The organism is Pseudomonas sp. GW822-FHT04C11, assembly GCF_058800905.1.
Map to the genome: position 1 here is coordinate 1 of NZ_JBXAMS010000006.1, position 43,182 is coordinate 43,182.

Sequence of the window (43,182 nt, forward strand, 5' to 3'; positions counted from 1 at the left end):
GTATCAGGCAGACCACATTACCCGGTTTACGACGGCTTCGCCGCCGAGCGGGAGCAAGCTCCCTCGCCACAATCGATGTTCACTTTGGATCTATGCCCACTCGGCCTGCCGCGGTCCCGCGCCACCGATCCAGTGCAATCAGCACAAACCCCAGCAATAAACACCTGCCAATGCCGAGCGGCGAGTTGTATGCGTGGATCGCGACAGAGTCCAAAGCCTCACGCCAGATCCGCCGCGTGCTGCTGGACGAGAAGGGTTTGAGTCAGGACCAGGTGAAAGCCGTCGGCTACTGGAAACTCGACGACAGCGACGAGGAGTAATGACAAACACCTGTGGCGAGGGGGCTTGCCCCCGTTGGAGTGCGTAGCACTCCCAAAACCTGCAATCGGGCTTTGTCTGGCACACCGCGTTTAATGGGTTTAGGGCTGCTGCGCAACCCAACGGGGGCAAGCCCCCTCACCACATTTGATGTTCACTTTGAATCTATGCCCACTCGGCCTGCTGCCGTCCCGCGCCACCGATCCAGTGCAATCAGCACAAACCCCAGCAATAAACACCTGCCAATGCCGAGCGGCGAGTTGTATGCGTGGATCGCGACAGAGTGCATGCTGCTGGACGAGAAGGGCTTGAGTCAGGACCAGGTGAAAGCCGTCGGCTACTGGAAACTCGACGACAGCGACGAAGAGTAAACGACAAACACTGTGGCGAGGGAGCTTGCTCCCGCTGGGTCGCGAAGCGACCCCAAAGCCATTCAATCGGGTTGTATCAGGCAGACCACATTACCCGGTTTACGACGGCTTCGCCGCCGAGCGGGAGCAAGCTCCCTCGCCACAAAAGTGCTTTGTGATCGCTACGACCGTCCGCGCCAGCGATCCAGCCCGACCACCAGCAGCGCAATCAGCACAAACCCCAGCAATATCCCGCTGGCATTGATGAACACCTGGGGATAACCGAGTTTTTCGACATCAATAAAGGGATACGGGTAAAGCCCCAGCGAGTGCCCGCGCAGCAAGGTAAAAGCGAAATACAGCACCGGGTAAATCGCCCACAAACCGATGTGCCCAAGGCTCAAGGTGCCCTTGGGTACGCACCGCCACCAATAGAACAGAAACAGCAGCGGCATGATGTCATGCAACAACTCGTCGGCAATGAACTGCCAGCCCTGCGGATGCCACAAATGCCGCAACAACAGGCTGTACGCCAGGCCGACCAGGGTAATGCTCACGGCAATCCCGCTGCTGACCCACGGCTGTAAAAAAAACGTACGGCCCTTCGACTCGCGTGCAGTCACGGCGCAAGTCAGCACCGTCGCCACCAGCGTATTGGTCAGGACCGTAAAGTAACTGAAGTAACTCACCAGCCCACCCAGCTGGCTGGCGCTGACACTCCAGCGGCCGTAAAACACCAGGTACAGCTGAATGCTCAATCCCAGCCAGCCCAGCACGGCGGCCGAGTGGGCAAAACGGCTCATGACGGGCGACAGTCGAGTCGGCTCGGCGGGCATCTATATTCCTTAGAGCGGACGTTTGGTGCGCATCAGCTTCACGTAGAGTTTTTCGACTTTCTCACGGGCCCACGGGGTTTTGCGCAGGAAGGTCAGGCTCGACTTGATACTCGGATCGCTCTTGAAGCAGCGAATGTCGATGCGCTCGGCCAGCCCCGACCATTCGTAGTGTTGAACCAGCGTGTTAAGGATCTGTTCCAGGGTCACGCCGTGCAGCGGGTTGGTGTTCTGTTCGGTCATGCCGGGCCTTTGAACGAAGAAAGTAGAGGAAGCCGCGCACCTTAGCCGAGGGTGTCCTGCGGTGGAAGGACTCTGTGCGCTATCGGTTAAATGTAGGTGAACTCTGAAAGATCGCAGCCTGCGGGTGTTCACCTTCCGATGTGGAGCTGCCACAGGCTGCGATCTTTTCAAGGATGACCGCACACTGTTACCAAATCCGAAATGATCCATGTCAAGAAAAGCCCTTTCTCTCTTTGTTACAGATCATTATCCTTGCAGGCCTAAAAGCTGAATCGCTTCACCTGCCCGATTTCCCTTCGCAGCGTTCAGCTCTCTTCCCCTAAAAGACCAAGAATTCCTTCTCTATGCCTGACATTCAGACTTTGCGAGACAGCGCTGTCCGCCCCACTATTGCTGCTCGAAAAGCCATAAGCCTGATCGGTGGGCTCAGCGCCCTCGGCCTTGCCACTTGCACTCAAGCTGCCCCTGCATTCGATAGCGACTCTCCGTGGATGCTCGGCGACTGGAACGGCACACGCACCGAACTCGCGGAAAAAGGCTACGACTTCAAGCTCGACTACACCGGCGAGATGGGCAGCAACCTGCACGGCGGCTACGACCATGATCGCACCGCGCGCTACAGCGACCAGTTCGGCCTCGGCACGCACCTGGACCTGCAAAAGATCCTCGGCTGGCACGACGCTGAATTTCAGCTGACCATCACCGAACGCAACGGCAACAACATCAGCAACGACCGGGTCAATGATCCGCGTGTCGGCGGCTTCACCTCGGCCCAGGAAGTCTGGGGCCGTGGTCAGACCACCCGGCTGACGCAGATGTGGTATCAGCAGAAATTCTTCGATCAGAAGCTCGACATCAAGGCCGGCCGTTTTGGCGAAGGCGAAGACTTCAACAGCTTCCCCTGCGACTTCCAGAACCTGGCGTTCTGCGGCTCCCAGGTCGGTAACTGGGCCGGTGGCATCTGGTACAACTGGCCAGTCAGCCAATGGGCGCTGCGGGTCAAATATCACCTGACGCCCGAGCTCTACGCCCAAATCGGTGCGTACGAGCAGAACCCGTCGAACCTGGATCGCGACAATGGCTTCAAGCTCAGCGGCAGCGGCACCCAAGGCACGGTGCTGCCGGTGGAGCTGGTGTGGACACCGAAGCTCAATGGCCTGCCGGGCGAATACCGCGCCGGTTACTACTACAGCAGCGCCAAGGCCACCGACGTCTACAAGGACAGCAACGGCCAACCCGCCGCCCTGAGTGGTCAGCCCTACCGCAGCGCATCGAGCAAGCACGGCGTCTGGCTGGGCGTGCAGCAGCAACTGACCAGCCGCGCCAGCGATAACTCGCGAGGCTTGAGTGTGTTTGCCAACGGCACGATGCACGACAAAAAGACCAACGCCGTCGACAACTATGTCCAGGCCGGCGTCGTCTACAAAGGCCTGTTCGATGCCCGCAGCAAAGACGACATCGGCTTCGCCATGGCCCGGGTCCACGTCAACCCGGCCTTCCGCAAAAACGCTGAGGCAATCAATCAGGCGCACGCGGTCTTCGACTTCAACGACCCGTCCTACCTGCCGCCACAAGACACCGAATACAGCGCCGAACTCTATTACGGCGTGCATGTAACCAACTGGCTGACCGTACGCCCGAACCTGCAATACATCCGCCATCCCGGTGGCGTGAATGAGGTCGATGACGCGCTGATCGGCGGGATCAAGGTGCAATCGTCGTTCTAAAACCCTTACTGAAACCTGCCCGTACCTGATCGTCATCTACAGTGAACAGGCGCGGGACTACTTAAACGTCACGGAGAACCACACTATGAGCACTGATGGTGCTTTGAGTCGAAGCCGCCTGCTACCGAGCCTGCTCGGTATCGTGCTTCTGCTAATGGGCCTGGCCTTGCTGGCCGGGGGGATCAAGCTGAGCATGCTCGGCGGCTCGCTGTATTACCTGCTGGCCGGGATCGGCCTGGTGCTGACCGGGATTTTGCTGCTGGCTGCCCGCCGTGCGGCGCTGGGCCTGTACGCCGTGGTGCTGTTCGCCAGTACGGTGTGGGCGCTGTGGGAAATCGGCCTCGACTGGTGGCAACTGGTGCCACGTCTGTCGTTGTGGTTCGCCCTTGGCGTAGTCCTGCTGTTGCCGTGGTTCCGCCGTCCGCTGCTGCGTGATGGCGCCGCTCCGCTGGGCACTGCCGCGCTGAGCGTGGCCGTGGTTCTGGCCGGCGCCACCGCGGTTGCCAGCCAATTCACCCACCCGGGTGAGATCATGGGCGAGTTGGGCCGCGACACTGCCGACATGACCAGCACCGCGCCAGCAATGCCTGAAGGCGAGTGGCAGGCCTATGGCCGCACCGAATTCGGCGACCGCTACTCGCCGCTGAAGCAGATCACCCCGGCCAACGTCGGCAAGCTGCAGGAAGCCTGGCGCATCCGCACCGGCGATCTGCCGACCGCCGATGACCCGGTGGAGCTGACCAACGAAAACACCCCGCTGAAGGTCAACGGCATGCTCTATGCCTGCACCGCCCACAGCAAGGTGCTGGCGCTGGACCCGGACACCGGCAAGGAAATCTGGCGCTTCGACCCGCAGATCAAGAGCCCGGTAGGCTTCAAGGGCTTCGCCCACATGACCTGCCGTGGCGTTTCCTACTACGACGAGAACGCCTACGCCAAGGCTGACAACGCTTCGGCCGCAGTCATCTCCGAAGCTGGCAAGGCGGTTGCGCAAGCCTGCCCGCGTCGTCTCTACCTGCCTACCGCCGATGCTCGCCTGATCGCCCTGAACGCCGACACCGGCAAAGTCTGCGAAGGCTTCGGCGATCACGGCATGGTTGACCTGACCCAAGGTATCGGTCCGTTCACCCCCGGTGGCTACTACGCGACCTCGCCGGCAGCGATCACCCGTGATCTGGTGATCATGGGCGGTCACGTCACCGACAACGAATCGACCAACGAGCCGTCGGGCGTAATCCGCGCCTTCGACATCCGCGACGGTCACCTGGTCTGGAACTGGGACAGCGGCAACCCTGAAGCGACCGAGCCTTTGGCTCCGGGCAAGACCTACACCCGCAACTCGCCGAACATGTGGTCGCTGGCCAGCGTCGACGAAAAACTGGGCATGGTCTACCTGCCGCTGGGCAACCAGATGCCTGACCAGTGGGGTGCCGACCGCACGCCGGGCGCAGAGAAATTCAGCGCCGGCATGGTGGCCCTGGACCTGGCGACCGGCAAAGTGCGCTGGAACTTCCAGTTCACCCACCACGACCTGTGGGACATGGACGTCGGCAGCCAGCCGACCCTGCTCGACATGAAAACCGCCGACGGCATCAAGCCGGCGCTGATCGCACCGACCAAGCAGGGCAGCCTGTATGTGCTCGACCGTCGCAACGGCACACCGATCGTGCCGATTCGCGAAGTGCCGGCGCCGCAAGGCGCAGTCACCGGCGACCATACCGCGCCGACCCAGGCTCGCTCGGACCTCAACCTGCTCGCTCCGGATCTGACCGAGAAGGCCATGTGGGGCGCTAGCCCGTTCGACCAGATGCTCTGCCGCATCCAGTTCAAGCAACTGCGCTACGAAGGCCAGTACACCCCGCCGTCGTTGCAGGGCAGCTTGATCTATCCGGGTAACGTTGGTGTGTTCAACTGGGGCAGCGTGTCGCTCGACCCGGTTCGCCAGATGCTGTTCACCAGCCCGAACTACATGGCATTCGTCTCCAAACTGATCCCGCAGGCTGAAGTGGCTGCCGGGAGCAAGCGCGAGAGCGAGACCTCCGGCGTCCAACCCAACACCGGCGCGCCATACGCGGTGACCATGCACCCGTTCATGTCGCCATTCGGCGTACCGTGCCAGGCTCCGGCCTGGGGCTACGTCGCCGGTATCGACCTGACCACCAGCAAAGTGGTGTGGAAACGCAAGAACGGCACCAGCCGCGACAGCTCGCCACTGCCTATCGGCCTGCCAATCGGCGTGCCAAGCATGGGCGGCTCGATCGTCACCGCCGGCGGCGTCGGCTTCCTCAGCGGCACCCTGGACCAGTATCTGCGCGCCTATGACGTCAACAACGGCAAGGAACTCTGGAAGTCGCGCCTGCCGGCCGGCGGCCAGGCCACACCGATGACCTACACCGGCAAGGACGGCAAACAGTACGTGCTGCTGGTAGTTGGCGGCCATGGTTCGCTGGGCACCAAAATGGGCGACTATGTGATCGCTTACAAACTGTCGGAATAAGCGTTAACCGCAGTTAAGAGAAAGGCGACTACCGTGAGGTAGTCGCCTTTTTTATGGCCCACAAATCACTGATACAACACCGTACTGTGGCGAGGGGGCTTGCCCCCGCTGGGCTGCGAAGCGGCCCCAAAACCTGCAATCGGGTTTTGTCAGACACACCCGGTTCGCTGGGTTTGCGAGCGCTTCGCACTCGAGCGGGGGCAAGCCCCCTCGCCACAGGTTGTGTGTTTATTTCATGAGTAGGACTCAGAGAAGCTTCCGACATGGTTTTCAGGTTGTCGGTGGGAAGCCGCATCACTAGTCTTTGGCGGTCGCTGCCCATTCAGCGACCGGGTTTGACCGTCCGAGCACACTCTAGGCGCACTTAGGAGCGTCACCATGCACAAAGTCACCCCCGATTTCCCAGAAGCCCCAAGCACTTCCCCTTACGCCTCCACCGACTCGAAAAAACTCCACGACGCCGCCGAACGGGCGCTGGATCACTACCTCAAGCCGCCGTTCGACAAGGGCAAGCTGCCCGACAAACGCCCCTCCAACATCTTCGCGGTCATCCCTGATCTGGATAACGAAACCCTGCTGGCGCATGCCTCGGAAACCCTCGCCTCGGTCAATGTACTGGCCAGCGATTTGGCATTCGAGCTGGAAGGCACGCGCCGACATGTGGCGCTGGCGATTCAGCAGATGATTTCGTTGGGGGAACTATTGGTTAATCGGGCACTGGATAATTTCGATCAGCCAGAAGCGCCGTAACACCCGACGGTGGGAGGGCCGCCCGGCCCGCCCCACCGTTTTGATTGATGTACATCCGCGAATGATTGCGGTCGTTCCCACGCTCTGCCTCAGCTCACGAATCGTGACGCAGAGCGTCACAGGATGCATTCCTTTGCTACGCGTGAGAACGAGATCCAAGCCGTACGCGCTCTTACCACTCAGGCCGGCCGGCAGGCCGCCGTGCTTTGCTGTTGATCTTGATCCACCCGCCCCTTCGGAAGGCCGAGCGCAGGTGTTCATCAGGGGGGTGGGCGCGCAGCGCCGTACGGCGCAGCCGGACACATCGAGAGGAGGTCGTCGCGAAGCAGACCGTAGGCGATGCCCCCTGATGGACACCGGAGTGAGGGAACGCCGAGCCTAGGCGAGGTGCCGTACGCTTGGGGCGAGCGTTTTTTTGCTTACTTTTTTTAGGCGCTTGTAAAAAAAGTGAGTCGCCGTCAGGCGAAACCCCAAGTGGCCGTTACCGCAGGAATGGATATGTACACCTGCAAGAGGTTGGCCGGCTATCAGACCGCCATCGCGAGCAAGCTCGGCTCCCACATTGGATTGGTGTACATCCGCAAGAGATGGGCCGGCTGTCAGGCCGCCATCGCGAGCAAGCTCGGCTCCTACAATAGTTGGGTGAATACACTCTATGAAACACCCGCTAACAACCGCCCCCCATTGAAACCACCCACCACCTGCCCCATCTATCCCTCATACCCCATTGCGCAGGTGCCCCATGAGCGACCAGCAAGAATTCCCGGATAACCCGAGCGACTACGCCGACCCCGAACACGCCGAACACCCCACCTCATCAGGCAAAGGCCTGGCCCTGCCCGGCCAGAACCTGCCGGACAAGGTCTACATCATCCCGATTCACAACCGCCCGTTCTTCCCCGCGCAAGTACTGCCGGTGATCGTCAACGAAGAACCCTGGGCCGAAACCCTCGACCTGGTCGCCAAATCCGAACATCACTCGCTCGCGCTGTTCTTCATGGACACCCCGCAGGAAGACCCACGGCACTTCGACACCTCCGCCCTGCCGCTTTACGGCACCCTGGTGAAGATCCATCACGCCAGCCGCGAAAACGGCAAACTGCAATTCGTCGCCCAGGGCCTGACCCGCGTACGCCTCAAGACCTGGCTCAAACACCATCGCCCACCGTACCTGGTGGAAGTCGAATACCCGCACCAGCCAAGCGAGCCGACCGATGAGGTCAAGGCCTACGGCATGGCGCTGATCAACGCGATCAAGGAACTGCTGCCGCTCAACCCGCTGTACAGCGAAGAGCTGAAAAACTACCTCAACCGCTTCAGCCCCAACGATCCGTCGCCGCTGACCGACTTCGCCGCCGCCCTGACCTCGGCCACCGGCAGCGAGCTGCAAGAAGTGCTCGACTGCGTGCCAATGCTCAAGCGCATGGAAAAAGTCCTGCCGATGCTGCGCAAGGAAGTCGAAGTCGCGCGCTTGCAGAAAGAAATCTCTGCCGAAGTGAACCGCAAGATCGGCGAGCACCAGCGCGAGTTTTTCCTCAAGGAACAACTCAAGGTCATCCAGCAGGAACTGGGGCTGACCAAGGACGACCGCAGCGCCGACGTCGAGCAGTTCGAGCAGCGGCTGGTGGGCAAGGTCCTGCCGCCACAGGCACAGAAACGCATCGAAGAGGAAATGAACAAGCTGTCGATCCTCGAAACCGGCTCGCCGGAATACTCCGTCACCCGCAACTACCTGGAGTGGGCGACAGCGGTGCCGTGGGGCGTTTATGGCGAGGACAAACTCGACCTCAAGCACGCGCGCAAAGTCCTCGACCAGCACCACGCCGGGCTCGACGACATCAAGGACCGGATCCTCGAATTCCTTGCAGTCGGCGCCTACAAAGGTGAGATCGCCGGCTCCATCGTGCTGTTGGTCGGCCCGCCGGGCGTGGGCAAGACCAGCGTCGGCAAATCCATCGCCGAGTCGCTGGGGCGACCGTTCTATCGCTTCAGCGTCGGCGGTATGCGCGACGAAGCCGAGATCAAGGGCCACCGCCGCACCTACATCGGCGCGCTGCCGGGCAAACTGGTCCAGGCGTTGAAAGACGTTGAAGTGATGAACCCGGTGATCATGCTCGACGAAATCGACAAGATGGGCCAAAGCTTCCAGGGCGACCCGGCCTCGGCGCTGCTGGAAACCCTGGACCCGGAACAGAACGTCGAATTCCTCGACCATTACCTGGACCTGCGCCTGGACCTGTCGAAAGTGCTGTTCGTCTGCACCGCCAACACCCTGGACTCGATTCCAGGTCCGTTGCTCGACCGGATGGAAGTGATTCGCCTGTCGGGTTACATCACCGAAGAAAAGGTCGCCATTGCCAAGCGTCACCTGTGGCCAAAACAGCTTGAGAAAGCCGGGGTGTCGAAAACCAGCCTGTCCATCAGCGACAGCGCGCTGAAAGCCCTGATCGACGGTTACGCCCGCGAAGCCGGGGTACGCCAGTTGGAAAAACAACTGGGCAAACTGGTGCGCAAAGCGGTGGTGAAGCTGATCGACGAACCGAAAGCTGTGATCAAGATCGGCCCCAAAGACCTCGAAGCCTCACTCGGCATGCCGGTGTTTCGCAACGAACAAGTGCTGTCCGGCACCGGGGTCATCACCGGCCTGGCCTGGACCAGCATGGGCGGCGCAACCTTGCCGATCGAAGCCACGCGCATTCACACCCTCAACCGCGGCTTCAAGCTCACCGGGCAACTGGGCGATGTGATGAAGGAATCGGCCGAGATCGCCTACAGCTACGTCAGCTCGCACCTCAAGCAGTTCGGTGGCGACGCGAAGTTCTTCGACGAAGCCTTCATCCACCTCCACGTGCCAGAAGGTGCAACACCGAAAGATGGCCCAAGCGCCGGCGTAACCATGGCCAGCGCCCTGCTCTCACTGGCGCGCAACCAGCCGCCGAAAAAAGGCGTGGCCATGACCGGTGAACTGACGCTGACCGGGCATGTGCTGCCGATTGGCGGGGTCCGCGAGAAGGTGATCGCGGCGCGCCGCCAGAAGATCTTCGAACTGATCCTGCCGGATTCCAATCGTGGCAGTTTCGAAGAACTGCCGGATTACCTGAAGGAAGGGATCACCGTGCACTTCGCCAAGCGCTTTGCGGATGTGGCGAAGGTGTTGTTCTGACACCTGATGCACTGTTCATTAACGCCACCTGTCGGAACTGGTATTTCTAACAGGTGGCGCTTACCTTCTGGGCTGATAAAACGGTTGCTCACCCCCGCATTCAAGAGTGAGCAATCATGGAAGAGAAAATCATTGCATTAACCCCTCCCGTTATCTTGAACCCAAAAGAAGGAGACAAGATTGATACGCTGATACTGGAGGGGACGGGCAAAGCAGGTGCTGCAATTTTAATGGAATCAAACTTCCTCGACGGGCATGAGAGTCCATGGATAAAAAAGACGGAGGTGAAGTCGGATGGACACTGGCAATACCCTGTCATCGATAAGGGCGCCGAGATCCCTAGAGAGCTCTGGTTTCGTGCCAAGCAGGAACAATATTGGCCACCCGAAATGTCGGAGCCAAGCGAAAAGGTTTTCTTCACGAAATTGCTCGCGCTGCCGGTCATTACTAAGCCCATCGCTGGAGATTCACTGCATCAGCACGAACAAATGATTAAAGGCACAGGTCTTTACATAAACACCAATATTGAAATTGAACTGACAAAAACTACCCCTCCTGCCCTCACTTATCACACCACAACTAACACCGATGGAGCGGGATGGTGGGAGGCAACCCCAAAATGGTCTCTGATGCCCGGTCCCTATGTACTCAAATGCAGGCAAATATTTAAAGAGCATACTTCGCGGTGGAGTGACGACTTGCTCGTAACAGTTGAGTGACACCAACTCTCCTCTGAAAAACAGCCATGCACTTTGCGGATGTGGCGAAGGTATTGTTCTGACAGTGATGTAGCGCCATTACCATCGCCATCGCGGGCAAGCCTTGCTCCTACGGTCCGCACAATCTGTAGGAGCAAGGCTTGCCCGCGATGGCGTCAGCACTCACGACGCCAAACCTTCGGCCGTCCCGGTCGGGACCGTCACACTTTGATTCATCTTCGGTTATGCTCGCCGTTCGTCGTGATTACCGGAGTTCCCGATCCAATGTCCCCTACCCGTCTGCTTCTGCCCCTGAGCCTCGCCCTGCTGGCCGCCTGCGCCACTCAACCGAAACACAACGTGACGGTGGAAAAACAAAGCGAATGCCCGGTGCAACTGAACAACGGGCAACACCTGATCCTGACCCTGCCAAGCAACCCGACCACCGGTTATCGCTGGGCGATCCAGGATTCGGCTGGCGGTGTGCTGCGGGCGATCAGCCCCGAGGTTTACAGCAACCCGGAGAACACCGGGTTGGTGGGCAGTGGCGGGCAATCGACCTGGCGCTTTCAAGCCTTCGCCGCAGGCAACGGGCGTTTGCGCCTGACTTATCAACAGCCGTGGGAACCGGAAGTCGAACCCGCGCAAACCTTCGACTGCGCGATTTCGGTTAACTGATCATGGGCTGGCTGATTCTGGCGCTGATGGGCGCGGTAACGTTTCTCTACGGAGTGAGCGTGCACGCCGCGTTGCTGTGCCTAGTGGTCAAACCGTTGCCGGTGTTGGCGCTGCTCGGCTGGCTGCACGACGCGCCGCCCAGCGACTATCGGCGCTGGATCAGCCTTGGCCTGATGTTTTCCGTACTTGGCGATGTGCTGCTGGCGTGGCCGGGGGATTTGTTCGTGTTTGGCCTCGGCGCGTTTCTGGTGGCGCACCTGGTGTACTTGAAAGCCTATTTGAGTGATTGCCGACGCCTGGCGCTGGTGCCGCTGATCTTCGCGCTAGGCGTCGGTGCCGTGCTGTTGGGGATTCTGATCAGCCATGGCTTGGGGCCGTTGCTGGTTCCGGTGATCGTCTACGGCGTGGCCATCAGCGCCATGCTTTGGCGTGCCCTGGCCCGTTTGGGCAGCGACGTGCCCAAGCGTTCGGCACTGTTGGCCGCCGCTGGCGCGCTGGCGTTTGTGTTCTCCGACAGCGTGATCGGCATCAGCCGTTTTGTCGTGCCGTTCGAGGCTGCGCCCTACGTGATCATCCTCAGCTACTGGCTGGGGCAATGGGGGATTACCGCGTCGGCGTTCCCCCAAACACCGCGCTGAACCCTGTGGCGAGGGGGCTTGCCCCCGTTGGGGCGCGTAGCGGCCCTAAAAACAGTCAATGCGTTTTTAGCTGGATAGACCCTTTGCGAGTGCTATGCACTCGAACGGGGGCAAGCCCCCTCGCCACAACAGCCCGCTCGCCGCACAGATTGCGTGAACCAGGCGGTTTATCAGACAACCCGCGCATCCACGCGCCAAGTTGGCTAAAATGCCGGCCTTTTCCACATCCGCCGCTGGAACCGCCGTGAGCAAAGAATCCGATCGCCTTTTCGCCCAGCCTTTGGCCCAGGTGCCTGACTTCGCCTTTAACGAGGACGTGGTGCGGGTGTTCCCGGACATGATCAAGCGCTCGGTGCCGGGTTACCCGACCATTGTCGAAAACCTCGGCGTGCTCGCGGCGCAGTTCGCCCAACCGGGTAGCGTGCTCTACGACCTGGGCTCTTCCCTCGGCGCTGTGACCCAGGCCCTGCGCCGTCACGTGCGCACCGACGGTTGCCGGGTGATCGCGGTGGATAACTCGGCGGCGATGGTCGAGCGTTGCCGCGAATACCTCAACGGCCAGGACTCGATGTTCCAGGAGCTGCTGCCGGTTGAAGTGATCGAAGGCGACATTCTCGCGCTGGAGTTCAAACCGGCCTCGGTGGTAGCACTTAACTTCACCCTGCAATTCATCGCCCCGGACCAACGCCTGGCACTGCTCGCACGCATCCGGCAGTCGCTGTTGCCGGGCGGTGCACTGATTCTGTCGGAGAAGCTGCGTTTCGAAGACGCGCAAGAGCACGCACTGCTCACCGACCTGCACATCGCCTTCAAACGCGCCAACGGCTACAGCGAACTGGAAATCGCCCAGAAGCGCAGCGCCATCGAAAACGTCATGAAGCCCGACAGCCTCCAGGAACACCGCGAACGCCTGCTGGCCGCCGGGTTCTCGAAAGTCGTGCCGTGGTTCCAGTGTCTTAACTTTGCCTCGTTGATTGCCTTGCCATGATTGATCTGTCTCCCCTCGCCCGCCGTCTGGCCGGTACGCCACTGGCCGGTTGGGCCAACACCCTGCAAGCGCAACTCGACGTGAAAATGGAAAAAGGTCACGGCGACCTCGAGCGCTGGCAGAGCGCGCTGGACGCCTTGCCGAAGCTCCAGCCGAGTGAAGTCGATCTGCTGAACGGCCTGACACTCGACACTGACTGCGACGATGAAACCCGCGCGCAAATGCGTACCGCATTGATGGGCTTGTCGCCTTGGCGCAAAGGCCCGTTCGATCTGTTCGGCGTGCACGTCGATACCGAATGGCGCTCGGACTGGAAGTGGTCGCGGGTCGCCCCGCACCTCGACCTCAAAGGTAAACGCATCCTCGATGTCGGCTGCGGCAACGGCTACTACATGTGGCGCATGCTCGGCGCGGGTGCCGACAGCGTGATCGGCGTCGATCCGAACTGGCTGTTTTTCTGCCAGTTCCAGGCAGTGCAGCGTTACCTGTCCGAGCCCAACGCCTGGCACCTGCCGTTTCCTTTTGAAGACCTGCCACCGAATCTGGAAGGCTTCGACACCGTGTTTTCCATGGGCGTGTTCTACCATCGCCGCTCGCCAATCGAGCATTTGCTGGCGCTGAAGGATTGCCTGGTCAAGGGCGGTGAGCTGGTGCTGGAAACGCTGGTGATCGAAGGTGACGAGCAGCAGGTGCTGGTACCGGAAGACCGCTATGCGCAGATGCGCAACGTCTGGTTCCTGCCGTCGGTGCCGGCGCTGATGCTCTGGCTACGCCGCGCCGGATTCAGCGATGTGCGCTGCGTGGACGTCAGCGTGACCACGGTTGAAGAACAACGCGGGACCGAGTGGATGAAGTATCAGTCGCTGAGCGACTTCCTCGATCCGGACGATCACAGCAAAACGATTGAAGGTCTGCCAGCGCCGATGCGCGCGGTGATCGTCGCCAAAAAATAACGCAGCACACCTGTGGCGAGGGAGCTTGCTCCCGCTCGAGTGCATAGCACTCGCAAAGGGTCTATCCAGCTAAAAACGCATTGACTGTTTTTAGGGCCGCTTCGCCCGAGCGCGGACCGGCCCGCGGGAGCAAGCTCCCTCGCCACAAAAGCCCGCTCCCACATTGGTTGGGTGTTTATTCTGCTGGTTTGGCGCGTCGGGCCTTGAAGAACTCGCTTAGCACCGTGCCGCACTCTTCGGCCAAGACCCCGCCTTCGACCAGCACCCGGTGGTTGAGAAAGCCCTGGGTGAAGAACTGCCCCTGGCTTTGCACGATCCCGGCCTTGGGCTCCAGCGCCCCATAAACCACCCGCGCAATCCGTGAATGCACGATCAAACCGGCGCACATGCTGCACGGCTCCAGCGTGACATACAGCGTGCTGCCCGGCAGGCGATAGTTGCTCACGGCCTGCGCCGCAGCGCGGATCGCGACCATCTCGGCGTGGGCGCTGGGGTCGCTGCCGCTGATCGGGCAATTGAAGCCGCGACCGATGATTTCACCGTCCTGCACCAGCACCGCACCCACCGGCACTTCACCGAGGGCGGCACCTTGCGCGGCCAGCGCCAGGGCCTCACGCATGAAGTCCTGATCGCGGCTACGGTCGATGATCTTCGCCGGGCGTATCTGACGCATCAGGCCACCTCGATGGCGGCCATCAGGCCGGTTTCCATGTGATCGATCACATGGCAGTGGAACATCCATACTCCGGGGTTATCCGCTACCAGCGCCACCTGGGCGCGCTCGTTCTTGCCCAGCAGGTAGGTGTCGGTGAAATACGGGATGATCTTTTTGCGGTTCGAGGCAATGACCTTGAAGCTCATGCCGTGCAAGTGAACCGGGTGCTGGTACTGGGTCATGTTCTTCAATTCGAAAATGTAGCTTTTGCCTTTCTTCAGAGTAGCAATCGGGCGGTCGGCGCAGGTTTTGTCGGTGATGTCCCAGGCCTTGCCATTGATCTGCCAGAGGCTCGGCGGCTTGCCATTATCGACATTCACCGACACCGATCCAACCCACTCGAAATTGAAATTGAGCTTCTCGGCATTGGCCAGGTCCGGCTCGGAAATCGGGTTGGCCGGCAGCGCCGGTGGCCACTGGGTTGGCGCGTCAGTGTTGGCCACCGAACGCAACGTGCCAATGCGCACCGGCCCGTTACGCAGCGACAATTCTTCACCCGCCGCCGGGGCCTTGATCGCCAGGCAAATCCGCATGCCGGGGCCCAGCCAGTATTCCTTACCCAGTGGACGCGGCTCGATCGGGTTGCCGTCGAGCGCGTAGATCTGTGCTTCGACGCCCGGAATGTTGAGGCGGTAAGTCAGGGTGTTGTCGAGATTCAGCAGGCGCACCCGAGTGATCTGCCCGGCCGGCAACTCAATCACCGGCAGTGGCACGCCATTGATGGTCGCCAGACGCCCGGCCGTGCCGCCGCGCGCCGCTTCACGCGGGATGCTGAATGGCACGAAAGCGCCCTCGTCATCGACGTGCCAGCTTTTCAGGCTGAGGGTCTTCTCATAGTGGAAACCGGTGGGCTCGCGTTCTTCGATGATCAGCGGCCCGACCAGCCCGCGCCCCAGCTCTTCGCTGCTGTTGACGTGCGGGTGATACCAGTAGCTGCCAGCGTCCGGTACGCGGAATTTGTAGTCAAAATACTCGCCCGGCAGCACCGGCAATTGCGAGACGTACGGCACGCCGTCCATCTCCAGCGGCAAACGGATGCCGTGCCAGTGAATGGTCGTAGGCACCGGCAGATGGTTGATGAAGCGCACCCGCAGCCATTCGCCCTGACGTACCCGCAGTTCCGTCCCCGGCGCCGACGGACCAAAGGCCCAGGCCTCGGTTTTGTGCCCCGGCACCAGCTCGACATCCAGCGGCGCGGCGATCAGTTCGTAGTCGTGACCCGCACTGGCGTCGGCCATTTTCCCCAGCCAGTAACGCGATGCACCACCGGCCCCGACGCCCACCACTGCCAAACCGGCCAGACCACCCAGTATTTGTCGACGGGTAAAGGACATGAACTCAACAACCTCACGTATCAGCGGCAGGCCGGTGCCCGCAAAAGGCGAATACGATACACCTGCGGATGAGAAACAGTAAGGGCAACAAAGAGACGCACATCACCTGTGGCGAGGGAGCTTGCTCCCGCTCGAGTGCGAAGCAGTCGTAAAACCATCCTGTGCTTGGTGTCTGGCGGAATGCGATTTCAGGTTTTAGGGCCGCTTCGCGCCCCAGCGGGAGCAAGCTCCCTCGCCACAGGATTCGGTTACGCATCCAGTCCTGTGATTAGATGCACCACCCCACCCGCCAATGTCATCACCCCCGGTACACCCGCCGCACGCAAGGCTGTCGCGTCCAGCAGCGCGGCATCCTTCAACTCCACTCGCACCCGCGTCAGGGCAACCCGCTGTTGCGACTTGAAGTTGTTCGCCCCGCCCAGCGCGGCCACAACATTCGCTGCCAGGCCCGAGACAGGATGAGCAGCCACCTTCGGCTCATCCACCACCAGGTCCGGGGTCAACGCCTTCCAAAACGCCCGTTGCATTTTCTCGAACATGTTCAGCTCTCCAACACCTGTGAAGTTTCGACCATTGCCTGCTGCTGCACACTCAAGGCCTCGCGGACCTGCTCGGCGCTTTCCAGCCCGAGCACCTGATGCGCGATGACCTGACAGTCGCTGAGCTCGACCTCGCGAATCGCCGCCTTGATCGCCGGAATCAGCGGCACGCTGACCGACAGCTCATCCACGCCCAACCCCAGCAATAGCGGCACCGCCAAGGTCTCCGACGCCAGCGCGCCACACACCCCGACCCACTTGCCATGGGCATGGGCGGCCTTCACGGTGCTGGCGATCAAGCGCAGCACCGATGGGTGAAAACTGTCGGCCTGACTGGCCAGGCGCGGGTGATCGCGGTCCATGGCCAGGGTGTACTGGGTCAGGTCGTTGGTGCCGATCGAAAAGAAATCCACCTCGGGCGCAAACAGGTCCGCCATCAGCGCCGCTGCCGGGACCTCGATCATGATGCCGAGTTTCGGCAGCTCCGTGAGCCCCAGCGCCAGCGCCTCTTCTTCAAGCATCAGCCGCGCCAGGCGCAGCTCCGACAGCTGGCTGACCATCGGCAACATGATGTGCAGACGGGCCAGCCCGGCGCTGCTCAGAATCGCCCGGAATTGCTCGCGCAACAGCTGCGGCCGCTCCAGGCACAAGCGAATCCCGCGCATCCCCAGAAACGGATTGGCCTCGCTGTCCATTGGCACGTAGGCCAAGGGTTTGTCGCCGCCGACGTCCAGCGTGCGCACCACCAGATTGCGCTGCGGGCCCAGTGCGCGGGCGATGGCGCTGTAGGTGCCGGCCTGTTCATCGTGACTCGGCGCCACGCTGCGCTGCTGATACAAAAACTCCGAACGCAACAGGCCGATACCTTCAGCCCCGAGGCTCATGGCCTGCTCGGTTTCGGCCAGCGAAGCCACATTGGCCGTGACTTCGAAGTGATGACCGTCGCGGGTGACGGCGGCCCGTGCAGCGTGTTCCAGCTCGTGTTGATGACGCTGGCGTTGCTGCTGGCGTTTGGCATGCAACTGCTCGATCACCGACACTGCCGGGTCCAGGTGCAATTCGCCCTTGTCGGCATCGAGCAGCACTCGGGTGCCACTGGCCAGCGACAGCACTTGCAGCGGCAAACCACATACGGCCGGCAAACCCAGGGCCCGGGCGAGAATCGCCACATGGCTGGTGGCACCTCCGCCGACGGTGGCGAAACCCAACACTTTGCCGGTATCCAGCGCAGCGGTCTGCGACGGCGTCAGTTGTTCGGCAATCAAGATCGCCTGATCCGGCAACTCCCAGACACCGTCCGGCACCCCGAGAATCAGCTTGAGCACACGCTGACCGACATCCATCAGGTCCAACGCGCGCTCAGCGAGCAACGTGCTGCCCAGCGACTTGAACAGCGTAGCGGTGGCTTCGGTGGCGCTGTTCCAGGCAAATGCCGCGCTCTTGCCCTCAGCGATCAGGGCCTGGGCTTGCTCCAGCAGGCTCGGGTCTTCCAGCAGTTCCTGATGCGCCTTGAAAATGTCCGCCTGCGCCTCTCCGGCCGCGTTGTCACGCAAGCGTTGCAGCGCCTGCGTCGCGTGCATCAACGCACGTTCCAGCGACTCGCGCTCCACCTGTTGATCCGCGGCAAACTCAGGCATTTCCAGGGTACGTTCAGCGACTTGCACCACGTAGCCGAAGGCCGAACCCGCTGAAGCACAGACACCGCGCAGCAGTTTCGTCGACACCTCCTGCGCCTCAACCACTGGTGCTACCACTGCCACCGGAGTCACAGCCTCACCGCAGCCATCCGCCAGCAATTGAGCCAGTGTGCTGATTGCCAATTCGGCATCTTCGCCCACCGCACTGACCTGCAACGCATCGCCATGCACCGTCTGCAACGCCATGATCGCTACCAGCGACTTGGCGTTGGCGCTGTCCTGCTGCTTATGCAGGCAAATGCTCGCCGCAAAGCCTTTCGCCACCTGCGCAAAGACCGCCGCCGGCCGTGCGTGCAAACCGTTGGGGTTAGGCAGGTGGACCGGTTTGGAGAACAGCGCTTCGCCCTCCTCCTGCGCAGCAACGGTACGCGGATCGCCCAGGCTCAGGCGCAACACCGGCTGCGCACAGGCCACCAGACCGCTGTCCGGTGTCAGCAGACTGAAGGGCTCGCCGCTGACCACCAGCATCAAGGTCAACAGGCTGCGGGCATGCAGGGCGACATAGTCGGCATCGAACTCGATCAACGGCTGCCCGGCCTCGACACGCTGGCCCTGCTCGACCAAGGCGCTGAACCCCTGGCCTTTCAGGTTCACGGTGTCCAGGCCAATGTGCAGTAACACCTGCACACCGCTGTCATCGGTGATGCTGATCGCATGGCCGCTGTGTTGAAGATTGCTGACTACGCCGGCCAACGGTGCGCAAAGGACCTGCGAGGTCGGATCGATGCACAGGCCGTCGCCGATCACCCGGCTGGCGAACACCGGATCCGGTACGTGATCAAGCGGCATCAGCACCCCGGACAGCGGCGCCAGCAATTGCAAGGGTTGGGTTAGGGTCATGACTTCACCTGCGGTTTTGTTCTTTGAAGTGCCGATGGAGCGCGAGCCCCGACAGCATCGCTTATTTCCACCAGTACTCGACCTGCAATCCGACGTTCGCACCATGCAGTGCCGTGCCGAATGCGCCGGTATCGGATAACGCCGAACCTTGCGCCAGTTCATTCGCTGCCCGCTTGGCCGCCTCGTTCCAGCTGGCATAGGTGTAGTACAAACGCACCTCGGGACGTTCCCAGAAACCCGGACCTTTTGGCGACCAGGTCGGGGCAAAGGTGAACTTGCTCAGCTTGCGCGTACCGCCCGGAGCCTCGACCTGATCGTGTCCCAGCTCAGTCACCAGTTTGAATTGATCGGTGATCGCATACGCTGGACGAACGCCCAGGGAAATCCAGTTCTGGCCGTTACCGTCCGGGCGAATGTCCTTTTGATAGACCGCTTCGACCTGACCACCAAAACGCGGCGTCAGTTGCCAGTCGAAGAACTCCACCAGGCGGTAGCTCTTGTTGCGGTCATCCAGCCCCACGTCGCCGGTGTAGCCCAACCCGGTGCCGGGGCCTTCGCCGTATTGCAGCGCCAGTTTGTTCTTGCCGCCGAAAAAGCCTTTTTGCACATGTTGAGCGGTGATCGCCCAACCTGCGTGCGCGTCACGACGGTCGGGCTTGTCGATGTAGCTCAGGCCAAATTCCAGCTCGCCACCGGGGTTGGTATCAAAGCCTGAGACGTTGAAGTCGTGTCGAGTAACGTAGTCCTTCTGGTACAGGTTGTCCTTGCGCGAAAACGCGTAGCTGTATTTCAGGTCGCCAATCTTCACGTCCTCGATACCGCCGCCGGTGGCGCTCTGGTTCCAGTAGTAGAAGTCGGAAATGTGGATGTCGTTTCGTTTGTAGTAGCGCCGACCGGCCCACAGCGAACCGCCATTGAGGCTAGGTAAATTCGACCATTGCGCATACATCTGCGGCATTCGTACCGAGCCGTTATCACCCTGGAACGTCAGGTTGCGGTCGTACTGGTTGTACAGCGAAGCCATGCCGTCGACGCTGAGCACCGAGCCGTCATCGAGGGTCAGCAGGTTCTGACGCAATTCCAGCTCCGCGTACTGTTCGCACTCGTTACCCAGACGGTACTTCGACTCAGCGCCGGGCAGTTTGAAGCACGATTGCGAGCCGCCATTGACCGTGCTCCCGACGCCGCTACGCAGGTAGCCGGCGAACTCCAGAGCGTGGGCCGAGAACGGCAATACCAGGCACACGCACGATGCTGCAAGGCTACGATTTATTGTTGTTTTCAAGAGCCACCCCATTATTTTTATTGTGCTCATCCGGCAAAACCTGCGCGCAAAAAGCCCCCGCGCAGTGCCCTGCGAGTTGTTTGAAAAGCCTGTTGTTTAGTGGTCGGTCAGGTGCAGAACGAATGACTCGTAAGGCCGCAGGAACAGCTGCTGCTTGCGCACCTCACAGTCCGGGTAGTTGCTGATCACCCGGCGTTGCAACATGCAGTCGGTGATCACCCGTTCCGGCAGCTCGACTTCACACGCCGTGCCATAGAAGTTATTCACCACCAACAACCGCTCGCCGTCGCCTTCACGCAGGTACACCCAGACCTGTTTGTGCGTGGGCAAGAGCTGGCGATACACGCCGTCCTGGATCAGCGGTTCGCTGCGGCGCAAGGCAATCAGCTGGCGATAGTGGTGCAGCACCGAAGTCGTGTCGTCGAGCTGGTTTTCGACGTTGATCTGCGTGGCGTTGGCCGGCACGCCGATCCACGGCTCGCTGCTGCTGAAACCGGCATTGGGTAACGCGCTCCACTGCATGGGAGTGCGACTGTTGTCGCGGGATTTCTGCATGATCGCGGCCATGCTCGAGGCCTCGGACTCGCCCGCCTCGCGCTTGAGGCGATAGATGTTCAGGGTTTCGACATCCCGGTACTGCTCGATGCGCTCGAAGCCCGGGTTGGTCATGCCCAACTCTTCACCCTGATAGATGAACGGCGTGCCCTGCAGAAAGTGCAGCGCAGTGCCGAGCATCTTCGCCGAGACCACGCGGTGTTCGCCGTCATCGCCGAAACGCGACACCACACGTGGCTGATCGTGGTTACACCAGAACAGCGCATTCCAGCCGCCACCGGCCTGCATCCCGGTTTGCCAGTCAGAAAGGATGCGCTTGAGTTCAAGGAAGTCGAAATCGGCACGAACCCATTTCTGCATATTGGGGTAATCGACTTTCAGGTGATGAAAGTTGAAGGTCATCGACAGCTCTTTGGAGTCCGGCCGCGAATAGCGGATGCAGTGCTCAAGGCTGGTGGAAGACATCTCGCCGACGTTGATCAGGTCATGACCTTCGAAGACTTCGCGGTGCATTTCCTGCAAGTACTCGTGCACGTTCGGGCCGTCGGTGTAGAAGCGTCGGCCATCGGTGTGGTCTTCGGGGAAGTCTGCCGGTTTGGAGATCAGGTTGATCACGTCCAGACGGAAACCGCCCACGCCTTTGTCACGCCAGAAGCGCATCAGCTTGAAGACTTCAGCACGAACCTGCGGGTTGTCCCAGTTGAGGTCGGCCTGGGTGTGATCGAACAGGTGCAAAAAGTACTGCCCGGTTTGCGCCTCGTATTCCCAGGCCGAGCCGCCGAACTTGGACTCCCAGTTGTTCGGCTGGTCGCGCCAGATGTAGAAGTCACGGTACGGGTTATCGAGGCTGCTGCGCGCTTGCTGAAACCAGCTGTGCTCGATGGAGGTGTGGTTGACCACGATATCGAGCATCAGCTTGATCCCGCGCTTGCCCGCCTCGGCAATCAGCAACTCGCAGTCGGCCATGGTCCCGTAGCTCGGGTCGATGGCGTAGTAGTCGCTGATGTCGTAGCCGTTGTCGCGTTGCGGCGACCGCAGGAACGGGGTGATCCACAGGCAGTCGACACCCAGCCATTGCAGGTAATCAAGCTTGGCCACCACCCCGAGCAAATCGCCCGTGGGGTTGCCGGCGTGGCTGTGAAAACTCTTCGGGTAGATCTGGTAGATCACCGAACGCTGCCAGTCTTGCATGGCGGATTCCTTCAATGAATTTATGCGCTGAGCATTGTTCTTTTGTGGCGAGGGAGCTTGCTCCCGCTGGGCCGCGAAGCGGCCCCAAAAACGTGTAAATGCATTTAGCCAAGCACACCGCATCCGCCGGTTTTACGACTGCTTCGCAGCCGAACGGGAGCAAGCTCCCTCGCCACAGGTGTGCTCAGCCTGTTAAGCCACTCGATATCCCGCTCGAACGATTTTCATGCTCATGCCACAGGTCAACACGAACGGCACGACCATGGCGATGACCATCCCGACAATGAACATCGGAATGAACTGCGGGATGATCGAGATGAAACCGGGCAAGCCGCCGACACCGATCGCCGAGGCCTGAATCTTGTTCAGCGACAGGAACATGCAGCCCAGCGCCGAGCCGCTCAGCGCCGCGTAGAACGGAAACTTGTAGCGCAGGTTGACGCCGAACATCGCCGGTTCAGTGATGCCGAAATAGGCGGAAATCGCCGAGGTCGAAGCCATGCTTTTGTCCCGTGCGCTACGGGTCATGTAGAACACCCCGAGTGCCGCGCTGCCTTGTGCAAGGTTGGACATGACGATCATCGGCCAGATGAACGTGCCGCCCTGGGTCGAGATCAGTTGCAGGTCCACCGCGAGGAACATGTGGTGCATGCCGGTGATCACCAACGGTGCATAGAGCAGACCGAAAATAGCCCCGCCAACCATCGGCGCCAGGTCGAACAAGGTCACCACGCCTTCGGTAATCAGAATCCCCAGGTGCCGGGTCACCGGACCGATCACGGCCAGCGCCAACACCCCGGTCACGACGATGGTGGTAATCGGCACCACCAACAGTTGAATGGCATTCGGCACGCGTGCCCGCAGCCATTTTTCGATGACGCTCATGACGTAGGCGGCCATCAGGATCGGCAGGATCTGGCCCTGATAGCCGACCTTCTCGATCTTGAACCAGCCAAAAATATCGAAGTACGGCAGGCTCTGGCCGTCCAGCCCGGCCACCGCCTTGCCGTAGTTCCAGGCGTTCAGCAGGTCCGGGTGAACCAGCATCAGGCCGAGCACGATGCCGAGGATTTCACTGCCGCCAAAACGCTTGGCCGCCGACCAGCCGACCAGCGCCGGGAGGAACACGAACGAGGTGTTGGCCATCAGATTGATCAGGCTCCAGACACCGTCCAGCGTCGGGTAGGCCTCAAGCAGGGTCTTGCCGGCAATGAACATGCCTTTGGCGCCGATCAGGTTGTTCACGCCCATCAACAGGCCGGCAATGATCAGCGCCGGCAGAATCGGCATGAACACATCGGAGAACACCCGCACCAGACGCTGCATGGCATTGGTCTTGTCGGCGCCCTTTTGTTTCACATCGGCGATGGTCGACGCGGCAAGGCCGGTCTGTTGGCGTAGCGCGGCATAGACCTTCTCGACCTCGCCGGGACCGATGACCACCTGGAACAGGCCACCGGTGAAAAACGAACCTTTGACCAGGTCGATCTGGTTCAGCGTCGCACTGTCGACCCGCTGCGGGTCTTTGAGGGCCAGGCGCAAACGCGTAACGCAATGCGCGGCCTGTTCGAGGTTGTCAGCACCACCGAGGCTATGAAGCAGCTCGCTGGCGATAGTCGGGTAATCGTGGCTCATGCTTTTTCATCCACTGTGTTTTTTTGTTGTTGGCAGCATGCCGAAGCGAAAAGTACTCGTCTGTACGAGTTATTGCAATAACTCGTACAGACGAGTTTCAATTTGTTTACTCACAAGCCGACCAGCGGCCCTATTTCCCACAGGTGAGGATTTCAACGCTAAATGGACAAACCCCACCTCTGCCCTTAAGGTTCCTGCCTTGAGCACAACGCAGCCAATACCATGAGCAAATACAACCAGATCTACAGCGATCTGCTTGCCAGCATCACCACCGAACGTCTGGAACGCGGCGCCCGGTTGCCTTCCGAAACCGAATTGATGGACAGCTACCAGGCCAGTCGCGGCACCGTGCGCAAGGCTATCGAACTGCTTCAGGAGCGCGGCTTCGCCCAGAAAATCCACGGTAAAGGCACGTTCGTACTGTCGACCAACCCGATCGAATTCCAGCTCGGCGGCATCGTCAGTTTTCAGGAAACCTATCCAAGGCTGGGCAACGACGTCAGCACCGAGGTCGTGGAGTTCGAGCAGATCCCCCTGCAAGGCGCCTTGCTCGAACACCTGAAAGCCGAAGAAGGCAGCCTGATCACGCGGATCAAGCGCGTACGGCGAATCGATGGCAAAAGGGTCATCCTCGACATCAACCACTTCGTCGCCGAGCTCATTCCGGGGCTGAACCGCGAGATCGCCGAGCACTCGATCTACGCCTTCATCGAGCAGACCCTGCAACTGCAAATCGCCTACGCCCAACGCACCATTGAAGCGATGCCGCGGAGCAAGGATGACCAGCAGCACCTGGACCTCGACGGCCAGAGCCATGTGATCGTGGTCAGCAACCAGACCTTTTTGCAGGATGGCCGGCAGTTCGAGTACACCGAATCACGGCATACCCTGGACAAGTTCTACTTTTCGGACGTGGCGCGGCGCTGACTCGGCGCCTGCAGCGAAGTTCGAAGACACTCTTTTCCTACAGGGTTCGTCGATCAAGACCAAAACCCGATAGCTCCCGCTCCTACAGATTCAAACGGGTCTGGTTGTCATAGTTCCTCGTCTCTTACCCCCATTTCTCAAGGAGCGAGAAGTGCACACGCCTGAATCAATTTCCCCGTCCCCCCTCCCGAACCCAGCCGACGAACGATCTCTAAAAGCACTGGTAGTGCCCTTTACCGAGGCCTGCCCCGACATGCATGCGATGGCCCACGAAGTTGCAAAGGGCATACTCGCCAAACACGGAATCAAAGGCATCGACCCGGACAAGGTCTGGTGGCACCGTTTCGATAACGTATCGGTCAGCAGCCCCAAGACTTTTCTGGGCTGGGAGCGTTATCCGAAACCCAGTGAGTCGTTGACCTTGCCGCAGCTGGTCGTCCAGCGATTCCGCCTCAGCGATCAGGAAGACCCTGGCATGCCGGACGGCGACGGCGGCTTCTATAACGAAGGCCCCCACGCCTCCATTTTCAACGAAACCAACGAAGTGCGGATGTACCCCAGGGACGTCCTGAAAGACTTCTGGGCCCTCAACTTCAGCCAGTCCTACCGAGAAAAAATGGAGCGTTTCTGGCCACTCCATTCGGACGACTTTCGTACCCTGGCCAAACTCAATTTCCTGGTGCAGGCACTCGACGAACACGATGGGGCTCGGCTGAACAACGAAAACCTCAAGACCGTGATCAAAGCCGTGGCCGGCAATGTCTCCTGGCCGGTCAGCCTCGACATGCTGCAAACGCAGGCACACCCTGTGGACGGGTTACGCGTGTGTGCCCTGGATATCGGGGGTTATCAGGCCACCGACATCCTCTGCATCACCGACCGCAACGGCGTGAACATTCTTTACACACCGGGTGAAACCCAAACATTTCACATCTTCACCACCCTGCTCGATTTCCATTGGTGGCTACTGCTGCAAAACAACTTTGCGGAAAACCGGGCGCGATTCATGAGCCATTTCCCGTTGTCCGCCCAACAGCAGGACAACGGCAAAATCGGTCTGAACGCCACGATCGACCTGCTCTACACCACATGGGGCGCCTACGACCATCACCTGATCAATCAAAACGCCGAGCCGATCACCGGCGATGTGTTCAGCTGGTTGCGAGACTCGGTGAAGGCTCGCATGTACAGCGATGCGGACTTGTCCCTGCATTCCAACGGACAACTGCGAAAAAAGCTGTGGATTGGCTATCTGAACGCGTTTGTTCACCTCTTCGGCTCAATGGCCGGTCTTGGCTGGCCGGTGGCACTGGCTGCCGTTGGCGCCGGCATTGCCGATATGGGGTTGAACATTGATCAGGCGATCAACGGCAGTACCAAGGCCGAGCGCAAGGCGGGAGTCGTTGGCGCCATCTCCAGCGGTATCGAAACCCTGTTCAACCTGCCTTTCCTGCGTGGAGCAACGGAGCTTGCCGAAGTAGGTGAAGCCAGCGAAACCTTCAGTCCACAGGACAGCGTCACCGAACCTGTCGATGAAGCACCAACCACCCCTTCAGGCATACCCCCCATTGCCCGATTCGCCCCCGGCCCGGCCTACGCGGAGCAAGGCGCGGAGCTGCTCTCATCCTTCGAAACCAATGAAGTGCTGGATGGCTTGTCGCCCATCAGCGAGGAAGGCAAGTTCGCCGGTATCTATCAGCCGCCAAGCGGCGGCAACTATGTACTGATCAACGACAGCTATTACCTTGTACGCTACGTCGAGGCATTGAAAACCTGGGTCATCATTGACCCGGCCAACCCCTACTCGTTTTATCGCAGCCTGCCCGTTCGCCTGGATGCGGCTGGAGAATGGCAACCCATCAACCGTCCGGGCCTGTTCGGCGGTGGCAAATTCGATGGGTTATGGCCGTGGGGCCGTGATAGCACGCCGCTGCCGGACATCGACAGCCCGCCCAGCGCATACGATATGCCGCAAGCCTCGCGCGCACAGCTCAAAGACCTCGCCCGAGGGGGCGGAAGCAAATACGACCTCAAAGACTACACCGCCAGCCTGCCCAAGCCTGACGGTAGCAATCCGGTTGCCGACTTCAAGGCCATGCGGCAAACCCTGTACCGGGACGCTACGGCTCTCTTCGAATCAAACACTCTGCCAGCCAGGCCCGAGATTCCTTCCCTGCCAGCCCACCTGCCCAGCAAGGACATCATCAAGAAACTGTATCGCCTGATATCGGGGCTGGTGGTCGGTGAGAGCCATTCAAGCGTTGCCAGCAAACAGTTCCTGATCGAAAACATGGAGGTGCTGAGCAAACAAAAGGTCAAGACGCTCTACATGGAGCATTTGCTGAGCGACTTCCATCAGGCCGACCTGGACATCTTCAACCGGACGGGCACCTTGTCCGAAGATCTCGAGAGCTACCTGAGAGCTCAGGATCGAGGGCACGGCACCGACCCCAGTGGTCAGTTCACGTTTCTGGAAGTGGTCAAGGCCGCCCGCAAAAGCCATATCCGGATCCAGGCCATCGATTGCATGGCCAGCTACAGAAGCACGGGGATGACCGGTGTCGAAAGTAACTTTCGCCAGCGGATGATGAATTTTTTTGCCCATGAGGTGATCAGCGCCGATCAGGCTGCCCGAGGTGCTCATCGCTGGGTTGCATTGATGGGAGACAGTCACGCCAGCACATGGGAAGGCGTGCCGGGTGTCAGCGAACTGGAGGGAGGCATCAGTTTGCGCATAGAAAGCACCGATGCCGGTACGGCGAGAGGCATCGAAGTGGACCCGGGGCGTATTCCAACCGATAACTTCGGCCGGCCGCTGGCCAGCGTCAAAGGTGATCTGCGCCTGCAACTGGATACACCGCCCAGTGTTGCGCTGGCCGAAAATCTGGAAAAAGGTCTGCGCAATACAGGTGATTACACAGTGATGAATATCGATAAACGGGCCACGCTCATTCATCGCAGCAGCGACGGCTCTATCGTTCGCACACCGATCCAGCGCGACCATGGCTCGTTCTACGTTGATCGACCCAAATGGCCGTCCATCAGCGGCCGACGCTACCCCAGCATTGTGGAGTTCTCGACGGCATTGAGGCACATTGGGCTCAAACAGGTCCAGGTGGCGGGCACCTGATACGCAAAAGGCGCCTCACGGCGCCCCTGTGGTTCAAATTGCACCCACGGTTTAATTCGAAACGTTGCTTGCCCACTGCGACAGAAATGCGGCCACCCGCTCCTCAATGCGGCTCTCGACAGTTCGCAAACGCAACAAGGGGATATCACACTTGCGCAGGATGCTGTCTTTCAAGGCATCCCGTTCCGCCTGTTCCGGCTTGTCATGTTCGCCCCCATCGACCTCTATCACGCCCAGCGGCTTTTTTCCTACTTTGTAATAGAGCACGAAATCGCAACTGGCGTGGTTTCTCATGAATTCCAGCTCCCGCGTCGTCAGGCCCGCGCAGGTTGTCGAGACCAACTGAATCAGCGCGATCTGGGAGTGAAACGTGATCCCCCGGCACGCATCCTGATCCAGCGCCTCACGCAGTATCTGCGCCACGATCTGCTCGGATCTGTATCGGGATTCATCCCGTCGTAACCTGGCGTTGAGCCGTTCGAGCGATTGGTCGTATTCCTTATAGAGTAGGTCGAAGGCCGAGATCACTGGAGCACGGTGCAGTTGCCTGTCTTCCGCGTAATATTCGATGTAGCGAACCAGCGCCGCGATGTGCCCGTTGTTCTTCGTGAAGACGTCGTCTCCCGTGACCAGGGTGAAGCGATGCTTGGCGCGGGATACCGCCACATTGACCATGCGTGGATCATCCACGAAAGTCAGGAATTTTGGGGTAGTGCTCTTTTTGTCCAACACTGTTGAAAAGACGATTTCGTCGCACTCACGCCCCTGGAACTTGTGCACGGTGTCATTGACGAAGTCAGCCGGCAAAACCGTTCCCGAAAGCGTCGCTTGAGCCCTGAAAGGCGCGATGAAGCCCCGGCCGTCCTCACCCTCCCAGGCACTTTCGCCCTCTCCTTCAAGTATCGCCAGCAACGAATCCAGCTCGCGAAGGTTGGTGGTCTTTCGCGTATGGTTGCCCTTGGCAGTGACCAGCAGCGACAACGGCTTTTCACCGCTGTCTTTGGTCATCGGAACCAGTTGGTTGTCATAGAACTGCTGATTGCAGAACTGAATGATTCGCGGGTGACAACGATAGTGCTCTTTGAGCAACGTCGTCGGGATCGAACCATTGAACACACTGACGCACGAATCGAGCAGGCTGTGCTTCTCGCAATCATAGTGATCCTTGGGCGCTGCCATACCCAACTTTGCCGGAATATGCGCCAACTGTTTTCTATCGCCCACGATGATCAGGTTCTTTGCGCAACCAAGTGCCAATATTCCCGGAACGATGTCCTGTTGCGAGGCCTCGTCGATGATGACGTAGTCGAGCATCGCGCCGCTTTCGAGCGAATTGATGATCGAGTGTGTGCTACTGGAAATGATCGGATAGCGTTTCAGGAACCCACCCAACTTGCGTTTGTAAGTCTTGGCATCGAAGGGTTCAGGGTTCGGCACATGCTGATGCAGGTGCTGCTTGAGGTACTTCATCGAAGCGCTCGTCAGCTCTTCCAGCAGCACTTGGTAACTGCCAAGTCGTAACGCTTGCTGATGGCTGGTCAATGCCACCTGCTTTTCCTGCAAAACCTTGTCGTAGTAATGAAGCTGCAGGGCATAGAAGGTCGATTTGCGCTTTTCCCAATTATCAAATGGTTTCATGCGCAAAATTCGGAAATTGAACAGCATCTCGATTCTGTCCCTGATCCTGACGCGGCCACCAGCCATATGTGTCAGGTAAGCCATCAAATCAGCGGACTTTTGCGGGGAGAGCTTGTACTTGTCCAAGGCAGGTATTTGTACGCCGTTGTCCTGCTGCCATTGCTGCAGATAGCGCCGCTCCACCTCAAGCTCATCGATTTCAATCTGCAGTTGCGCCACCGCGTTGCGGGCACTCAGAAAACCCTTGAGCTGTTGCAAGACGACCTGAATACGCTCCATTGAAGGAGCGGCTTCGGGAACCGCCGAAGGTCGAGGACGCGGATTGGCGAAGAATGCCTCACGGTTCTCGGTGCTGCCCAAACTGGCAACAAGATAATCCAGCCCGGATTTACCCAGTTTTTCGCAGACATTCGCAACGGCCGAATTGTTGTTGGACACCACCGCCACGTTTTTTCCACGCAACAGGATGTTGGCGACGATATTCAAAATGGTCTGGGTCTTGCCGGTGCCGGGTGGCCCTTCGATCAGACTGATCTGCGAGGTGAAGGCCTGCTCGACGGCCTGAAGCTGACTTTCATTGATACCAAAAGGAAAGATGAAATGACCGGTTTGTTCCTGCTGTGCGTTCTTCCCGGTGCAGTAGGCGTGCAATGCAGTATCCGCACATGAAGGTATTGCGCTTAGCTGGCGCAGCACATTTTCGGCGATCACCTTGTCTGCAGGTTTCACGGCCTGTTCGACCCGACTATTAGCGACGGAAAGGAAATAGTTGTAGGTCGGCTCATCCTTCATCTTTGTTGGGGTGACAAGCTCAATAGTGTCCATCTTGAACAGGTAACGTGCCGTGCTTCCCGAATACTGTACGACGGCATATTTCTCGCCGTAGATCGCAGCTTTCTCAATGGGACTTGTTACTGAGCTGCCTTTTTTGCGCAGAAGCTGGTCTTTCAGCTCTCGGGTCGGAACGACTTCGCAGTCCCCGAGCGAATAAGGAACGCGCTCACCCGATAGATCGCGACAAGTCAGCACGAATTCACCGTGGCCGTCACTCTTCATCGTCCAGTCACTGATCTGCTCGGCGCTGTCTTTACCGTTGACGTAAATAGAAACCATATATCCCTTACGCAGGCTCGTTCAAAGCCTGTCCACATCCATGTTGTCGGAACCCGAATTCAGTGATCCGGCATAATTGCCACTATTTTGGCATCATTTTTCGTCCAAGCACCAGCTTCCGGTCAGTACGCAGGACACACAGATGTAAACGTTTCCTGCAGATGCAACAAGGGCGCCTTACGGCGCCCTTGTTGTTCAACTCACTCCCACTCAATCGTCGCTGGCGGCTTGCTCGACACGTCATAAGTAACGCGGGAGATGCCTTCGATTTCATTGATGATCCGGCCGCTGACGGTTTCCAGCAGCTCGTAAGGCAGGTGTGCCCAACGTGCGGTCATGAAGTCGATGGTTTCTACCGCACGCAGGGCGACAACCCAGGCGTAACGACGGCCGTCGCCGACCACGCCAACCGATTTCACCGGCTGGAACACTACGAATGCCTGGCTGACCTTGTGGTACCAGTCGGCCTTGCGCAGTTCTTCGATGAAGATGTGGTCGGCGCGACGCAGCAGGTCGGCGTATTCCTTCTTCACTTCACCGAGGATCCGCACGCCCAGGCCCGGGCCCGGGAACGGGTGACGGTAGACCATGTCGTACGGCAGGCCCAGCTCCAGGCCCAGACGACGGACTTCGTCCTTGAACAGCTCACGCAGCGGTTCAACCAGCTTGAGGTTCATTTCTTCCGGCAGGCCGCCCACGTTGTGGTGCGACTTGATCACGTGCGCCTTGCCGCTTTTCGCGCCAGCCGACTCGATCACGTCCGGGTAGATGGTGCCTTGGGCGAGGTACTTGATGTTGTCCAGTTTGTTGGACTGGGCATCGAACACGTCGATGAAGGTACGGCCGATGATCTTGCGCTTCTTCTCAGGGTCGCTTTCGCCAGCCAGGTTGTTCAGGAACTGGTCTTCGGCGTTGGCGCGGATCACCTTGACGCCCATGTTTTCGGCGAACATGGCCATCACTTGCTCGCCTTCGTGCAGACGCAGCAGGCCGTTGTCGACGAAGACGCAGGTCAGTTGGTCGCCGATGGCTTTGTGCAGCAGCGCGGCAACTACCGAGGAGTCAACGCCGCCGGACAGGCCGAGCAGTACGTTGTCGGTGCCGACCTGAGCGCGGACCTGAGCGATGGCGTCTTCAGCAATCTTCGAAGGCGTCCACAGGGCTTCGCAGCCGCAGATGTCGAGGATGAAGCGCGAGAGGATGCGACCGCCCTGCTTGGTGTGGGTCACTTCCGGGTGGAACTGCACGCCGTAGTAGCCGCGAGCATCGTCGAACATGCCGGCAATCGGGCAGCTCGGAGTACTGGCCAGGATGTGGAAGTCCTGCGGCATCTTGGTGACCTTGTCACCGTGGCTCATCCATACGTCGAGGCCGAACAGGCCATCAGCGTCGATGTGGTCTTCGATGCCGTCCAGCAGGCGGCTCTTGCCGACCACGTCGACACGGGCGTAACCGAACTCACGCAGCTCGGAACCTTCAACCTTGCCACCCAGCTGTTCAGCCATGGTCTGCATGCCGTAACAGATCCCGAAGACCGGGACGCCCAGGTCAAATACGGCTTGCGGGCAGCGCGGACTGTCAGCTACGTGCACGGACTCGGGGCCGCCGGCGAGAATGACGCCTTTTGGAGCGAATTCGCGAATCGCGTCTTCATCCATGTCGAACGGGTGCAGTTCGCAGTAAACACCGATTTCACGCACGCGACGGGCGATCAGTTGGGTGTACTGGGAACCGAAGTCGAGGATCAGGATGCGGTGAGCGTGAATGTCGAGGGCCATGATTCAGTCTCGTCTAAGTAATTCAAAAACAGTCGTGATTCAGAAACAACTCGGGGCTGAATAGAACAGCCCCGGTTGCTTAACGATTTGCTTGAAGGCTCAACCTACGCGGTAGTTTGGCGCTTCTTTGGTGATCTGTACGTCGTGGACGTGCGACTCGGCCATGCCAGCGCCGGTGATCCGCACGAACTCAGGCTTGGTGCGCATCTCTTCGATGTCGGCGCTACCGGTGTAGCCCATGGAAGAACGCAGGCCGCCCATCAGTTGATGGATGATGGCGCTCAGGGTGCCCTTGTACGGAACACGCCCTTCGATGCCTTCCGGAACCAGTTTCTCGGCGCCTGCCGAGGAGTCCTGGAAGTAACGATCCGAAGAGCCTTGAGCCTGGGACATGGCGCCCAGCGAACCCATGCCACGGTAAGCCTTGTACGAACGGCCCTGGAACAGTTCGATCTCGCCTGGCGCCTCTTCAGTACCGGCGAACATCGAGCCCATCATCACGCAGGAAGCACCGGCAACGATGGCCTTGGACAGGTCACCGGAGAAACGGATACCGCCGTCGGCGATCAACGGAACGCCAGTGCCTTCAAGGGCAGCGGCGACGTTGGCGATGGCGCTGATTTGCGGCACGCCGACACCGGCAACGATACGGGTGGTGCAGATCGAGCCAGGGCCGATACCGACCTTGACCGCGTCCGCGCCCGCTTCGGCCAGCGCCTTGGCAGCAGCGCCGGTGGCGATGTTGCCGCCGATCACCTGGACTTCAGGGAAATTCTGTTTGACCCAGCGAACACGGTCGATCACGCCTTTGGAGTGACCGTGGGCAGTGTCGACCACCACCACGTCAACGCCGGCAGACACCAGTGCCGCGACGCGATCGCCGGTGTCTTTACCGGTACCGACCGCAGCGCCCACGCGCAGACGACCCTGGTCGTCCTTGCTGGCCAGTGGGTAGGCCTTGGCTTTTTCGATGTCGTTGACGGTCATCATGCCTTTGAGGGCAAATTTATCGTCGACGATCAGCACGCGCTCGATACGGTGTTTGTGCAACAACTCGCGAACGTCGTTCTTGTTGGCGCCTTCCTTGACCGTGACCAGACGCTCTTTAGGCGTCATCACTTCACGGACAGTGGCGTCCAGACGGTTCTCGAAGCGCACGTCACGGGAAGTGACGATGCCGACCAGGTCGCCATCGTGCAGTACCGGAACGCCGGAGATGTTGTGCATGCGGGTCAGTTCGAACAGCTCACGAACCGTGGCGTCAGCCTCGATGGTGATCGGGTCCTTGACCACGCCGGCCTCGTACCGCTTGACCTTGCGCACTTCGGCAGCTTGCTGCTCGATGGTCATGTTCTTGTGGATGATGCCGATGCCACCTTCCTGAGCCATGGCAATTGCCAGACGGGCTTCAGTGACGGTGTCCATGGCAGCGGAAACCAGTGGAATATTCAGCTCGATGCCACGGGTAAGGCGGGTTTTGAGACTGACTTCGTTAGGAAGCACCTCGGAATAACCGGGCACTAAAAGAATGTCGTCGAAGGTCAGAGCTTCTTGGCTGATACGCAGCATCGCGGGGGCTCCCGAGCGGGAAAATGGAAGCGCGCCATTATACTCAGACACCCCCGCCGGCTCAATGTAAAACTCAGCCTATTATCGGATGGGCTTATTTTGGCCTGACGCGGTCCCTGTAGCAGTTGCCGCAGGCGACTGCTACAGGGACGGCGGCGCCTTACAGTTCCACCTTGACCCAACTCACCGGCAGGTCCAGCCATTCGGCGAACTCGTCGATGAAGCTCTGCTTGAACCCGGCCTCGGCCCAGTTATTGAAGATAAAGCCCAGGTTCGAAAAGCCGCATTCCTGCAGGAACAGAAAGCCGTTGATGTCGTCTTCATGCCCGCATTCCGGGCAGATGAAGTTGTCGGTGCGCCCCGGCATCCAGTCTTCCAGGCTTTCGAACAGCGCTTCGCCAATCTCCTTGCGGCATTCGGCACAACCGGCTTCTTCGAGAAAGCCCTTGGCCGGTGTATAGATGCAGCGCTTGGTGATGATTTCCAGCCCATTGATCGGCTCGCCAAACGGCAGCGCTTCGGGATGCAACACCACCGCCCGCGCACCCGGTGCAATGGCGTGGGCCATGCGATTGCCGGTACGACCGCAGGTGGTGAGTTGTTCTTCAATGATGTTCTTGCGCACCAGCCACCGCACAATCGCCCGCGCCCGAGGTTCGTGCACCGGCAGTGTGGAGATTTTCGGGACGATAATGCTTTGCGAGTTCATGGGTGCAGCCCTGAAGCGTTCAATGAGAGATCGGCAGTAACCGGCCTGGCGTCATCGCGGGCAAGCCTTGCACCTACAGGTTATGTGTCGATCACATTATTGTGGCCTGACATCAATCTGTAGGAGCAAGGCTCGCCCGCGATAGCGATATGAGGCGCGGCAGCTTAATCCCTGACGAAATCCGGTCAAGTACTGATATAGCGACCGATCAAGGCAATGCCACTGGCCAGCACCAGCCAGGTCACCAGCCGCACAAAGGCCTCGCGGGACAACTTCATGGTCAACCGTCGACCGGTCCACAGCCCCAGCGCCATTGCCGGCAACAAACATACCGCCAGTACCAACAAGGGTAGCTCGGCATAGACCCCGGCGATCGCGAACAGGCTCAAGCGCACCACCGTACTGCAACTGATCAACGCACTTTGCGTGGCGCGGGCCTCATCCTTGGGCAAGCGGCTGTTCAGATAAATTGCATATAAAAAGCCGCCACTGCCAAACAACGCCCCGAACATTCCGCCCACCGTGCCCATCGGGATCGCCCACGCGGCAGCCAATTGTGTCGGCCGGGCTGTCCCCCACAAGCTGTAAATCGCATACGCGCTGATAAACAGCCCCATCAATAGCAGCAACAGGTTCGATTTGAGGTTCAGCAGGAAGATCACTCCCAACGTGCACCCCACCGCCATGCACGGCAGCAAGCGCAACAACTCGGGCCTGGCGACATCGCGCCGCGACGGCAGCAGATTGCCGAATGCCGCGATAAAATCCAGTAGCACCAGCAGCGGCACAATCTTCGACAATGGCATGAACAGAATCAGGATCGGCCCGGCCACCAGCGCCGTACCGAAACCGGCGACGCCGAAGACGATGTACGCCAGGCTGATGCCCAGCCCGATCACCAGCCAGTCCACTGTGCCGAATGGCCATTGTTGTAGCAGTGCAACGAAACTCATCGGTTCAACTTCCTCAATTTGCCTGAGATGACTTTAGTCAGGGCCGAACGTTGCGACTAATATATTCAAAGTCGCCAAGCCATCTCGAAAAGGCATACCTCGTGCTTTCAACCCGCCAATTGCGTTACTTCGTGGAAATCGCCGAGTGCGGCAGTTTCAGCGCAGCGGCCGAACGACTGTTTATTGCTCAGTCAGCCCTGAGCCGGCAGATCAAGGACATGGAAACCCGGCTGCAAACGCCATTGTTCGAACGTACCGCGCGCCAGCCTCGGCTGACGGCGGCGGGTGAAGCCTTCTTGCCTCGGGCCAGAAACCTGTTGAACGAGCTGACCAAGGCCAGCGCGATGGCCACTCAAGTGGGCGCTGGTCAACTCGGTACCTTGCGCCTCAGCCATTCCAGCACAGTGCCATTGAGCGGTCGTCTGCTGCGAGGCATCAGCGTCTATCTGGATCAGAACGCTGGTGTATCCATGGACATCGTCAAGCTCTCCTCCGAACAGCAACTGGCAGAATTGGCCGAGGGTCGCCTCGAAGTGGGGCTGTTGCGCCTGCCAGTGTTGTCTCAGCGTGAAGGAGTGCAGATTGTTCCGCTCTACAGCGAACGCCTGCTGCTGGCGGTTCCGCCTGATCATCGACTGGCTGTGGATAAGTCCGTTCAAGGCATCGATCTGGCGCAATTGAGAAACCAGGCCTTCATCTCTATTCCTCATCCGCAGCGCGGCGGCCTGAGTTACCTGTCCGCCGAGCTGTGCATGCGCCAGGGCTTTTTCCCCAAGGCTGCTCGGGTGGTGTCGCGCAAAACCACGCAACTGCAATTGATCCAGGCCGGATTCGGTGTTGCCTTGCTGCCGGAGTCGATGCAGGACATCGCGCCACCCGACATCCATTTCCTGCCCTTGGCCGACCCCGATTGCCACAGCACCGTCGCTCTCGCCTGCCGGCAAAATCCAACAGCTCTGGTTCAGCAGTTTGTTGGGCAATTCAGGGCTGCATTGCAAGACCATGGAGATTGACCGCCGAATGCCTTTAAACTGCGCCCCATGATTAAAGATCCCTTTGCAAGACTCGGCCTGGACCGAGAAGTCCTGACGGTCAGCCAGCTCAACGGCCGCGCACGGGTGCTGCTTGAAGACGTGTTCAGCAACATCTGGGTCGAAGGCGAAATCTCCAACCTCGCCCGCCCGGCGTCCGGCCACATCTATTTCACCCTAAAGGACAGTGGCGCCCAAGTGCGTTGCGCGCTGTTCCGGCAGAACGCTGCGCGGGTTCGCCAGGCGCTGAAGGATGGCCTGGCGGTCAAGGTCCGGGGCAAGGTTTCGCTGTTTGAGGGGCGTGGCGACTATCAGCTGATTCTCGACACCGTGGAGCCTGCCGGTGACGGTGCGCTGCGCCTGGCGTTCGATGCGCTGAAAGAAAAACTCAGCGCCGAAGGCCTGTTCAGTGCCGAACGCAAAGTGCCGCTGCCGGCACACCCGCAACGCATTGGCATCATCAGCTCGCCGACCGGCGCGGTGATTCGCGACATCATCAGCGTATTCCGCCGCCGTGCGCCGCAAGTGGTGCTGACCCTGATCCCCACCGCCGTGCAAGGCCGCGAAGCCACCGCGCAGATTGTCCGCGCACTGAAACTGGCTGACGCCCGCGGTTTCGATGCGCTGATTCTCGCGCGTGGCGGTGGCTCGCTGGAAGATCTCTGGTGTTTCAACGAAGAGGCCGTGGCCCGCGCGATAGATGCCTGCGTCACCCCGATTGTCAGCGCCGTCGGCCATGAAACCGATGTGTCGATCAGCGACTTCGTGGCCGACGTTCGTGCACCGACGCCTTCCGCCGCAGCCGAACTGCTGGCGCCGGATTCCAGCGACCTGGTGCGCCGGGTCGAAAGCCTGCATCGGCGTTTGGTGATGCGCATCCGCGACCGCTTGATGCGTGATCGCCTGCGCCTGGAAGGCATCTCGCGCCGCTTGCGCCATCCCGGCGAACGCCTGCGTCAGCAAGCGCAACGCCTGGACGACCTGGACATGCGCCTGCGCCGGGCTTTCGAGCGCAGTCTCAATACCCGTCGCGAGCGACTGATCCGCCTCGAAACCCGCCTCGCCGGGCAACATCCGGGACGCCAACTGGCGCTGCTGCGCCAGCGCCTCGACAGCCTCGCCGAGCGTCTGCCGCGCTCGATGCGCGAAGGCCTGAAGGCTCGTCGCCTGCAACTGCAAACCCAAATGCAAACCCTGCATGTGGTCAGCCCGTTGGCGACACTGGGCCGTGGTTACAGCATTTTGCTCGATGAACGCGGCAACGCGATCCGCAGCGCCGCGCAGACCCAAAACGGCCAACGCCTGAAAGCCATACTCGGCGAAGGCCAATTGCAGGTCCGGGTCGAAGACAACCACCTGACGCCCGTCACCCTTTCTTTACTGGATTGATCCATGCCACGTTTTCTTGCACCGCTGTTGTTGCTTTGCCTGACCTTCAACGCCCACGCCGACAGCTACATCACGCGCCTGCTGAACAAACCGGTGCCCGGCGGTGTGGCGGTGGTCGACCTGGGCACTTCGGCTCAGGCGCCCAAGGCCAGCTATCAAGGCAAACCGGTGCTGGTGGTCAAGGAACAGAACAACTGGCTGGCGGTTGTCGGCGTGCCGCTGACCGTCAAACCCGGCAACCAGCAGCTCAGTAGCGGTGGCCGTAACCTGAACTTCATGGTCGGCAACAAGAAGTACCCGGAACAGCACATCACCCTGAAGAACCAGCGTCAGGTCAATCCGAACCCGGACGACCTGAAACGCATCGACGCCGAATTGGACGAACAGGTCCGCGCCTACCGCAGTTTCAGCCCGGTGACGCCGAGCAACCTGCTGCTGGACAAGCCGGTCAATGGTCCGCTGTCGAGCAAGTTCGGTGTGCGCCGGTTCTTCAACGGCGAAGAGCGCAATCCCCACGCGGGCCTGGACTTCGCGGTGCCAGCGGGTACGCCGATCAAGACCCCGGCGGCCGGCAAGGTGATCCTGATCGGCAACTACTTCTTTAACGGCAACACGGTATTCGTCGACCACGGCCAGGGCTTTATCAGCATGTTCTGCCACATGTCGAAAATCGACGTGAAAGTCGGCCAGCAACTGGCGCGCGGCGGCGTGGTCGGCAAAGTCGGCTCCACCGGGCGTGCGACCGGGCCGCACATGCACTGGAACGTCAGCTTGAACGACGCCCGCGTGGACCCGGCGATTTTCATCGGCGCATTCCAGCCATAAGTCAGCGTAATCTCGCAGGAGCAAGGCTTGCCCGCGAATGCCGCGATGCGGTGTCACAGTTACACCGCGTTATCGTTCATCGCGGGCAAGCCTTGCTCCCACAGGTATTGCGCACGACGAACGGTCCGCGCAATACCTATCAAACAATATTGTTCTTTCCAGAATAAAATCTCGCAAAAACATATTTTTCGAGTATTCCTCTCAAAGTTTTTCGACTGCTTGCCATCTTTCACCCTCGCGGTTAGGGTTGAAGACATGAAAACTTCTCACACCCTCATTCAGCTCCGCCAGCACCGCAGCCTGTGCCTCGTCAGCGCACGACTGCCGGGCTGAATCGCGGTGCCTCGTCCCACGTTTTATCCAACGTTTTTTTGATCCACCGGCAGGCCGCCTTTTTTCGGCCCACACAATAAGGATTTTCCGATGAGCATGCTCAAAGACCCGTCTTCGAAATACCGCGCCTTCCCGACTATCGACATTCCGGATCGCACTTGGCCATCGAAGACCATCACTGCCGCGCCGATCTGGTGCAGCTCCGACTTGCGCGATGGTAACCAGTCGCTGATCGAGCCAATGGACGCAGTGAAAAAGCTGCGCTTCTGGAAAACCCTGGTCGCCGTCGGCGTGAAAGAAATCGAAGCCTCCTTCCCGGCCGCTTCGCAAACCGACTTCGACTTCGTGCGGACCCTGATCGAAGGCGGCCACATCCCGGACGACACCACCATCCAGGTGCTGACCCAGGGCCGTGAAGACCTGATCGAGCGGACTTTCGAATCCCTTCGTGGCGCGAAAAAAGCCATCGTTCACCTCTACAACGCGACCTGCCCTTCCTTCCGCCGGATTGTCTTCAATCAAGACAAGGACGGGATCAAGGCCATCGCCGTGAACGCCGCCAAGCTGTTCGTCAAATATGCCGCCCAGCAGCCGGACACCGAGTGGACCTTCGAATACTCGCCAGAGACCTTCAGCGCCACTGAGCTGGAGTTCGCCAAGGAAGTCTGCGACGCGGTGATCGAGGTCTGGAACCCGACACCTGTGCACAAGGTCATCCTCAACCTGCCAGCCACTGTCGAATGCGCTACACCGAACATCTACGCCGACCAGATCGAGTGGTTCGGCCGTCACATCAACCGTCGTGACAGCGTGATCATCAGCCTGCACACCCACAACGACCGTGGCACTGGCGTTGCGGCCACCGAGCTGGGCCTGATGGCGGGCGCCGACCGTGTCGAAGGCTGCCTGTTCGGCAACGGCGAGCGTACCGGTAACGTTGACCTGGTCACCGTGGCCTTGAACCTCTACACCCAGGGCGTTGACCCTGAGCTGGATTTCTCCGACATCGACGGCGTGCGCAAAGTCGTTGAAGAGTGCAACCAGATTCCGGTGCACCCGCGTCACCCGTACGTCGGCGACCTGGTTCACACCGCGTTCTCCGGCTCGCACCAGGACGCCATCCGCAAGGGCTTCGCCCAACAGAAACCGGATGCACTGTGGGAAGTGCCGTACTTGCCGATCGACCCGGCCGACATCGGTCGCAGCTACGAGGCGGTGATTCGCGTCAACAGTCAGTCCGGCAAGGGCGGTATCGCTTACCTGCTGGAACAGGAATACGGCATCAACTTGCCGCGCCGCATGCAGATCGAGTTCAGCCAGGTGGTACAACGCGAGACCGATCGCCTGGGCCTCGAGATGACAGCCCAGCAGATCCACGCGCTGCTGCACAGCGAGTACTTGCAGGCCAACACGCCGTACGCACTGGTCAGCCATCGTTTGCAGGAAGAGAACGGTCATAGCGCCGTCGAAGTTGAAGTCTCCAGCAAAGGCCAGGGCGAAACCAACCTGCACTGGCGCGGCAAGGGCAACGGCGCCCTGGAAGCACTGGTTGCCGGTCTGCCGATCCCGGTGGAAATCATGGACTACAACGAACACGCGATCGGCGCAGGCACCAATGCCAAGGCTGCGGCCTACATTGAACTGCGTGTGAACGGCGAGCGTGCAGTGCATGGCGTGGGCATCGACGAAAACATCACCACCGCCAGCTTCAAGGCCCTGTTCAGCGCGCTGAACCGCTCCCTGAGCCAGCCGGAAGCGAAAGCGGCCTAAGCCGTCAGCTGAAACGCAAAAGGCCCCGAGGTGAAAACCTCGGGGCCTTTTTTTATCTTCAGGTTTTCGTTGCCTGTCAGGCAGCGAAGATCTCAGGTCAGCTCGAAGGTATCGGCATCCAGATTCGCCGGGAACCGCGTGCGATACGCCGCCAACTCCGCAGCGCTCAGCACGACCTGGAATACCCCGTCGGCCTCACCGGCACCGAGCAGTGTCTCGCCCTGGAAATCCAGTACCTGGCTATCACCGGTATAAGCAAAGCCTTTACCGTCAGTGCCAGTCCGGTTCACCGCCGCGACATAGCAGAGGTTCTCGATAGCCCGCGCCGGCAACAAACGGTTCCAGTGCTGACGCCGTGCACCCGGCCAGTTGGCGGTGTACAGCAGCAGGTCGGTGTCTTGCGCATCGCGGCTCCACACCGGGAAACGCAGGTCGTAGCAAATCAACGGACGCACCTGCCAGCCCTTGAGCTCGAACTGCACCTGATGCTCGCCGGCGGTGTAATGTTTGTGCTCGCCGGCCATGCGAAACAGGTGACGCTTGTCGTAATGCAACACCTCACCGTCCGGCTGCGCCCACAACAGTCGATTGCGATAGCTGCCATCGGCCGCCTGGACAATCACGCTGCCGGTAATCACCGCGTCAAGTTTGGCGGCCTGCGCTCGCAACCATTTACTGGTCGGGCCGTTTTCCGCTTCAGCAAGGGTTGGCGACTCCATGGAGAAGCCGGTGGTGAACATCTCCGGCAGCACGATCAGATCGGCGCCCCGCGCCTGCTCCAGCAACTGTTCGAAATGCTCGAGGTTGGCCTTGCGGTCATGCCAGGCCAATGTGGTCTGGATCAACGCAACATTCAGATTGGGCAAGGTCGTCAGATCGCGCATAGTTTCTCCGCTGCCTGACGCAGCGTCTCCTCACGCTTGGCAAAACACAGGCGCACCAGACGCTGTTCCGGCAGCGGGTTCTGGTAAAACACCGAAATCGGGATCGCCGCCACGCCATGCTCGCGCGTCATCCACTTGGCCATCTCGACATCGTTCAGGTCCGGGCGGATTTGCGAATAGTCGACCAACTGGAAATAGGTCCCGGTGGCCTTGGTAAAGCTGAACCGCGAAGGTGCCAGCAAATCACAGAACAGATCACGCTTGGCCTGATAGAAACCCGGCAACTCTTCGACATGCTCCGGGTGCTCGGCCATGAAGTCGGCCAGCGCGTACTGCAACGGGGTCACACCGCAGAAACTGACGTATTGATGCACCTTGCGCAGTTCTTCCGTGAGCGCCGGTGGCGCGATCACGTAGCCGGTCTTCCAGCCAGTGACGTGATAAGTCTTGCCAAAAGAACTGACCACGAAGGCGCGCTGGTACAGCTCTTCGTGAGCCAAAACGCTGGCATGCGCTACACCGTCAAACACCAGGTGTTCATACACTTCGTCGCTGATCAGGTAGATATCGCGGTCGCGGATCAAGGCCGCCAACTGATCCAGCTCGGCACGCGAGATCAGCGCACCACTCGGGTTATGCGGCGAGTTGAGGATGATCATTCGCGTGCGTGGGCTCAGTGCTTCGCCGAGCTTCTGGAAGTCGATGGCGAAGTCCTTTCCCGCCAATGGCACATGCACGCAACGACCACCGGCCAGCGCCACCGAAGGCTCATAACTGTCGTAGGCCGGATCGAAGACGATCACTTCGTCACCGCTGTGGATAACCGCCGCAATCGCGCAGAAGATCGCCTGGGTCGCGCCGGGGGTGATGGTCACCTCGGTGTCGGCATCGACGCTCACGCCATAGCTGCGAGCAATCTTCGCCGCCACTTGCTGGCGCAGCGCCGGCAGGCCGGTCATTGGTGAATACTGGTTATGGCCATTGGCGATGTGCCGGCCGACCGCATCGCACAAGGCTTGCGGAGCATCGAAATCGGGGAACCCCTGGGACAGGTTGATCGCGCCGGTCTGTGCCGCGAGCTGAGACATTTGGGTGAAAATAGTGATGCCGATATTCGGCAGCTTGCTGGTGATCATCGGTGATTCCCTACTGAACACCCGACGCTAACGGCGGCGCGGGAGAGCCCGAGGATAGCTCAAACGCCAGACACGAAAAAGAGCGCCATGGGCGCCCTTCTTCTAATACAGCCGCCATCTAACCTGTGGCGAGGGAGCTTGCTCCCGCTGGGCCGCGAAGCGACCCCAAAACCTGGAACCGAGGTTATTCAGATAGAACGCATCCGCTGATTTTGCGACTGCTTTGCAGTCGAGCGGGAGCAAGCTCCCTCGCCACAAAAGCCCATCCCGACGGGACGAGCCAGCTTTCGAGTCAGCGCTTGTCGCGGCGCTTCTTGTCGGCTTTCTTGTGGTGCGTCATCAAGCGGCGCTTCTTGTTGACCTGGCGGTC

33 protein-coding genes and 1 pseudogene are annotated in these 43,182 nt (G+C 59.9%); 17 read left to right on the top strand and 17 right to left on the bottom strand.

Annotated features, from left to right (window positions below):
* Both AC1RJ3_RS11510 and AC1RJ3_RS11515 read left to right on the top strand, forming a co-directional pair.
* A partial coding sequence (locus AC1RJ3_RS11510; RefSeq protein WP_493079011.1) for an SIP domain-containing protein occupies positions 1-320 on the top strand: 320 nt, incomplete at its 5' end.
* Between the two features lie 231 nt (positions 321-551).
* Positions 552-689: pseudogene (locus tag AC1RJ3_RS11515) on the top strand (siderophore-interacting protein); the annotation flags it as partial.
* 161 nt (positions 690-850) lie between these two features.
* Here the strand turns inward: AC1RJ3_RS11515 and AC1RJ3_RS11520 are convergent.
* Together AC1RJ3_RS11520 and AC1RJ3_RS11525 are read right to left on the bottom strand one after the other, a co-directional pair.
* Positions 851-1,504 (bottom strand): Pr6Pr family membrane protein, encoded by a 654-nt coding sequence (locus AC1RJ3_RS11520; RefSeq protein WP_493079013.1) that lies wholly within the window; start codon positions 1,502-1,504, stop codon positions 851-853.
* Positions 1,505-1,513: 9 nt separating this feature from the next.
* Positions 1,514-1,744 carry a VF530 family protein gene (locus AC1RJ3_RS11525; RefSeq protein WP_019693422.1) on the bottom strand — a complete coding sequence of 77 codons (231 nt, stop codon included), beginning with the start codon at positions 1,742-1,744 and terminating at the stop codon, positions 1,514-1,516.
* Positions 1,745-2,088: 344 nt separating this feature from the next.
* Between AC1RJ3_RS11525 and AC1RJ3_RS11530 the strand changes: the two genes are divergently transcribed.
* The 9 genes from AC1RJ3_RS11530 to cmoB all read left to right on the top strand — a co-directional run bounded on the left by AC1RJ3_RS11530 (position 2,089) and on the right by cmoB (position 13,836).
* Positions 2,089-3,471, top strand: coding sequence for a carbohydrate porin (locus tag AC1RJ3_RS11530; RefSeq protein WP_493079015.1), 1,383 nt, complete (start codon positions 2,089-2,091; stop codon positions 3,469-3,471).
* Between the two features lie 85 nt (positions 3,472-3,556).
* A complete protein-coding gene (locus AC1RJ3_RS11535; RefSeq protein ID WP_493079017.1) occupies positions 3,557-5,968 on the top strand; it encodes a glucose/quinate/shikimate family membrane-bound PQQ-dependent dehydrogenase in 2,412 nt (803 codons plus the stop codon).
* Positions 5,969-6,346: 378 nt separating this feature from the next.
* Entirely contained in the window at positions 6,347-6,718 is a 372-nt protein-coding gene (locus AC1RJ3_RS11540; protein ID WP_493079019.1) for a DUF6124 family protein, read from the top strand.
* A 742-nt stretch (positions 6,719-7,460) separates the two neighbouring features.
* On the top strand, positions 7,461-9,881 hold the full coding sequence (gene lon, locus AC1RJ3_RS11545) for an endopeptidase La (protein ID WP_493079021.1): 2,421 nt from the start codon (positions 7,461-7,463) through the stop codon (positions 9,879-9,881).
* Between the two features lie 116 nt (positions 9,882-9,997).
* Entirely contained in the window at positions 9,998-10,600 is a 603-nt protein-coding gene (locus AC1RJ3_RS11550) for a hypothetical protein (protein WP_347929029.1), read from the top strand.
* 264 nt (positions 10,601-10,864) lie between these two features.
* On the top strand, positions 10,865-11,257 hold the full coding sequence (locus AC1RJ3_RS11555; protein ID WP_054595832.1) for a protease inhibitor I42 family protein: 393 nt from the start codon (positions 10,865-10,867) through the stop codon (positions 11,255-11,257).
* Positions 11,258-11,259: 2 nt separating this feature from the next.
* Positions 11,260-11,895, top strand: a complete 636-nt coding sequence (locus AC1RJ3_RS11560; RefSeq protein ID WP_493079024.1) for a lysoplasmalogenase — start codon at positions 11,260-11,262, stop codon at positions 11,893-11,895.
* A 208-nt stretch (positions 11,896-12,103) separates the two neighbouring features.
* Positions 12,104-12,883 (top strand): carboxy-S-adenosyl-L-methionine synthase CmoA, encoded by a 780-nt coding sequence (cmoA, locus tag AC1RJ3_RS11565; protein ID WP_177474908.1) that lies wholly within the window; start codon positions 12,104-12,106, stop codon positions 12,881-12,883.
* Positions 12,880-13,836: a tRNA 5-methoxyuridine(34)/uridine 5-oxyacetic acid(34) synthase CmoB gene (gene cmoB / locus AC1RJ3_RS11570; protein ID WP_493079026.1), complete on the top strand. Its 957-nt coding sequence runs from the start codon at positions 12,880-12,882 to the stop codon at positions 13,834-13,836. The genes cmoA and cmoB overlap by 4 nt, the downstream gene beginning before the upstream one ends.
* Positions 13,837-14,011: 175 nt before the next feature.
* Here the strand turns inward: cmoB and tadA are convergent, their stop codons facing one another.
* The 7 genes from tadA to treP form a co-directional block, all read right to left on the bottom strand.
* Positions 14,012-14,509, bottom strand: coding sequence for a tRNA adenosine(34) deaminase TadA (tadA, locus tag AC1RJ3_RS11575; protein WP_427533299.1), 498 nt, complete (start codon positions 14,507-14,509; stop codon positions 14,012-14,014).
* Complete coding sequence (locus AC1RJ3_RS11580) at positions 14,509-15,885, bottom strand: multicopper oxidase family protein (RefSeq protein WP_493079029.1); 1,377 nt, start codon at positions 15,883-15,885, stop codon at positions 14,509-14,511. The genes tadA and AC1RJ3_RS11580 overlap by 1 nt, the downstream gene beginning before the upstream one ends.
* A 248-nt stretch (positions 15,886-16,133) precedes the next feature.
* Positions 16,134-16,424: a PTS sugar transporter subunit IIB gene (locus AC1RJ3_RS11585; RefSeq protein WP_493079031.1), complete on the bottom strand. Its 291-nt coding sequence runs from the start codon at positions 16,422-16,424 to the stop codon at positions 16,134-16,136.
* A 2-nt stretch (positions 16,425-16,426) separates the two neighbouring features.
* Entirely contained in the window at positions 16,427-18,961 is a 2,535-nt protein-coding gene (gene ptsP, locus AC1RJ3_RS11590) for a phosphoenolpyruvate--protein phosphotransferase (RefSeq protein WP_493079033.1), read from the bottom strand.
* A gap of 61 nt (positions 18,962-19,022) precedes the next feature.
* Positions 19,023-20,246, bottom strand: a complete 1,224-nt coding sequence (locus AC1RJ3_RS11595) for a maltoporin (protein WP_493079035.1) — start codon at positions 20,244-20,246, stop codon at positions 19,023-19,025.
* A 96-nt stretch (positions 20,247-20,342) separates the two neighbouring features.
* Positions 20,343-21,992: an alpha,alpha-phosphotrehalase gene (gene treC / locus AC1RJ3_RS11600; RefSeq protein ID WP_103319279.1), complete on the bottom strand. Its 1,650-nt coding sequence runs from the start codon at positions 21,990-21,992 to the stop codon at positions 20,343-20,345.
* 192 nt (positions 21,993-22,184) lie between these two features.
* Entirely contained in the window at positions 22,185-23,627 is a 1,443-nt protein-coding gene (gene treP / locus AC1RJ3_RS11605) for a PTS system trehalose-specific EIIBC component (RefSeq protein ID WP_493079037.1), read from the bottom strand.
* 222 nt (positions 23,628-23,849) lie between these two features.
* Here treP and treR point away from each other — a divergent pair, with 222 nt between their 5' ends.
* A complete protein-coding gene (treR, locus tag AC1RJ3_RS11610; protein ID WP_054595821.1) occupies positions 23,850-24,554 on the top strand; it encodes a trehalose operon repressor in 705 nt (234 codons plus the stop codon).
* A gap of 226 nt (positions 24,555-24,780) precedes the next feature.
* Positions 24,781-27,684, top strand: a complete 2,904-nt coding sequence (locus AC1RJ3_RS11615; protein ID WP_493079040.1) for a membrane-targeted effector domain-containing toxin — start codon at positions 24,781-24,783, stop codon at positions 27,682-27,684.
* 51 nt (positions 27,685-27,735) lie between these two features.
* On the opposite strand, the gene AC1RJ3_RS11620 is transcribed toward AC1RJ3_RS11615, so the two are convergent.
* From AC1RJ3_RS11620 to AC1RJ3_RS11640, 5 genes are all read right to left on the bottom strand, one after another.
* Entirely contained in the window at positions 27,736-30,435 is a 2,700-nt protein-coding gene (locus AC1RJ3_RS11620; protein WP_493079042.1) for an AAA domain-containing protein, read from the bottom strand.
* A 200-nt stretch (positions 30,436-30,635) separates the two neighbouring features.
* Positions 30,636-32,213 (bottom strand): glutamine-hydrolyzing GMP synthase, encoded by a 1,578-nt coding sequence (gene guaA / locus AC1RJ3_RS11625; protein WP_054595817.1) that lies wholly within the window; start codon positions 32,211-32,213, stop codon positions 30,636-30,638.
* A 99-nt stretch (positions 32,214-32,312) separates the two neighbouring features.
* Positions 32,313-33,782 (bottom strand): IMP dehydrogenase, encoded by a 1,470-nt coding sequence (gene guaB / locus AC1RJ3_RS11630; protein WP_054595816.1) that lies wholly within the window; start codon positions 33,780-33,782, stop codon positions 32,313-32,315.
* 160 nt (positions 33,783-33,942) lie between these two features.
* Positions 33,943-34,491 (bottom strand): hypothetical protein, encoded by a 549-nt coding sequence (locus tag AC1RJ3_RS11635; RefSeq protein ID WP_019693449.1) that lies wholly within the window; start codon positions 34,489-34,491, stop codon positions 33,943-33,945.
* A gap of 185 nt (positions 34,492-34,676) precedes the next feature.
* Positions 34,677-35,444, bottom strand: coding sequence for a sulfite exporter TauE/SafE family protein (locus AC1RJ3_RS11640; RefSeq protein ID WP_493079045.1), 768 nt, complete (start codon positions 35,442-35,444; stop codon positions 34,677-34,679).
* A 101-nt stretch (positions 35,445-35,545) separates the two neighbouring features.
* On the opposite strand from AC1RJ3_RS11640, the gene AC1RJ3_RS11645 reads away from it, so the two are divergent.
* The 4 genes from AC1RJ3_RS11645 to leuA all read left to right on the top strand — a co-directional run bounded on the left by AC1RJ3_RS11645 (position 35,546) and on the right by leuA (position 40,792).
* The gene (locus tag AC1RJ3_RS11645; RefSeq protein WP_493079047.1) at positions 35,546-36,457 is read left to right on the top strand and encodes a LysR family transcriptional regulator; all 912 of its coding nucleotides are present in this window, start codon (positions 35,546-35,548) and stop codon (positions 36,455-36,457) included.
* Positions 36,458-36,484: 27 nt separating this feature from the next.
* The gene (gene xseA / locus AC1RJ3_RS11650) at positions 36,485-37,864 is read left to right on the top strand and encodes an exodeoxyribonuclease VII large subunit (RefSeq protein WP_054595815.1); all 1,380 of its coding nucleotides are present in this window, start codon (positions 36,485-36,487) and stop codon (positions 37,862-37,864) included.
* A gap of 3 nt (positions 37,865-37,867) precedes the next feature.
* A complete protein-coding gene (locus AC1RJ3_RS11655; RefSeq protein ID WP_054595814.1) occupies positions 37,868-38,689 on the top strand; it encodes a M23 family metallopeptidase in 822 nt (273 codons plus the stop codon).
* 423 nt (positions 38,690-39,112) lie between these two features.
* Positions 39,113-40,792, top strand: a complete 1,680-nt coding sequence (gene leuA / locus AC1RJ3_RS11660; protein WP_493079049.1) for a 2-isopropylmalate synthase — start codon at positions 39,113-39,115, stop codon at positions 40,790-40,792.
* A 92-nt stretch (positions 40,793-40,884) separates the two neighbouring features.
* On the opposite strand, the gene AC1RJ3_RS11665 is transcribed toward leuA, so the two are convergent.
* From AC1RJ3_RS11665 to AC1RJ3_RS11675, 3 genes are all read right to left on the bottom strand, one after another.
* Entirely contained in the window at positions 40,885-41,676 is a 792-nt protein-coding gene (locus AC1RJ3_RS11665; protein WP_493079051.1) for an amidohydrolase, read from the bottom strand.
* Positions 41,664-42,812, bottom strand: a complete 1,149-nt coding sequence (locus AC1RJ3_RS11670; RefSeq protein WP_493079053.1) for a pyridoxal phosphate-dependent aminotransferase — start codon at positions 42,810-42,812, stop codon at positions 41,664-41,666. Before AC1RJ3_RS11670 ends, AC1RJ3_RS11665 begins: the two co-directional genes overlap by 13 nt.
* Positions 42,813-43,000: 188 nt before the next feature.
* Positions 43,001-43,182: hypothetical protein (locus AC1RJ3_RS11675; protein WP_493079055.1), on the bottom strand; the 182-nt coding region annotated here is incomplete at its 5' end.

What these genes read in the sequence shown, in the direction of transcription:
- AC1RJ3_RS11520 (WP_493079013.1), bottom strand. Translation starts at nt 1,504, where the DNA reads ATGCCCGCCGAGCCGACTCGACTGTCGCCCGTCATGAGCCGTTTTGCC.
- AC1RJ3_RS11525 (WP_019693422.1), bottom strand. Translation starts at nt 1,744, where the DNA reads ATGACCGAACAGAACACCAACCCGCTGCACGGCGTGACCCTGGAACAG.
- AC1RJ3_RS11530 (WP_493079015.1), top strand. Translation starts at nt 2,089, where the DNA reads ATGCCTGACATTCAGACTTTGCGAGACAGCGCTGTCCGCCCCACTATT.
- AC1RJ3_RS11535 (WP_493079017.1), top strand. Translation starts at nt 3,557, where the DNA reads ATGAGCACTGATGGTGCTTTGAGTCGAAGCCGCCTGCTACCGAGCCTG.
- AC1RJ3_RS11540 (WP_493079019.1), top strand. Translation starts at nt 6,347, where the DNA reads ATGCACAAAGTCACCCCCGATTTCCCAGAAGCCCCAAGCACTTCCCCT.
- lon (WP_493079021.1), top strand. Translation starts at nt 7,461, where the DNA reads ATGAGCGACCAGCAAGAATTCCCGGATAACCCGAGCGACTACGCCGAC.
- AC1RJ3_RS11550 (WP_347929029.1), top strand. Translation starts at nt 9,998, where the DNA reads ATGGAAGAGAAAATCATTGCATTAACCCCTCCCGTTATCTTGAACCCA.
- AC1RJ3_RS11555 (WP_054595832.1), top strand. Translation starts at nt 10,865, where the DNA reads ATGTCCCCTACCCGTCTGCTTCTGCCCCTGAGCCTCGCCCTGCTGGCC.
- AC1RJ3_RS11560 (WP_493079024.1), top strand. Translation starts at nt 11,260, where the DNA reads ATGGGCTGGCTGATTCTGGCGCTGATGGGCGCGGTAACGTTTCTCTAC.
- cmoA (WP_177474908.1), top strand. Translation starts at nt 12,104, where the DNA reads ATGCCGGCCTTTTCCACATCCGCCGCTGGAACCGCCGTGAGCAAAGAA.
- cmoB (WP_493079026.1), top strand. Translation starts at nt 12,880, where the DNA reads ATGATTGATCTGTCTCCCCTCGCCCGCCGTCTGGCCGGTACGCCACTG.
- tadA (WP_427533299.1), bottom strand. Translation starts at nt 14,509, where the DNA reads ATGCGTCAGATACGCCCGGCGAAGATCATCGACCGTAGCCGCGATCAG.
- AC1RJ3_RS11580 (WP_493079029.1), bottom strand. Translation starts at nt 15,885, where the DNA reads ATGTCCTTTACCCGTCGACAAATACTGGGTGGTCTGGCCGGTTTGGCA.
- AC1RJ3_RS11585 (WP_493079031.1), bottom strand. Translation starts at nt 16,424, where the DNA reads ATGTTCGAGAAAATGCAACGGGCGTTTTGGAAGGCGTTGACCCCGGAC.
- ptsP (WP_493079033.1), bottom strand. Translation starts at nt 18,961, where the DNA reads ATGACCCTAACCCAACCCTTGCAATTGCTGGCGCCGCTGTCCGGGGTG.
- treC (WP_103319279.1), bottom strand. Translation starts at nt 21,992, where the DNA reads ATGCAAGACTGGCAGCGTTCGGTGATCTACCAGATCTACCCGAAGAGT.
- treP (WP_493079037.1), bottom strand. Translation starts at nt 23,627, where the DNA reads ATGAGCCACGATTACCCGACTATCGCCAGCGAGCTGCTTCATAGCCTC.
- treR (WP_054595821.1), top strand. Translation starts at nt 23,850, where the DNA reads ATGAGCAAATACAACCAGATCTACAGCGATCTGCTTGCCAGCATCACC.
- AC1RJ3_RS11620 (WP_493079042.1), bottom strand. Translation starts at nt 30,435, where the DNA reads ATGGTTTCTATTTACGTCAACGGTAAAGACAGCGCCGAGCAGATCAGT.
- guaA (WP_054595817.1), bottom strand. Translation starts at nt 32,213, where the DNA reads ATGGCCCTCGACATTCACGCTCACCGCATCCTGATCCTCGACTTCGGT.
- guaB (WP_054595816.1), bottom strand. Translation starts at nt 33,782, where the DNA reads ATGCTGCGTATCAGCCAAGAAGCTCTGACCTTCGACGACATTCTTTTA.
- AC1RJ3_RS11635 (WP_019693449.1), bottom strand. Translation starts at nt 34,491, where the DNA reads ATGAACTCGCAAAGCATTATCGTCCCGAAAATCTCCACACTGCCGGTG.
- AC1RJ3_RS11640 (WP_493079045.1), bottom strand. Translation starts at nt 35,444, where the DNA reads ATGAGTTTCGTTGCACTGCTACAACAATGGCCATTCGGCACAGTGGAC.
- xseA (WP_054595815.1), top strand. Translation starts at nt 36,485, where the DNA reads ATGATTAAAGATCCCTTTGCAAGACTCGGCCTGGACCGAGAAGTCCTG.
- AC1RJ3_RS11655 (WP_054595814.1), top strand. Translation starts at nt 37,868, where the DNA reads ATGCCACGTTTTCTTGCACCGCTGTTGTTGCTTTGCCTGACCTTCAAC.
- leuA (WP_493079049.1), top strand. Translation starts at nt 39,113, where the DNA reads ATGAGCATGCTCAAAGACCCGTCTTCGAAATACCGCGCCTTCCCGACT.
- AC1RJ3_RS11665 (WP_493079051.1), bottom strand. Translation starts at nt 41,676, where the DNA reads ATGCGCGATCTGACGACCTTGCCCAATCTGAATGTTGCGTTGATCCAG.
- AC1RJ3_RS11670 (WP_493079053.1), bottom strand. Translation starts at nt 42,812, where the DNA reads ATGATCACCAGCAAGCTGCCGAATATCGGCATCACTATTTTCACCCAA.